This is a genomic window from Actinophytocola sp. (assembly GCF_009379765.1).
GTDB lineage: Bacteria > Actinomycetota > Actinomycetes > Mycobacteriales > Pseudonocardiaceae > Actinophytocola.
In genome coordinates this window covers 1-45,101 of record NZ_WHTD01000056.1, presented here as the reverse complement: position 1 = coordinate 45,101, position 45,101 = coordinate 1, and the positions used below count along the sequence as shown (strand labels likewise).

39 protein-coding genes, 1 tRNA gene, 1 other RNA gene and 2 pseudogenes are annotated in these 45,101 nt (G+C 70.6%); 15 read left to right on the top strand and 28 right to left on the bottom strand.

Going from position 1 to position 45,101, the window contains the following annotated elements; translation table 11 throughout:
- Positions 1-203 precede the first annotated feature (203 nt).
- Positions 204-1,340, bottom strand: coding sequence for an acetyl-CoA C-acetyltransferase (locus tag GEV28_RS18610; RefSeq protein ID WP_291413355.1), 1,137 nt, complete (start codon positions 1,338-1,340; stop codon positions 204-206).
- A 45-nt stretch (positions 1,341-1,385) separates the two neighbouring features.
- On the opposite strand from GEV28_RS18610, the gene GEV28_RS18605 reads away from it, so the two are divergent.
- The 3 genes from GEV28_RS18605 to GEV28_RS18595 all read left to right on the top strand — a co-directional run bounded on the left by GEV28_RS18605 (position 1,386) and on the right by GEV28_RS18595 (position 3,256).
- The gene (locus GEV28_RS18605) at positions 1,386-1,982 is read left to right on the top strand and encodes a TetR/AcrR family transcriptional regulator (RefSeq protein WP_291413354.1); all 597 of its coding nucleotides are present in this window, start codon (positions 1,386-1,388) and stop codon (positions 1,980-1,982) included.
- A 51-nt stretch (positions 1,983-2,033) separates the two neighbouring features.
- The gene (locus GEV28_RS18600; RefSeq protein ID WP_291413353.1) at positions 2,034-2,714 is read left to right on the top strand and encodes a CHAD domain-containing protein; all 681 of its coding nucleotides are present in this window, start codon (positions 2,034-2,036) and stop codon (positions 2,712-2,714) included.
- 86 nt (positions 2,715-2,800) lie between these two features.
- Entirely contained in the window at positions 2,801-3,256 is a 456-nt protein-coding gene (locus tag GEV28_RS18595) for a hypothetical protein (protein WP_291413352.1), read from the top strand.
- Positions 3,257-3,259: 3 nt separating this feature from the next.
- Here GEV28_RS18595 and GEV28_RS18590 read toward each other — a convergent pair whose 3' ends face one another.
- The 3 genes from GEV28_RS18590 to GEV28_RS18580 form a co-directional block, all read right to left on the bottom strand.
- Complete coding sequence (locus GEV28_RS18590; protein ID WP_291413358.1) at positions 3,260-4,783, bottom strand: FadD3 family acyl-CoA ligase; 1,524 nt, start codon at positions 4,781-4,783, stop codon at positions 3,260-3,262.
- A 36-nt stretch (positions 4,784-4,819) separates the two neighbouring features.
- Entirely contained in the window at positions 4,820-5,170 is a 351-nt protein-coding gene (locus GEV28_RS18585) for a hypothetical protein (RefSeq protein WP_291413351.1), read from the bottom strand.
- A 66-nt stretch (positions 5,171-5,236) separates the two neighbouring features.
- Positions 5,237-5,536, bottom strand: a complete 300-nt coding sequence (locus GEV28_RS18580) for a hypothetical protein (RefSeq protein ID WP_291413350.1) — start codon at positions 5,534-5,536, stop codon at positions 5,237-5,239.
- Between the two features lie 244 nt (positions 5,537-5,780).
- Between GEV28_RS18580 and leuA the strand changes: the two genes are divergently transcribed.
- Both leuA and GEV28_RS18570 read left to right on the top strand, forming a co-directional pair.
- The gene (leuA, locus tag GEV28_RS18575) at positions 5,781-7,583 is read left to right on the top strand and encodes a 2-isopropylmalate synthase (protein ID WP_291413349.1); all 1,803 of its coding nucleotides are present in this window, start codon (positions 5,781-5,783) and stop codon (positions 7,581-7,583) included.
- Between the two features lie 230 nt (positions 7,584-7,813).
- The gene (locus GEV28_RS18570) at positions 7,814-8,017 is read left to right on the top strand and encodes a hypothetical protein (RefSeq protein ID WP_291413348.1); all 204 of its coding nucleotides are present in this window, start codon (positions 7,814-7,816) and stop codon (positions 8,015-8,017) included.
- Here the strand turns inward: GEV28_RS18570 and GEV28_RS18565 are convergent.
- The 12 genes from GEV28_RS18565 to GEV28_RS18510 all read right to left on the bottom strand — a co-directional run bounded on the left by GEV28_RS18565 (position 8,014) and on the right by GEV28_RS18510 (position 20,403).
- Positions 8,014-8,895, bottom strand: a complete 882-nt coding sequence (locus tag GEV28_RS18565) for a hypothetical protein (protein ID WP_291413347.1) — start codon at positions 8,893-8,895, stop codon at positions 8,014-8,016. The genes GEV28_RS18570 and GEV28_RS18565 overlap by 4 nt on opposite strands.
- On the bottom strand, positions 8,873-9,613 hold the full coding sequence (locus GEV28_RS18560) for an SDR family oxidoreductase (protein ID WP_291413346.1): 741 nt from the start codon (positions 9,611-9,613) through the stop codon (positions 8,873-8,875). The genes GEV28_RS18565 and GEV28_RS18560 overlap by 23 nt, the downstream gene beginning before the upstream one ends.
- Positions 9,610-10,794: an MFS transporter gene (locus GEV28_RS18555; protein ID WP_291413345.1), complete on the bottom strand. Its 1,185-nt coding sequence runs from the start codon at positions 10,792-10,794 to the stop codon at positions 9,610-9,612. The genes GEV28_RS18560 and GEV28_RS18555 overlap by 4 nt, the downstream gene beginning before the upstream one ends.
- Positions 10,795-10,799: 5 nt before the next feature.
- On the bottom strand, positions 10,800-12,215 hold the full coding sequence (locus tag GEV28_RS18550) for a radical SAM protein (protein WP_291413344.1): 1,416 nt from the start codon (positions 12,213-12,215) through the stop codon (positions 10,800-10,802).
- Positions 12,216-12,546: 331 nt separating this feature from the next.
- Positions 12,547-13,575, bottom strand: coding sequence for an ABC transporter ATP-binding protein (locus GEV28_RS18545; protein ID WP_291413357.1), 1,029 nt, complete (start codon positions 13,573-13,575; stop codon positions 12,547-12,549).
- 74 nt (positions 13,576-13,649) lie between these two features.
- Positions 13,650-14,732 carry an ABC transporter ATP-binding protein gene (locus tag GEV28_RS18540; RefSeq protein WP_291413343.1) on the bottom strand — a complete coding sequence of 361 codons (1,083 nt, stop codon included), beginning with the start codon at positions 14,730-14,732 and terminating at the stop codon, positions 13,650-13,652.
- The gene (locus tag GEV28_RS18535) at positions 14,729-15,742 is read right to left on the bottom strand and encodes an ABC transporter permease (protein ID WP_291413342.1); all 1,014 of its coding nucleotides are present in this window, start codon (positions 15,740-15,742) and stop codon (positions 14,729-14,731) included. The genes GEV28_RS18540 and GEV28_RS18535 overlap by 4 nt, the downstream gene beginning before the upstream one ends.
- A 110-nt stretch (positions 15,743-15,852) precedes the next feature.
- Positions 15,853-17,613, bottom strand: coding sequence for an ABC transporter substrate-binding protein (locus GEV28_RS18530; RefSeq protein WP_291413341.1), 1,761 nt, complete (start codon positions 17,611-17,613; stop codon positions 15,853-15,855).
- Positions 17,614-17,669: 56 nt separating this feature from the next.
- Positions 17,670-18,662: an ABC transporter permease gene (locus GEV28_RS18525; protein WP_291413340.1), complete on the bottom strand. Its 993-nt coding sequence runs from the start codon at positions 18,660-18,662 to the stop codon at positions 17,670-17,672.
- A gap of 266 nt (positions 18,663-18,928) precedes the next feature.
- Positions 18,929-19,441, bottom strand: a complete 513-nt coding sequence (locus GEV28_RS18520) for a uridine kinase (protein WP_291413339.1) — start codon at positions 19,439-19,441, stop codon at positions 18,929-18,931.
- 8 nt (positions 19,442-19,449) lie between these two features.
- Positions 19,450-20,046: a recombination mediator RecR gene (recR, locus tag GEV28_RS18515; protein ID WP_291413338.1), complete on the bottom strand. Its 597-nt coding sequence runs from the start codon at positions 20,044-20,046 to the stop codon at positions 19,450-19,452.
- A 9-nt stretch (positions 20,047-20,055) separates the two neighbouring features.
- Complete coding sequence (locus GEV28_RS18510) at positions 20,056-20,403, bottom strand: YbaB/EbfC family nucleoid-associated protein (RefSeq protein WP_291413337.1); 348 nt, start codon at positions 20,401-20,403, stop codon at positions 20,056-20,058.
- 72 nt (positions 20,404-20,475) lie between these two features.
- Between GEV28_RS18510 and GEV28_RS18505 the strand changes: the two genes are divergently transcribed.
- Entirely contained in the window at positions 20,476-21,309 is an 834-nt protein-coding gene (locus tag GEV28_RS18505; protein ID WP_291413356.1) for an N-acetylmuramoyl-L-alanine amidase, read from the top strand.
- A gap of 343 nt (positions 21,310-21,652) precedes the next feature.
- On the opposite strand, the gene GEV28_RS18500 is transcribed toward GEV28_RS18505, so the two are convergent.
- A complete protein-coding gene (locus GEV28_RS18500; protein ID WP_291413336.1) occupies positions 21,653-23,674 on the bottom strand; it encodes a DNA polymerase III subunit gamma and tau in 2,022 nt (673 codons plus the stop codon).
- Between the two features lie 73 nt (positions 23,675-23,747).
- On the opposite strand from GEV28_RS18500, the gene ffs reads away from it, so the two are divergent.
- Positions 23,748-23,844, top strand: an RNA gene (gene ffs, locus GEV28_RS18495) — signal recognition particle sRNA small type.
- Between the two features lie 43 nt (positions 23,845-23,887).
- Positions 23,888-24,916, top strand: a complete 1,029-nt coding sequence (locus GEV28_RS18490; RefSeq protein ID WP_291413335.1) for an alpha/beta hydrolase-fold protein — start codon at positions 23,888-23,890, stop codon at positions 24,914-24,916.
- On the opposite strand, the gene GEV28_RS18485 is transcribed toward GEV28_RS18490, so the two are convergent.
- Positions 24,874-26,925: an MMPL family transporter gene (locus GEV28_RS18485; RefSeq protein WP_291413334.1), complete on the bottom strand. Its 2,052-nt coding sequence runs from the start codon at positions 26,923-26,925 to the stop codon at positions 24,874-24,876. The two genes, GEV28_RS18490 and GEV28_RS18485, sit on opposite strands and share 43 nt — an antisense overlap.
- 193 nt (positions 26,926-27,118) lie before the next feature.
- Between GEV28_RS18485 and GEV28_RS18480 the strand changes: the two genes are divergently transcribed.
- From GEV28_RS18480 to GEV28_RS18470, 3 genes and pseudogenes are all read left to right on the top strand, one after another.
- On the top strand, positions 27,119-27,565 hold the full coding sequence (locus tag GEV28_RS18480; RefSeq protein WP_291413333.1) for an NUDIX domain-containing protein: 447 nt from the start codon (positions 27,119-27,121) through the stop codon (positions 27,563-27,565).
- 51 nt (positions 27,566-27,616) lie between these two features.
- Positions 27,617-29,122 (top strand): glycosyltransferase family 39 protein, encoded by a 1,506-nt coding sequence (locus GEV28_RS18475; RefSeq protein WP_291413332.1) that lies wholly within the window; start codon positions 27,617-27,619, stop codon positions 29,120-29,122.
- An 88-nt stretch (positions 29,123-29,210) separates the two neighbouring features.
- Positions 29,211-31,447: pseudogene (locus GEV28_RS18470) on the top strand (ATP-binding cassette domain-containing protein).
- Here GEV28_RS18470 and GEV28_RS18465 read toward each other — a convergent pair.
- Positions 31,416-32,039 (bottom strand): hypothetical protein, encoded by a 624-nt coding sequence (locus tag GEV28_RS18465; RefSeq protein WP_291413331.1) that lies wholly within the window; start codon positions 32,037-32,039, stop codon positions 31,416-31,418. The pseudogene GEV28_RS18470 and the gene GEV28_RS18465 sit on opposite strands and share 32 nt — an antisense overlap.
- Before the next feature lie 501 nt (positions 32,040-32,540).
- Here GEV28_RS18465 and GEV28_RS18460 point away from each other — a divergent pair.
- The 3 genes from GEV28_RS18460 to GEV28_RS18450 all read left to right on the top strand — a co-directional run bounded on the left by GEV28_RS18460 (position 32,541) and on the right by GEV28_RS18450 (position 35,156).
- Positions 32,541-32,648, top strand: coding sequence for an AraC family transcriptional regulator (locus GEV28_RS18460; protein ID WP_291413330.1), 108 nt, complete (start codon positions 32,541-32,543; stop codon positions 32,646-32,648).
- 410 nt (positions 32,649-33,058) lie between these two features.
- On the top strand, positions 33,059-33,850 hold the full coding sequence (locus GEV28_RS18455) for a methyltransferase domain-containing protein (RefSeq protein WP_291413329.1): 792 nt from the start codon (positions 33,059-33,061) through the stop codon (positions 33,848-33,850).
- A 76-nt stretch (positions 33,851-33,926) separates the two neighbouring features.
- Positions 33,927-35,156 carry an MFS transporter gene (locus tag GEV28_RS18450; RefSeq protein ID WP_291413328.1) on the top strand — a complete coding sequence of 410 codons (1,230 nt, stop codon included), beginning with the start codon at positions 33,927-33,929 and terminating at the stop codon, positions 35,154-35,156.
- Here the strand turns inward: GEV28_RS18450 and GEV28_RS18445 are convergent.
- From GEV28_RS18445 to GEV28_RS18430, 4 genes and pseudogenes are all read right to left on the bottom strand, one after another.
- The gene (locus GEV28_RS18445; protein WP_291413327.1) at positions 35,153-35,374 is read right to left on the bottom strand and encodes a hypothetical protein; all 222 of its coding nucleotides are present in this window, start codon (positions 35,372-35,374) and stop codon (positions 35,153-35,155) included. The two genes, GEV28_RS18450 and GEV28_RS18445, sit on opposite strands and share 4 nt — an antisense overlap.
- 74 nt (positions 35,375-35,448) lie before the next feature.
- The gene (locus GEV28_RS18440; protein WP_291413326.1) at positions 35,449-36,531 is read right to left on the bottom strand and encodes a GTP-binding protein; all 1,083 of its coding nucleotides are present in this window, start codon (positions 36,529-36,531) and stop codon (positions 35,449-35,451) included.
- 18 nt (positions 36,532-36,549) lie between these two features.
- Positions 36,550-38,240: pseudogene (locus GEV28_RS18435) on the bottom strand (GH116 family glycosyl hydrolase).
- A gap of 296 nt (positions 38,241-38,536) precedes the next feature.
- On the bottom strand, positions 38,537-39,730 hold the full coding sequence (locus GEV28_RS18430; protein WP_291413325.1) for a GH116 family glycosyl-hydrolase: 1,194 nt from the start codon (positions 39,728-39,730) through the stop codon (positions 38,537-38,539).
- A 486-nt stretch (positions 39,731-40,216) separates the two neighbouring features.
- Between GEV28_RS18430 and GEV28_RS18425 the strand changes: the two genes are divergently transcribed.
- Positions 40,217-40,303 (top strand) — tRNA-Ser (locus GEV28_RS18425).
- Between the two features lie 105 nt (positions 40,304-40,408).
- Here the strand turns inward: GEV28_RS18425 and GEV28_RS18420 are convergent.
- The 5 genes from GEV28_RS18420 to GEV28_RS18400 all read right to left on the bottom strand — a co-directional run.
- Positions 40,409-41,785, bottom strand: coding sequence for a site-specific integrase (locus tag GEV28_RS18420; protein ID WP_291413324.1), 1,377 nt, complete (start codon positions 41,783-41,785; stop codon positions 40,409-40,411).
- Positions 41,786-41,819: 34 nt separating this feature from the next.
- Positions 41,820-42,035, bottom strand: a complete 216-nt coding sequence (locus tag GEV28_RS18415) for a helix-turn-helix domain-containing protein (protein WP_291413323.1) — start codon at positions 42,033-42,035, stop codon at positions 41,820-41,822.
- Positions 42,036-42,287: 252 nt separating this feature from the next.
- Positions 42,288-43,910: a hypothetical protein gene (locus GEV28_RS18410; protein WP_291413322.1), complete on the bottom strand. Its 1,623-nt coding sequence runs from the start codon at positions 43,908-43,910 to the stop codon at positions 42,288-42,290.
- The gene (locus GEV28_RS18405) at positions 43,907-44,854 is read right to left on the bottom strand and encodes a bifunctional DNA primase/polymerase (RefSeq protein WP_291413321.1); all 948 of its coding nucleotides are present in this window, start codon (positions 44,852-44,854) and stop codon (positions 43,907-43,909) included. The genes GEV28_RS18410 and GEV28_RS18405 overlap by 4 nt, the downstream gene beginning before the upstream one ends.
- On the bottom strand, positions 44,851-45,101 hold a 251-nt coding region (locus GEV28_RS18400), incomplete at its 5' end, for a hypothetical protein (RefSeq protein ID WP_291413320.1). The genes GEV28_RS18400 and GEV28_RS18405, both read right to left, overlap by 4 nt.

Below are 45,101 nucleotides of genomic sequence, written 5' to 3'. Positions count from 1 at the left end.
CTGTCTTCCTCCGTGCGATGCTCGGCGCTGACGCGCCTGCGCTTCTCCTACGTCCAGACAGCGAACGCTCCGTCACCCCCGCTCACGGTGCCCATGGTTCGCTCCGCTCCTCCGCTACTCACTGTCTTCCTCCGTGCGATGCTCGGCGCTGACGCGCCTGCGCTTCTCCTACGTCCAGACAGCGAACGCTCCGTCACTCCCGCTCACAGCCGCTCCAAGATCGTCACGTTCGCCTGGCCGCCGCCCTCGCACATGGTCTGCATGCCGTACCGCCCGCCGGTCCGCTCGAGGTTGTGCAGCAACGTCGTCATCAGCCGCGCCCCCGTCGCGCCCAGCGGATGCCCCAGCGCGATCGCCCCGCCGGACACGTTCACCCGCGCCGGGTCCACGCCGGACTCCCGCTCCCACGCCAGCACCACGCTCGCGAACGCCTCGTTGATCTCCACCAGGTCGATGTCGGCGATGGACAGTCCACAGCGTCGCAACGCGTGCGCGGTCGCCGCGATCGGCGCGTCCAGCATGATCACCGGATCCCCGCCGCGCGCGCTCAGATGGTGTACCCGGGCCCGCGGGGTCAGCCCGTACCGGCGCAGCGCCCGCGCCGACACCACCAACATCGCCGCCGCACCGTCGGCGATCTGGCTCGCCAGCGCCGCGGTCAGCCGGCCGTCCGGCAGCAACGGCGCGAGCGCGGCCATCCTCTCCAGCGACGTGTCCCGCGGACACTCGTCCACCGTGACGTCACCGACCGGCGCGATCTCCCGGACGAACGACGCCCCGGCGGCCAGGGAATGGCTCCGCAGCGCGAACTCCTCCATCTCGACCCGCGAGATCCCCCACGTGGCGGCGATCGTCTCCGCCCCGCGGAACTGCGAGATCTCCTGGTCCCCGTACCGCGCGAGCCACCCGGCGGACGTCGTGAATGGATCCGGGAACCCGTACGCCTGCCCGGCCAGCATGGCCGCGGAGATCGGGATCGCGCTCATGTTCTGCACCCCGCCGGCCACCACGACGTCGGCCGTCCCCGACATCACGGCCTGCGCGGCGAAGTGCACCGCCTGCTGCGAGGACCCGCACTGCCGGTCGACGGTCACCCCGGGCACCTCCGACGGCAGGCCCGCGGCGAGCCAGCACGTGCGTGCGATGTCCCCGGCCTGCGGTCCGATCGTGTCCACGCATCCGAAGATCACGTCGTCGACGACCGCGGGGTCCACCGGGACCCGGGAGAACAGCGCGCGCAGCACGTGCGCGCCGAGGTCCGCCGGGTGAACCGCGGCGAGACCACCGCCGCGCCGGCCGACCGGCGTGCGAACAGCGTCGACGAGGTACGCGTCTGCCACGCTGGTAGGCTACCAAGCTAGCGCTTGGGTGTGGGAGTGAAGCAGATGACGGGAACCAAGAGGCCCTCGGAACGACGCGACGCGTTGGTGCAGATCGCGGCCGAGCTGTTCGCCGAGCAGGGCTACCGGGCCACCACGGTCCGGCACATCGGCGACGCCGCGGGTGTCCTGTCCGGCAGCCTCTACCACCACTTCGACTCCAAGGAGACGATCCTCGACGAGCTGCTGTCCAGCTACCTCGAGGAGCTCCTCGACACCTACCGTGCCATCGCGAAGAAGGACACGGCGCCGAAGACCACCCTGCGCGACCTCGTGCTGGCCTCGTTCCGGTCGCTGTCCGAGCACAGGGCCGCCATCACCGTCCTCCAGAACGAGCGCAACTACCTCCGCACGCTCCCCCGGTTCACCTACCTGACCAAGGCCGAGGAGGAGGTCCGCCGGATCTGGATCACGGTCCTGCGCGACGGCGTCGAGGCCCGCGAGTTCCGCCCGGACCTGGATCCCCTCGTCACGTACAGGTTCCTGCGCGACTCCGTGTGGGTGACCGTCCGATGGTTCCGGCCGGACGGTCGCATGTCCGCCGACCAGCTCACCGAGCACTACCTCACGCTGATCTTCAACGGTCTCGCCCCGAACGGCTGACGGTCGGGTCGCTGTTTGTCGGGTCACCGATCGGGTAGGCAGTAGTAGCTCATGCGCACCCGCGAGGAGATCCACTTCCCGCTCGGCCGCTCCAACACGCCGCCGGCCGACCTGGTGGCGCTCACCCTCGGCCGCCCCCGGGACGTGCCGCTGGTGCCGGTCGCACGCATCGTCACCCGCCGGGCCACCTGGCAGCTGGTCGACGAGGCGGGCTCCGCGCTCGCCGAGCTCACCGACGACCACGTCGAGGCCGCGAACCTCCGCGCATCCACAATGGACAACTGGCGGGAGCTCGAGCTCGCCGACGAGACCGACGCCGCGCTCCTCGACCGTGCCGAGCGGCAGCTGCGCAAGGCGGGACTGCGACCGGCGACGTACGGCTCGAAGCTGGCCCGGGTGCTGCGCCCGGCCCCCGAGGACGAGCCGGGCCGCACGGCGGGCGACCAGCTCGTCATCTACCTGTCCGGCCAGGTCGACGCCTTGGTGCGCAACGATCTCCTGGCTCGGCGCGAGACACCGGACGCCGTCCACCGGATGCGGGTGGCGGCCCGGCGGCTGCGCGGCGTCCTGCAGGCCTACCGCACGCTGCTCGACCGCGAACGGTTTCACCTTCGGCTTGCTGCACGGGCGCGAGCATGCCCGCGCCGCCGACGCCGAGGCACGGTTCGCCGGCGCCTGGGCCCGACTGAGCCCCCGTGCCGGCCCTTTTCATCACCCAGATGGGTGAGATAGTCCGTTCGGCGGCATAGAGGCGGTCCGTTCGGGGCACATGGCCCGGGTCAGACGCTCGAGACCTCAACGCAGAGGCAGGTGAGGACATGATCGGCGACCAGGACCAGCAGTCCGGATACGAGTCGGGTGGTCAGGAGAACGTCGAGTCGGGGTCGGGCCGGGAGGGCCGGTCCCACGGTGATCAGCAGTCCGGCGGTCAGCAGGAGAAGTACGGGGAGAGCCGGTCCGGCGGCGGCCGGTACGGCGACCGGTCCGAGGCCGGCGGCGGCCAGTATGCCCAGAACGAGGCCGGCGGCGGGTCCGACCAGAACCAGTCCGGCAGCGGGTCCGACCAGGACCAGTCCGGCGGCGGTGGCTACGGCCAGGACCAGTCCGGTGGCGGCCAGGTCGGCCAGAACGAGTCCGGCAACGAGGCCGGCGGCGGGTCCGACCGGAACCAGTCCGGTGGCGGCGAGCAGCGGGGCGGCGACCAGTACGGCGGCGGGAGCGAGTCCGGACAGCTGCCGTCGGAGCGGGACCAGGAGTCCTACGACCAGCGCTGACGCTCAGCCGCGCAGCAGCCGCTTGAGCACCTTGCCGGACGGGTTCTTCGGGAGATCGGGCCGGAACTCGATCTCCCGGGGAACCTTGTAGTTCGCCAGCTCCCGCTTGCAGTGCGCCCGCACGTCCTCGGTGGACAGGGCGGGACCGCGGCGGACGATGTAGGCCTTGCCCACCTCGCCGAGGCGCTCGTCCGGCACCCCGACCACGGCCGACTCGACGACCCCGGGCAGTCGCGCGAGAGCCTGTTCCACCTCGGCCGGGTACACGTTGAAGCCGCCCGAGATGTACATGTCCTTCAGCCGGTCGGTGATCGTGAGGTACCCGCGCTCGTCGACCCGACCGATGTCGCCGGTGTGCAGCCAGCCGTCCGCGTCGACCGCGGCCGCGGTGGCCGCCTCGTCGTCGAGGTAGCCGAGCATCACGTTCGGGCCGCGCAGCAGGACCTCGCCGGCCGGCGGCTCGATCCGCAGCTCGAAGCCTGCGGTCGGCCGACCGCAGGTGTGCGCGACGGTCGACGCGTCGTCGGCGGTCCGGCACATCGTCGCGACGACCGCCTCGGTCAGCCCGTACGCGGTCAGCACGGCGTCGAGCTCCAGCTCGTTCTGCATCCGCTCGACGAGCGCGACGGGCACGGTCGCCGCGCCGGTGACCGCGAGCCGCAGGCTCGTGAGGTCGAACGCGTCGCGGTCCGGATGGTCGAGCATCGTCTGGTAGATCGTCGGCGGGCCCGGCAGCACGGTGATCCGCTCGGCGGCGACCAGCCGCATCGCCTCGGCGACGTCGAACACGCGCTGCGGCACGATCGTCGCCCCGGTCAGCAGGCACACCAGGATGCCGGCCTTGTAGCCGAAGCTGTGGAAGAACGGGTTGATCACCAGGTACCGGTCGGCGGTGGTCACGTCGCCGAGGTCGGCCCATGCGCGAGCCACGCCCAGGGCCTGACGATGCGCGCTCGTCGCGCCCTTGCTGCGGCCGGTGGTGCCCGAGGTGAACAGGATGTCGCTGACGTCGTCCGGCCCGACCTCGGCGGCCCGCAGGTCCGCGTCCGGCACCCCGTCGGCCCGCGCCTCGAGATCGTCCCAGGCGATGACGCCCGGCGGCTCCTCGACGGCGTCGAGCGGGATGTGGATCACCGTCTCCGGCACGGGGTGCCGGCCGGCCCGCAGCTCGGCCAGGCGGTCTCGGCCGAGGAACTCCCCGGCCACCACCAGGACGGACGCCTTGGTCCGGGTGAGGATGTCGGCCGTCTCGGCGGCGGTGAACCGGGTGTTGACCGGCACCAGCGTCGCCCCGGCGTAGGTGCTGGCCAGCGCCGCGACCACCCAGTGGTGCGTGTTCGGCGAGCACAGCGCGATCCGGTCGCCCGGAACGACGCCTTCGGCGATCAGCGCCCGTGCGGCTGTGCGGACGTGCTGGTGCAGCTGCCGCCAGGACAGCCGGACGGCTCCGTCGACGAGTGCCTCCGCGTCACCGAAGCGCGACGAGGCGCCGGCGAGCGCTGCCGGGATGGTGTCCACCCGACCAATGCTAGAACACGTTCTAGGGTCATCGGGCGAACCCGCTCAGGCCAGCCGGCGGATGAGCCGGGACACGACCGAGGAGACGATCAGCCAGAACAGTGCCGCCAGGCCGTAGTTGACCAGGACGCGCAGCTCGGCGTTCTCGGGTGTGAAGAGCGACTTGAAGGCCAACGCCAGCGGCTTGGCGGTGTCGGCGAAGAAGACGGTGATGCCGTTGTCCTGGTTGGCGCTGCCGACGGTGAGCAACACGTGCACGACCAGCACCAGCGCGAAGATCAGGCCGACCCAGCGGACCAGACCGGCGAGGCCTCCCACCGCGGACGCGCGGACCTCCGCAGGGCTTCGCCGGTGCTCCTGCGCGACGTCCTCAGGACGCTCACTTTGCGCGGCCATGATGGGAGTCTGACACGTCCGGCCCCCGGCTGACTACCGGCGGGTAGGCAGCCGGGGCGGCGGCGGTCAGCGGGAGACCAGCCGGGCGAGGAAACTGGCGACCACGATCCAGAACACGGCGGCGAGACCGTAGTTCACGATCGTCTCGAGGTTGTCGTTGGCCAGGTTGAACAGACCCGGGAAGAACAGCGCCAGCGGTTCGGCGAGCGACTTGACGAATTGGAAGAACGAGTTCGCCTGGTTCGCCCCGAACAAGATCATGAGAATGTAGACGACCTCGATCAGTGCGAACAGCGCACCAATGCCTGTAATGACTCGCGCGGCAGTTCCTCGACCACTGCTCACGGCCCATCTACGAGTAGTCATGAGAGGTGGATGCCCGGCACGGCTGTGACGAAACGCTCCGGCGAGAGCAACCTGGCTGGGCCGTTCGGCCCACTATGTGGAACGCGGATTTCGCCCCGCCTGGACACGGTCGCTACGCTGACGCTCGTGGCGCGTGTGCTCCTCCTTCGTTGCCGCGACGGGGCCTGACCAGACCGGCTCCCCGCCGCGGGGCGAAGCCTTGCCGGTCTTCCTTCATCGAATCCGGCCAGGAGACCTTCACATCATGACCATTCCCGACACTCAGCGTGCCGTGAACAGCAAGCTGCGCATGCCTTCCCGCCCCGCGCCCGCCGACCAGCCGGCCTGGAACACCCAGCTCGGCTCGGCCATGCCGATCCACCGCTACAAGCCGTTCGCCCAGCTCGTCGAGCCGGTGACGCTGCCCGACCGCACGTGGCCGGACAAGCAGACCACCCGCGCGCCGCAGTGGTGCGCGGTCGACCTGCGCGACGGCAACCAGGCGCTGATCGACCCGATGTCGCCTGCCCGCAAGCGCAAGATGTTCGACCTGCTCGTACGCATGGGCTACAAGGAGATCGAGGTCGGTTTCCCGGCCGCGTCGCAGACCGACTTCGACTTCGTCCGGGAGATCATCGCCGACGGCGCGGTACCCGACGACGTGTCGATCCAGGTGCTGTCGCAGTGCCGGCCCGAGCAGATCGAGCGGACGTTCGAGTCGCTGCAGGGTGCGCACAAGGCGATCGTGCACATCTACAACTCGACGTCGATCCTGCAGCGGCGGGTCGTGTTCCACGAGGAGCGCGAGGGGATCAAGAAGATCGCGACCTCGGCGGCGGAGATGGTGCTCGAGTACGCCGGCAAGTACACCGACACCGACTTCCGGTTCGAGTACTCGCCGGAGTCCTACACCGGGACCGAGCTGTCCTACGCCGTCGAGGTGTGCAACGCGATCACCGACATCTGGCGGCCCACCGCCGACCGGCCGGTGATCATCAACCTGCCGGCGACGGTGGAGATGGCGACCCCGAACGTGTACGCGGACTCGATCGAGTGGATGCACCGCAACCTCGAGCGCCGGGAGTCCGTGGTGCTGTCCCTGCATCCGCACAACGACCGCGGGACCGCGGTTGCGGCGGCGGAGCTGGGCTACCAGGCCGGGGCGGACCGGATCGAGGGGTGCCTGTTCGGCAACGGCGAGCGGACCGGCAACGTCTGCCTGGTCACGCTGGGGATGAACCTGTTCAGCCAGGGCATCGACCCGCAGGTCGACTTCTCGGACATCGACGAGATCCGGCGGACCGTCGAGTACTGCAACCAGCTGCCGGTCGGCGAGCGGCACCCGTGGGGCGGGGACCTGGTGTTCACCGCGTTCTCGGGTTCGCACCAGGACGCGATCAACAAGGGCTTCGACGCGCTGGGTGACCAGGCCTCTCGCGCCGGCCACCCGGTCGAGGACCACGAGTGGGAGGTCCCGTACCTGCCGATCGACCCGAAGGACGTCGGCCGCACCTACGAGGCCGTGATCCGGGTGAACTCGCAGTCCGGCAAGGGCGGCGTGGCGTACGTGATGAAGACCGAGCACCAGCTGGACCTGCCGCGCCGGCTGCAGATCGAGTTCTCGCAGGTGGTCCAGCGGTACACCGACAACGAGGGCGGCGAGGTGTCCCCCGCGCTCATGTGGTCCACGTTCGACTCGGAGTACCTGTCGCCTGCGACGCCGGTCGTGCTGCGGGAGCACCGGATCAGCGCGGACGACAGCACCGACGGGCAGGGGCACGACGAGATCTCCGCGGTGGTCGAGGTCGAGGGTGACCGGCACGAGATCTCCGGCGCGGGCAACGGCCCGATCGCGGCGTTCGTCGACGCGCTGGCGTCGGTGGGCTACGACGTGCGGGTCCTCGACTACACCGAGCACGCCCTCACCGCCGGCGACGACGCGCGCGCGGCCGCCTATGTCGAGTGCACGATCGGGGACCGGGTCCTTTGGGGCGTGGGCGTGCACAGCTCGATCGTCACGGCGTCGCTGCGTGCGGTGGTGTCGGCGATCAACCGCGCGCACCGCTGACGCTCCGCGTTCTTGTCGGTGCTCCTCGCTACCTTGCCTGGCATGGAGGGGAACACCGACGCGGACAAGTTCCGCCGGATCGAGTTGAACAGCGAAGTGGAGCGGTCCGAAAAGCTGGTTGCTGACTACCGTGAGGGCATCGACTTCTAACGCAGGCGCTTGGACAGGTACCACCGTGAGCTGGGGCGCATTGCCGAGCGCCTGGGCGAGCCCGACGAGGAGGGGATGTAGTGCCGAGCATCGAGGAGATGGACGCCGAGATCGCCCACATGGAGGCGGCGAACAAGAAGGTTCGGGACGAGTTGCTCGCCGAGTACCGGGCCGAGCTCGAAGCCGAGAAGGACCCGTTCCAGCGAGAGTGGCTGCGTAAGCGGATCGAGGGAGTACTCGAGATCGGGGGCGGGAAGTACGACGATGACCAGTGCGATGGCTAGCCTCCGGCGGACAGGTCTTCGTGCAGTCCGGCGAGGACCGCCCACACCACGCGCGCGCTGATCTCGGCGGGCACCATCGGCACCTGACGCGTGCCCACGGCGGCGATCACCTCGCACACCAGGCGATCGGTGTCGCCGCCGTGGGTGGCGCCTCGGGCTATCCACCTACCCACGGCCTCGGCCACCGTGCGTCTCGTGTGGTCGGCGTGGTCCCAGTGGAACATCGGCAGCTCCACCGTCAGCGTCGGGATGCCGAGCTCGCGTTCGATATGGAGGCCGGCGCACTCGGTGCCGGCCACGCCGATTCGCTTCGCCGGGAAGTACGCGTAGGTGTTGTCGTCGAGGGTGGTCGTCCACGCGGCGGCGAGCTTCGGCCTGCGCGGGAACGCGTCGGCCAGGTCGCCGCGCAGGTGGTCGCTCACGCCGCGCCAGTGCCGGTTCGCGTACAGGTACGGGCCGATCGCGCCGATGTCGTTGTGCAGCAACAGCAACGCGTCGGGACCAAGCTCCTTCAGGCGTGCGCGCAGCTCGGCGGCCCGGTGTTGGGCGGGCGCGGACGGGTTCGCACAGTGGGCGAACTCGGCCTGGTCCGGCAACGGTTGCAGGTAGCCGCCGGCCACGTACCGCACCGGGTCGGTGGGCAGCGCGAACCTGTGCTCGGGCGGTGGCGGGTCGATCGGGCCCACGAGCGCGATGCGGCCCGGTGTGTCCACAAAGGGCACCGTCGCGGCGAACGCCGAGCCGAGCGGTTCGTTGGCGTGCGGCAACACGCCGACGGCGATCAGCGGGCCGCCGGAACCGAACACCGAGACGTCGATCGTCGAACCCGCGGGCCACGTGTAGGAAGCGAGGACCTCACCAGACGCTGTAGCCACCATCCACCACCAACACCTGACCCGTCATGTGGTCCGACATGCCCGACGCCAGGAACAGCAGCGGGCCGTTCAGCGCGTCCTCCGGCCCGACCCGGCCGGTCGGCATGAAGCGCCGCACGAACTGCTGCCCCACCTCCGAGTCGAAGTACTCCGCGTTCTTCGGCCCCGCGAGGTAGCCCGGCGCGAGCACGTTGCACTGCACGCCGCGGCCGGCGTACTCGAGCGCGATCGACTTCGTGAAGCCGATCAGCGACGCCTTCGCCGCCGCGTACGCGGCCACCGTGGGTACCGGGTGCATGCCGAGCACGGACGACAGGTTGATCACCTTGCCGCGCCGCCGCTCCGCCATGCCCGGCGCGTATGCCCGGCACAGGCGGAACGCGGTCCGCAGGTTGATCTCGAGCATGTGGTCGAGCACGTCGTCGGTGGTGTCGGCGAGGATCAGTGACGTGCCGGCGCCGACGTTGTTGACCAGCACGTCCACCTCGGGCTGGTCGGCGACGACCTGCGCGACGAACTCGGCGTCGGTCAGGTCGCCGGCCAGACCGTCGGCCAGCGCGCCCGTCGCGATCGACGAGACGAGTGCGTCCTTGTTCCGATCGACGCCGACGACCTTCGCGCCCGCCTCGGTGAACGCGACGGCCGCCGCCTTGCCGACCGCGCCCGCGGCACCGGTCAGCAGCACCGTTCGCCCGGCCAGCGTCCAAGGGTGACCACTCACACCGTCTCCAGTTGTCTCGATGTGGACATGCGCGTGGACATGCGCGCGGACATCGCGAGCCCGGCGACCGCGAACAGCACCGCGCACAGCACCGCCAGCCCGGCCGGGCCCGACCACGCGGTGAGCACGCCGACGAACGGGGTGAGCACGGCGAAGCCCAGGTTGCGGCTGGTGGTCACGATGCTCATGGCCGTCGCCTCGCCGTGCTCGCGCAGGTCGTCGAGCACCCTGGCGCGGAACCGCGGCACGAGCCGCGCCTGCGCGGTCTGCACGACGACCGCGGCGATGAGCACCACCGCGACCGACTCGAGGCCGAGCGCCGCCGACGCGAGCACGGCGAGCACGGCGAGCACCACGGTCACCCGCAGCGGCCACCGGTCCGGCAGCCCGAACGCGGCGGCCGACGCACCCAGCGCGACCCCGGCCGCGGCCACGCCGACGAGGTGCTCGGTGAGCCCGGCACGCACGTAGTACACCGGCGTCAGGTACAGCAGCACCGAGAACGCCGTGCCGGTGAGGATCATCGCGAGCAGGTCCACCGGCAGGCCCGGCGCCCGGCGCACCCCCTGCGCGAGCCCGCGCAGCCGCCGGCCGAGCGGCACCCGGTCCACATCGGACTCGGACCGAACGTCGGCCACCCGCAGCAGGACCACGACGGCGAGACCTTGCGCCACGGTCGTCGCGACGAACGTCCAGCGCATCCCGATGAGCGACAGCCCGCTCGCGGACGCCAGCACCACGGCGGTCACCGCCAGGTTCAGCGACTGGAACAGCCGCTCCCCCGCCTCGAACTCACCCGATCGCCCGGCCCGGCGCAGCACGCCCGCGGCGAGTGCCGCGTCGGCGCCCATGGTCAGCGCGGTGGCCGCGGCGAACAGCGGCTGCGCGGCCCAGAACGCCGCCGCATCAGGCACGGTGCCGAGCAGGAGCGCGGCGCCGCCCTGCAGTGCGGCGCCGAGGACCAGCGCTTGGCGCGGCCCGATCCGGTCGGCGAGATGGCCGGCCGGCAGGTCGAACGCCACGATGAGCAACGCGAAGAGCGCCTCGATGACCAGCAGCAGCGACAGCGATATGCCCATCGAGGACGCGTAGAGCACGATGTAGGGCACGAAGAAGTAGCCGCCCAGGAGCAGCCGCGCCGCCAGCACCTTGCCGAGGTGGTCGGGCCACGGCCTGCGCATCGTGCTCACCGCCCGGTCGGGGACAGCAGCTCCCAGGTGCCCGGCTCCTCGACGTCGAGCCAGATCAGCTCCTGGTAGATCCGCTTGTAGTACGAGCAGTGCTCGGACTCGCGGTCGAGCCGCTTGAAGTGGGTGTAGCTCTTGTGCACGCAGCCGCCGTGGCAGAACTGCTTCCACGTGCACGAGTTGCACTCGTCGATCTCCTCGACGTGCCGCTCGCGCAGCTTCTCGACGACCGGGCTGGTGTCGATGGCGGTGCGGATGTCGGTCTCGGCGAGGTTGCCGATGACAAACTCGGGCTTGCCGACCATCTCCTCGCACGGGTACAGGTCGCCGTTGGTGTCGACGGTGATCATGTTGACGCCGGCGCCGCACGGGTTCCGCATGCACATGTACTCGCGGCGGAACGAGCGCAGCGACCCGAGCTCCCCGGCGAGCAGGTTGACGAGCGGCACGAGCTCCTCGCCCGCGCGGGCGCGGGCGGCGACGTGCTTGACGACCTTGAAGTAGGACTCGAAGTACCGGTCGCCGGAGAGCCAGTCCTCGTCGCCGGCGTTGCCGGACTGGACGCTGGCGACGTCGAGGGCCGCCATCGAGTCGTACATCTCGACGATGCGGTCGGTGTTGCCGGCGTGCACGACGCACACCGCGTGTACGGCGACTCCCTTGTCCTGCAGGCGTTTGATGCCCTTGACGACGCCCTTGTAGGAGCCCTTGCCGCGATGGTCGACGCGGAACTCGTCGTGCATCTCCTGGGTGCCGTCGAGTGAGACGCGGACGGAGAAGTTGTTGTCCGCCAAGAAGTCGCAGACGGCGGGGCTCAGGTTGTAGCCGTTGGTCTGGATGGAGAAGACGACCTTCTTGTTCGCCTTGGCGTAGACCTCTTTGGCGTAGGCGACGACCTGGCGGATGTCCTTGAGGGCCATCGTGGGCTCGCCGCCGTGGAACTCGAGGCTGGTCAGTGGCGTCGGGAGCGCGACGAGCTCGTCGACGGCCTTGAGCATCAGCTCGAGTTTCAGCTGCTTGCGCGGGACGCCGTCCTCGATGGTGTAGCAGTAGGTGCAGGCGAGGTTGCACCAGTTGTGCACGTGGAAGATGCCGAGCACGGGGTAGGTGTTGTGGGTGCTCGTGGGTGCGAGCAGCCGCAGCCCCTCGACCCGGGACGACGAGGTGCCGTAGCCCATGTCGTCGAGGGTGACGAGCCCGTGCTGGAACAGCTCGGCGACCCGCTCGGGCTGAAGGTCGATGTCGTCGAGCGTCCCGGTCTCGAGCGCCCGCAGGACGTCCACTTCGGACTGGTCGTCGGTGACCATCCAGCCACCGGTGCCGGGCGACACCACGAGGGTGTGTGACCCCCGGTCCTCGAAACGAAGCTCGTCGGCGAGGCCGACGCGTGTCTCGGCCGTAAGCGAAAGTCGCACTGGTCCTCCTTCGTGGATCGGCCGGTGTCGGATCGGCCGGTGTTGGGATCGGCCGGGGCACGCCCGTCGGGCGGACGTGCCCCAACCCGCCGGGACATCAGGTGGCCACCCACACGGTGGCGACCACCTCTTCGGTCTCCACGACCTCGATCTCGACCATCTGAAAGCACCCCTCTCTGAGCAGATCGGGTTAGCTACCGACGGTGACCAGGTTCGAGTCGCGCACTCGAGCCCCACTCGAGAACCACGCAAAGGGTGCGCCGCAGCCAATCCCGCGCACGAAAGCGCCCGTCCACACAGGACCGTATAGACGGGCGCGAAGGAGGGGGAGCTACTCGGTTTCCGCCGAGGCGGCCGGGGGCTCGTTGGTCACCGGGTTGATGGTTGGCGCCTCGAGGTTCTCCGGGAAGTGGCAGGCCACCTGGTGCCCCGGGACCAGCTCCGTGAGCGGGGGCTCCTCCGACGAGCAGATCTCCTGCGCCTTCCAGCACCTCGTGTGGAAGCGGCAGGCCGGCGGCGGGTTGATCGGGCTCGGGACGTCGCCGGTCAGCCGGATGCGATCCCGGCGCCGGCGCCGGGCCGTGTCGGGGATCGGGACGGCCGAGAGCAGCGCCACGGTGTACGGGTGCATCGGCCGCTCGTAGAGCCCGGTCCGGTCCGCCAGCTCCACGATCTTGCCCAGGTACATCACCGCGACCCGGTCGGACACGTGCCGCACCACCGACAGGTCGTGCGCGATCATCACGTAGGTCAGGTCCAGCTCGTCCTGCAGGTCCTCCAGCAGGTTGACCACCTGGGCCTGGATGGACACGTCGAGCGCGGACACGGGCTCGTCGGCCACGATCAGCTTCGGGCGCAGCGCGAGCGTCCGGGCGATGCCGATGCGCTGGCGCTGACCACCGGAGAACTCGTGCGGATAGCGGTTGTAGTGCTCCGGCGACAGGCCGACCAGCTCGAGCAGGTCCTGGACCGCGCGCTTGACGCCGTGCTCCGTCTTCACCTTCTGGAGCTTGAACGGGGCTCCGACGATCGTGCCGACCGTGTGCCGCGGGTTCAGCGACGAGTACGGGTCCTGGAAGATCATCTGCACGTCGCGGCGCAGCGGGCGCATCTTGCCGGTCGAGATGTGGCTGATGTCCTCGCCCTCGAACACGACCGTGCCGGCCGTGGGCTCCAGGAGCCTGGTGATCAGCCGCCCGGTCGTGGTCTTGCCGCAGCCCGACTCGCCGACCAGCGCCAGGGTCTCACCCTTGGTCACGGCGAAGTCGAGTCCGTCGACGGCCTGCACGGCCGCGACCTTGCGTTGCAGCAGCCCGCGCCTGACCGGGAAGTACTTCTGCAGCCCGGAAACCGACAGCAGCTCCTCGCCCGAGCCCGAGCCGGCGGGCCCGGTGACCGACTCGGTGCCGGCGTCAGCAGTCACAATCTCCCCGTTCACAGCTTCGGCTTGATCTCGGTGCTCCACAGCCGCAGCCGGTTCTCCGCGGACAGGTGGCACGCGATCTGGTGCCCGTTGCCCACATCCCGCAGCTCCGGCACCTCCGTCTCACTCAGCCCGTTGTTCAGCTCGTCGTAGGCACACCGCGGGTGAAACGCACAGCCCGACGGCACGTTGATGAGGCTCGGCGGCGTGCCGGGAATCGGCAGCAGCCGGTCGGACCGCTCGCGGTCCAGGCGCGGCATCGAACCGAGCAGACCCCAGGTGTACGGGTGCTGCGGCTCGGTGAAGATGTCGTCCGCCGTGCCGTACTCCGCCGCCTTGCCGGCGTACATCACGAGGATGTCGTCGGCGAGCTCGGCCACCACGCCGAGGTCGTGGGTGATGATGATGACCGCGGAGTTGAACTCCTGCTGCAGGTCCCGGATGAGGTCCAGGATCTGGGCCTGCACCGTCACGTCGAGCGCCGTGGTCGGCTCGTCCGCGATGAGCAGCTCCGGGTCGCACGACAGGGCCATCGCGATCATCGCGCGCTGCCGCATGCCACCGGAGAACTGGTGCGGGTAGTCGTCCACCCGCGACGCCGGGTTCGGGATGCCGACCCGGTCCAGCATCTCGATGGCGTGCTTGCGGGCCACCGCCTTGCTGACGTTGTGGTGGTTGCGGTATGCCTCGATGATCTGGTTGCCCACCGTGTAGTACGGGTGCATCGCCGACAGCGGATCCTGGAAGATCATCGCCATGTCCTTGCCGCGCAGCTTGCGCACGTACTCGGGACTGGCGCCGACCAGGTTGTGCCCGCTGAACAGGATCTCACCGGAGATCTCCGCTTCGCCGGCCTTGTGCAGACCCATGATCGACAGGCTGGTCACGCTCTTGCCCGAGCCGGACTCGCCGACGATGCCGAGGGTCTTGCCGCGGTCGAGCTGGAAGGACAGCCCGTCCACCGACCGCACCACGCCGTCATCGGTCGGGAAGTGCACCCTCAGGTCGCGCACGTCGAGGAACGCGGCGGACTCGGTGACCGGCGGCTCGAAGGTCTCCACGCCGCCGAGCGGCTCGTCCGGAAGGTGGGTCATGAGGTGCGCACCCTCGGGTCGATGACCGCGTAGAGCAGGTCCACGATCAGGTTGGCGATCACGATGAAGGTCGCCGCGAACAGCACCACACCCATGACCTTGGGGATGTCGTTGTTGTTGATCGCGTCGACCGCGTACTTGCCGAGGCCGTTCAGCGAGAACGTGCTCTCGGTGAGGACCGCGCCGCCCAGGAGGAGACCGACGTCCAGACCGAAGATCGTCAGGATCGGGGTCAGCGCGCCGCGCAGGCCGTGTTTGACCACGACCCGCCGTTCTCGCAGTCCCTTCGCGCGGGCGGTTCGGATGTAGTCCTCGTTCATCGTCTCCAGCATGCCCGCTCTGGTGAGCCGCGCGTACTGGGCGGAGAACAGGAACGCCAGCGTGATCCACGGCAGGATCAGTGCGTACGCCCAGTCCCCGATGCCGTCCTCGATGGGTGTGAAGCTGCCACCCCGGGCCGTCCAGTCCAGGGTGTAGCTGAAGAACGTCAGTGAGATCAGGCCGGTGAAGAAGATCGGCAGCGACACGCCGGCGAGCGCGATGCCCATCGCCGACCGGTCGAAGACGGTGCCCCGCCGCAACGCGGACAGCACACCGATCGACACGCCGGCGACCACCCAGATGACCGCCGCGCCCACCGCGAGCGACAGGGTCACCGGCGCGCGGTCCAGCAGGTCCGGCCAGACCGGCTGCTGGGTGATGAACGAGTAGCCGAGGCACGGCGCGTCACAGTGCTCGACACCCGCGCCGTAGTCGTAGTCCTCGCCGACGACGATGCCCTTGACCCAGTTGCCGTACTGCACGACCACCGGGTCGTAGAAACCGAGGCGCTCCGCGATCAGCTTGACCGTCTCCTCGGTCGCCGACCGGCCGACGTACCGGGAGGCGAGGCTCTCCGGCCCGCCACCGCCGATCTTGGGCACCAGGAAGAAGATCGAGAAGGTGACCGCGCTGACGATGAAGAGCAGCACCACAGCCGCGATGAGCCGCCTGAAGATGTACGCGATCAATGTGCCTTCTCCACGGGGGCGAGTTCGGTGCCGGTGTCCGGCCCGGAACCATGTCCGGGCCGGACACCGGCCACCGTCATCAGTCTGACGGAACGACTACGACGGACGGGCTACTGCTCCACGCCCATCGCCATGTAGTCGTAGTAGCCGTACTGCTCGTTGACGAACACATTGGTCAGGCCCTCGCCGCGGAACAGCAGCACCTTCGCGATGACACCGGGCAGGATCACGGCCTCTTCCATGACCCGCTTGTCGATGTCACCCCAGAGCGCCTCACGCTTGCTGTCGTCGAGCTCGACCAGCGCGTCGTCCAGCATCTGGTCGACCTCCGGGAGCCGGACGCTGATGTTGGACGAGCCACCGGTCTCCCGGATCACCCTGCTGTCCACGATCTGCGAGAGGAAGCCGAAACCGTCGTTCCAGTCCGCGCCCCACCCGTTGACGACCAGGCCGAGCCCGTTCTGCTGAGCGAACGGCGGGCGGCCGGCGTACTGGGAGAAGTAGTCACCCTGCGGGTAGCCCTGCAGCGTGAGCTCGATGCCGACCCTCTTGAGGGACTGCTGCAGCGACTCGGCGACGGCCTTCTCCTGCGGCCGCTCGTTGCGGTAGGTGACCTTGGTCGAGAAGCCGTTCGGCTGCCCGCAGGCCTTCAGGGCCTCCTTGGCCTTGTCCAAGTCGCCCTTGTTGTCCTTGGACGGGTAGAGGTCGAAGTCCTCCGAGCCGGGGATCTGCGGCGGCAGCACGTGGGTGGCGACATCGCCGCCGGCGATGTCCCCGCCCAGCGCCCGCTGGTACCCGGTGCGGTCCGTGGCGTACATGATCGCCTTGCGGCAGTCGATGTTGTCCAGCGGCTTCACCAGCGGGTTCACCGAGGTGTACCAGAGGCGGATGAGGTACGGGTTGTCCGTCTGGGCCTTGAGCTCCGGGTCGGACAGCACCCGGCCCTGCGCGGCCGAGGCGAGGCCGGTACCGGTCACGTGCACCTGCAGGTCGCCCGACATGAGCTGGTTGTCGATGTCGTCCTGGTTGACGTTCAGCGCGACCTCGAAACCGTCCGGCAGCGGGTTGCGGTTCGGGTCGTTGTCCTTGCTCCACTCGGGGTTGCGCTTCAGGGTGAACCGCTTGGCCAGCTCGTTGGTGTCGAACATGTACGGGCCGGTGGAGATCACGTGCTCGCGGTAGCGCGCGCCGGTGTCCTTGTCCTGCGGCACCGGCACCGTCTGCGGCAGCTGGGCCAGGTAGTCCATGCCGGAGAACGGCGTCTTCAGGTGGAAGACGATGGTGTAGTCATCCGGCGTCTCGATCGCCTGGTCGGTGTTCAAGTCCGGCGTCTTGTACGGACCCTTGTAGCCCTCGGGCAGGTCGAGGAAGCCCTCCCAGTAGGCCGGGCCGTTCGGGAACGTCTCCTTGTCCGTGGAGCGCAGCACCGCGTACTTGACGTCCTTGGCGGTCACCTCGGTGCCGTCCTCGTACTTGACGCCCTTGCGGATCTTGTAGGTCCACGTCTTGGCGTCGTCGCTGGCCTCACCGAGGCTCTCCGCCAGGTCCGGCACGAGCTCCGAGCTGGCGTCGCCGGGGGCGGCCTTGTACATCACCAGGGCGCGGCCGTAGAGGCGCAGGAAGTCCCAGGAGTAGCCGTAGTAGGTCTCACCGGGGTCCAGGGAGTCCCAGTCGCCGTTGTTGGCCATCTTGATGATCCCGCCCGTTTGGTCGGACGGGTTGAAGACCTTGCCGATCGCGGCGTTGAACTCCGGCGTGGTGTTGTCGCCACCACCGTCACCGTCATCTCCGTCGCCGCCGCCACAGGCGGAAAGGCCCAACGCGATTACCGCACTGATGGCGGTCGCGGTGATCAGGCGCTTTCGTTTCATCTTGCTGATGCACCCCTATCTCGTAGTAAGCCGGTCAACGGGAGAGACCTGGCCTGTCATCTGGACCGCGGGTCGAGAGCGTCGCGCAGGCCGTCACCGAACAGGTTGAAGGCGAGCACGGTGATGAAAATGGCCAAACCGGGCCAGAGCATGAAGTGGGGCAACGTGTAGTACCGCACGGCGTCGGACAGCATTCCACCCCAGGTCGGCGTCGGCGGCCGGATACCGACCCCGAGGAAGGACAGCGCCGCCTCGAACAGGATGTTCGTCGGGATCATCAGCGATGCGTACACCAGGATGGGCGCCATCAGGTTGGGCAGCAGCTCGCGGAAGAGGATGTAGGGGCCCCGCGCGCCGAGGCTGCGAGCCGCGTCCACGAACTCCCGTTCCCGAAGGGACAGCGTCTGGCCTCGGACGATACGTCCGATGTAGGGCCAGTTGAAGAAGCCGATGATGAAGATCAGCAGCACGATGCGCAGGCTGTCGCCGGACAGCCCGAACGCGCTGTCCGGCATGACACCGGCCAGCGCGATGGCGAAGACCAGGATCGGGAAGGCCAGGAACACGTCCATGGCGCGGCTGATCAGGGTGTCGACCCAGCCGCCGAAGTACCCGGCGACGACGCCCATGGTGGTGCCGATGGCGACCGACAGCAGGGTCGCGCAGAACGCGATGAGCAGCGAGATCCACGAGCCGGCGTAGATCCGGGTGAGGATGTCGCGCCCGTTGAGCGGCTCGATGCCGAGCGGGTGGTCCCAGCTCATCCCGCCGAAGGTGCCGGTGGGGATCAGCGTCGACCCGTCGATCAGGTCCTCGTTGAACTTGGTCGGGTCGATCACACCGAACACGCGGTCGAGCAGCAGCGCACTGATCGCGATCAGGACCAGGACACCGATGACGACGGCGCCGCCGATGGCCACCCGGTCACGCTTGAGGCGGTTCCAGGCGATCTGACCCAGCGACCGGCCCCGGATCGCCTCGCTACCGACTCCCGCGAGTACCGCCTCGGGCGTGACCGCGCTGTCCGAGAGGTCGAGCGGAGCGCTCATCCGCCGACCAGCCAGGCCGGCAGGACGCCCAGGTCGGCGGTCGGCCACCAGTCGGCGTCGGGCGCGAGTCGCACCATCTCCGGCCCGCGTGTCATCGACGGACCGAATGGCGCGGATCGCGGGTAAGCCATCGCGCGCTCCTCAACGTTGTCGGGATCTCACCGCTCGGTGGCAGACCTTAGCCCCTGCGTTCCGCCTGGTTTGACCAGATGACGTTACGATCCGGGAACACCACCGCAGATTGCGCACCTTGTCAACAGGTTCGATCACGCAATGTGGTCGGCGGCGGCCTTCGTCCCGTCCACCGCGAACCAGCCCTCTTCGAAGTCCTGCCAGGCGATCAGTGGTTCCCTGGACGCCTCGCCGTCCCGGGCGACGGCTCGGGCCAGTCGCTCGGCGCGACCGGTGACCTCACACCAGATGAGCGCGGAGAGTCGCGGCCTGATCGATCGGCGACCGGCGGAAACACCTTCGAGCACCAGCACGTCGGACACCTCAACGGTCACCGTGGCACCAGGGTGCGGCCGGCCGTTCGTCCACTCCGTTCGGACGTAGCCGCCCGGCCGGCCGGCGGTGAGCGGGGCCAGCACCCCGCCGACCAGGCGCGGCCACCAGGAGACGGGGTCCTCCCAGGTGGCGAAGTCGTCGGTGCTGACCACCGGCGCGTGCAGCTCCGCGGCGACCGCGCCGGCCAGCGTCGACTTCCCGGAGCCGGACGGTCCGTCGATCGCCACCAGCCGCACCGCGCCCAGCCGGGATGGGCCGAGGTCGAGGCGCACCCCAGCTGTCACACCGTGCGGCGGCCGGTGAGGGCGCGGCCCAGGGTGAGCTCGTCGGCGAACTCGAGGTCGCCGCCCATCGGGAGGCCGGACGCCAGGCGGGTGACCGTGAGGCCCGGGAAGTCGCGGAGCATGCGGACCAGGTAGGTGGCCGTGGCCTCGCCCTCGGTGTTGGGGTCGGTGGCGAGGATGACCTCGGTGACCTCCTGGTCGGAGATGCGGGTCAGCAGCTCACGCACCCGCAGCTGGTCGGGCCCGATGCCGGACAGCGGGTCCAGCGCGCCGCCCAGCACGTGGTAGCGGCCCTTGAACTCGCGGGTCCGCTCGATGGCCAGCACGTCCTTGGGCTCCTCGACCACGCACACGGCACTCGCGTCACGGCGGGCGTCGCGGCAGATGCGGCAGGTGGCCTGCTCGGAGACGTTGCCGCAGATGTCGCAGAAGACAACGCCTTCCTTGACCTTCTGCAGTGCCTGCTGGAGCCGGGCGATGTCGGCCGGGTCGGCACCGAGCAGGTGGAACGCGATGCGCTGTGCGCTCTTGGGACCGACACCGGGCAGCCGCCCGAGCTCGTCGATCAGGTCCTGGACCGGGCCCTCGTACATCTTCTCTCTCTACATGCCCGGCAGGCCGAGCCCACCAAGCCCGCCGGTGAGCCCGCCCATGCGGTCGGCGGCGAGCTTCTGCGCGCTGCTGCTGGCGTCGCGCACCGCGGCGACGACGAGGTCGGCGAGCGTCTCGGTGTCCTCCGGGTCGACCGCCTTCGGGTCGATGGTGAGCGACTTCAGCTCACCGGAGCCGGAAACCACCGCGGTCACCAGGCCGCCGCCGGCGGTGCCGGTGGTCTCGGCGTTGGCCAGCTCCTCCTGGGCGGCCATCAGCTGTTCCTGCATCTGCTGGGCCTGCTGCAGGATCTGCTGCATGTCGGGTACGCCACCGGGTTGCACGCCGGCTCCTCTCATCGGTGTCGTGTCCCAGCGTAGCCGGGTCGACGTTGTGGCATGGTGAGCGCCGTGCGGAGACCTTTTGCCGTGATGGCCTGCCTGCTCGTGCTCGCCGGCTGCGGCGCACCGGCGGCCGGGACACCGACCGCGCCGCCCGGCACGACCACGTCGGCACCGCCACCGTCCACATCTTCTTCCGCTACTTCTTCCGCCGCGCCCGCGCCCACCTCCACCCCGGCGACGCGACCGGCTCCCCGGCCCCAGTCCACGCCGCCGGTGTCCGGCGTCGTCGTGCTCGACCCGGGACACAACGGCGGCAACGCGGCGAACCCCGCGGCGATCAACCGGCCGGTGCCGGCCGGCCGCGGGCAGACCAAGGCGTGCAACACCACGGGGACGGCCACCAACGCGGGATTTCCGGAGCACGCGTTCACCTGGTCGGTGTCCGTGCGGGTGCGCGACATACTCGTCGCACGCGGGGTGACGGTGGTGCTCACCCGCCCGAACGACACCGGTGTGGGCCCGTGCGTCGACGCCCGCGCGGCGGCCGGCAACAACGCCGACGCGGCGGCCGTGGTGTCGATCCACGCGGACGGCTCGACCAACACCTCCGCGCACGGTTTCCACGTGGCGTACTCGTCGCCGCCGCTGAACGCCCAGCAGGGCGAGCCGTCGCTGCGCCTGGCCCGCACGATGCGGGACGGCCTCCGGTCGGCGGGCTTCCCGCTGTCGACCTATATCGGTTCGGAGGGCCTGTCGCCCCGCTCCGACCTGGGCGGCCTGAACCTGTCGACGCGACCGGCGGTGCTGGTGGAGTGCGGCAACATGCGCAACGCGACGGAGGCGGCCGCCTTCTCGTCGGCGGCCGGGCAGCAGTCGTACGCGAAGGCGATCGCGGCGGGCATCCTGGCCTACCTGGCCTGACTGTCCAACCGCGGCGGCCGCCCGTCCGCGGGTGCCCTTCCGCGCGAGACGGAGCCCGCCCACCCCTAGTGTCGCGTGACCCTGAAACCTTTACGCCGCTGCGGCCCACGCGGCCCCTGGCTGCGTTGGAGAAAAGCCCAAGTACAACCCAGTACGAGCGGCTTTACTCCGCCTTGCCAGGAACCACGTGGATCCACAGCGGACGCAAAGGCACAGGACCACGCGGCACTAGGGGGCCGGCGCCCTGGTTCCAGTGTATCGGCGGGGACCGACAGAACTGCTGGTCAGCGAAGTTCTGTGGATAACTCGGTTCGTTGTGGACAACCGTGCGGCGCGTCGGTCTTCAGCGGTCCAGGGGGCGGGCGCCGAGCTTGTCGGTGAGCAGCTTGACCATGTCGGCCTCCGGGTTGGGAGGCGCCACGTCCGGCGCGGGGCCGGCGTCGTAGAAGTCGTCCTCGTCCGGGGGCTCCGGCAGCGGCGGCAGCTCATCCGACTGCGCCGCGCGCGGGGGCGGGGCCGGCTGGGCGGGCGGGGGCGTTGGTGGAGCGGGGGGCGGCGAGGGTTGGGCGGCCGGCTGAGTCGGGCGCTGGAAGGTCGGCGGCTCGGACTTCGCGGGCTTGGCCTGCGCCGCGGTGACGGGGCCGCCCTGGTCGGCGTGCACGCAGCGGACGTGCCACGTCCCGCCGAACACCGCCTCCAGGGCCTTGGCCACCGCCTCGACGTTGCGGCTCTCGGCCATCCGGCGCGCCAGCGGCGCGGCGGTGTGCCCGATGGTGACCGTGTCGCCCTCGACCGACTGCACGCCGGCATTGGTGAGCATCGCCTCGGTGCTGCGGCTGACCTTCCGCACCTCGGCCAGCAGCTCCGACCACACCCTGCGGATCCCGGCCGCGTCGACGCTCCCCTGCGCCACCGGCTCGCCGGAGGCCTCGGCGGCCGGGGTGGCGACCGCCGGCGTCGGCGGCGTCGGCGGCGCCTCGGGTGCCGGGCCGGGTTGGGCGGGCGTCGGCCAGCCGCCGGACGGCGTGCCGCCGGACGAAGCAGCAGGCGGGGCAGTCGGCTGGGCGGCCTGCGGGGCGGAGGCAGCGGGTTCCGGTCGGGACACCGCGGGCCGGACCGGCGCCGGACCGCCGGCACTCGATCCAGCGGCCGAACCGGCGGCACGAGCGGGCGCGGCCGGCTCCGGACCGGAAACCGTGACCCGCCGCTCGATCCGCTCCAACCGCTGCAACACCGCCGAGTCCGCCGCCGCGTCGGTCGGCACCGCACCGGGCAGCAACATCCGCGCGCACAGCAGCTCGAGCACCAGCCGAGGCGCGGTCGCGCCCCGCATGTCGACCAGGCCGGTGTGCACGATCTCGGCGAACCGCGTGAGCGTGGCCGGACCCAGCCGCTCGGTCTGCGCGATCATCCGGTCCAGCTCGTCGGCCGGCGTGGCCACCAGACCGCGCGCGCCGGCGTCCGGCACCGCGCGCAGCAGCACCAGGTCACGCAGCCGATCGAGCAGGTCGGAGGCGAACCGGCGCGGGTCGTGGCCGGCCTCGACCAGGCGGTCGACCGTGCCGTACACCGCGGTGGCGTCACCCGCGGCCAGCCCGTCGACCACGTCGTCGATCAGCGCGACGTCGGTGACACCCAGCAGCGCGACCGCGCGGTCGTAGGTGACGCCCTCGGGCCCGGCGCCGGCCAGCAGCTGGTCGAGCACCGACTGGGTGTCCCTGGCGGAGCCGCCACCGGCGCGGATGACCAGCGGGAACACCGCCGGCGCGACCGTGGCGCCCTCGTCGGCGACGTTGCGCTCGAGCAGCTCCCGCATCGCGCTCGGCGGGATGAGCCGGAACGGGTAGTGGTGGGTGCGCGACCGGATCGTCGGCAGCACCTTGTCCGGCTCGGTGGTGGCGAAGATGAAGACGAGGTGCTCCGGCGGCTCCTCGACGATCTTGAGCAGGGCGTTGAAGCCCTGCGTGGTGACCATGTGCGCCTCGTCGATGATGAACACCCGGTACCGCGACGAGGCCGGCGCGTAGAAGGCCCGGTCGCGCAGCTCGCGGGCGTCGTCGACCCCACCGTGGCTGGCCGCGTCGAGCTCGACGACGTCGACGTTGCCCGGCCCCTCGGGCGCCAGCGAGATGCACGAGTCGCACGTGCCGCAGGGGTCGGGGGTCGGTCCCTGCTCACAGTTGAGCGAGCGGGCCAGGATGCGGGCGCTGGAGGTCTTGCCGCAGCCTCTCGGGCCGGAGAACAGGTATGCGTGGTTGACCCGCTTGGCGGTCAGCGCGACCCGCAGCGGTTCGGTGACATGTTCCTGGCCGACGACCTCGGCGAAGGTCGCCGGTCGGTATTTGCGATAGAGGGCGAGCGCCACGGCACGGACCATACCCGCCGATCCCGACGGACCAGCCACCCACGGCAGGCGCCCACCCGAATGGCTACAATGACCTTGGACCCCATGCGGCGTTCATCTCGTGAACCTCCCCAGGGCCGGAAGGCAGCAAGGATAAGCGGGCTCTGTCGGGTGTGTGGGGTCCCCTTTTTATTTCGGGCGACGGACTCCATCGCCCGCCCCTAGGCTGCCGACGTGCTGCCATGGTCCGCTGAACTCACCGGTCGTATCGAGCAGGGCGTCGTGACGAGCGAGCTGCTGCGCGACAACCCCCTCGGTGACCCGCACGAGCGTCCGATCCACGTCTACCTACCGCCCGGCTACGACGAGGCGCCCGACCGCCGCTACCCGGTCGTCTACACGATCCAGGGCTACACCGGCCACGTCTCGATGTGGTTCAACCGCGCGCCGTTCCGCCGGCCCTTCCCCGAGCTCGCCGACGAGGTGTTCGCCAATGGCGACGTGCCGCCGGCGATCGTGGTCTACGTCGACGCGTGCACCGCGGTCGGCGGGAGCCAGTTCCTCGACTCCCCCGCCACCGGGCGCTACCACTCCTACCTCTGCGACGAGGTGCCGTGGGTCGACGAGCGCTACCGCACCCTCGCCGACCGCGACCACCGCGCCATCGCCGGCAAGTCCAGCGGCGGCTACGGCGCCATGGTCACCCCGATGCTGCGCCCCGACCTGTTCGGCGCGCTCGCCACGCACGCGGGCGACGCCCTGTTCGAGGTCTGCTACCAGTACGACTTCCCGAAGATCGCCCGGGTGCTGCGCGACGAGTACGACGGGTCCTACGCCGACTTCCACGCCGACCTCGCCGGCCGGCTGCACGGCACCAAGCCCAGCGACATGGACCTCATGGAGATGTACGGCTACGCGGCCGCCTACTCCGGCAACCCGGACGGCTCGGTGTCGCTGCCGTTCGACGACCTCGGCGCGATCGTGCCGGACGTGTGGGCGCGCTGGCTCGAGTGGGACCCGGTGCTGATGGCCGGCAAGCCCGGCTACGCGGAGGCGCTCCGGTCCCAGCGGGCGATCTGGGTCGACGCCGGCACCCGCGACGAGTACTACCTCGACTTCGGCGCCACCGCGTTCCGGCGCGCGCTGACCGCCGCGGGCGTCGCCGACGACACCGTCCACTTCGAACTGTTCGACGCCGGGCACGGTGCCATCGAGTACCGCTACCCCTTGGCGCTCGCCTGGCTCTGCGAACGCATCGCCTGACTCAGCTTCGCCGGCCACCAGATCTTCGGCCCGATGTCGATGGTCAGCGCCGGCACCAGCAGCGACCGCACCACCACGGTGTCGAGCAGCACGCCGAACGCCACGATGAACGCGATCTGGGCGAGGAACAGCACGGGGATCACCGACAGCGCGGCGAACGTGGCGGCCAGCACCACGCCCGCCGAGGTGATCACGCCACCGGTCACCGCGAGACCGTGCAGCGTGCCGGTTCTGGTGTCGGTGGCGATGGTCTCCTCGCGCACCCGGGTCATCAGGAAGATGTTGTAGTCGATCCCCAGCGCCACCAGGAAGATGAAGCCGAACAGCGGGATCGCCGGATCGGCGCCGGGGAAGTCGAAGAGGTGGTTGAACACCAGCGCGGACACGCCCATCGTCGCCGCGAACGACAGCACGACGGTGGCGATCAGCAGCAGCGGCGCGACCAGCGCACGGAGCAGGAGCGCCAGCACCAGGAAGATCACCACGAGCACGATCGGGATGATCAGTGCCCGGTCGTGCGCGGACGCCAGCTGGGTGTCGAGCTGGATCGCGGACTGGCCGCCGACCTTGGCGTCCGCGGTCGGGATCGCGTGCACGGCGGTACGCAGGCGCTCCACGGTGGACAGCGCGGCCTCGGAGTCGGCCGGGTCCTCGAGCACGGCCTGGATCAGGACCTTGCCGCCCCGCGGCGGACCGGCGACGGCCGCCTCGTCGACGCCCTCCACATGGGTCGCGGCGAGCACGTCCGCCGCGTCGGCCTCGTTGGCGACGATGATCGTCGGCGAGCCGGAGCCCCCGGGAAAGTGCTGGGAGAGGACGTCCTGGCCGGTCTTGGAGTCCACTTCGGACAGGAAGAGGTCGGACTGCGCGGTGCCGCTCGCCTTGAGCTGCGGGAGGAACGCGGCGCCGACGAGCAGCACGAGCGTGGTGACGACCCAGATCAGCCGCGGCTTGGCGCCGACCGTCCTGGAGATGCGGCCCCACAGGCCGTCGTGCTCCGGCTTGGCCGAGCGGTACTCGGGGCGGAACGGCCAGAACGCGGCCCGGCCGAGCAGCGCGAGCGCGGCCGGGAGGAAGGTCATCGTGGCGAGGAGCGCGCCCGCGATGCCGATCGCCGCCACCGGGCCGAGGCCCTGGTTGGAGTTGAGGTCGGAGAACAGCAGGCAGAGCAGACCGAGGATGACCGTGAACGCGGCCGCGGCGATGGGCTCGATGGTGGCCCGCCACGCGATCCTGACCGCGGCGAGCCGGTCGTCGGTGTCGCGGAGCTGCTCGCGGAAGCGGGACACCATCAGCAGCGCGTAGTCGGTGGCGGCGCCGAAGACGAGGATGAAGAGGATGCCCTGGCTCTGGCCGTTGAGGGTGAGTGTGCCGCTCTCGGCGAGCTGGTAGACGACGAAGCTGGCCGTGCCGAGCGCGAAGACGGCCGAGAGCAGCACGACGACCGGCAGGATCGGGCTGCGGTAGATGGTGATCAGGATGACCGCGACCACCGCGCCCGCGACCACGAGCAGCAGGCCGTCGATGCCGCCGAAGGCCTCGACGAGGTCGGCGATCTGTCCGGCGGGTCCGGTGACCAGCACGGTGAGCCCGTCGGGTTGGTCCTGCTCGAGCGCGTCCCGCACCTCGTGGACGACGTCGCCGGGGTTGCCCTCCCCGATGATCGGCACGACGAGCTCGAGCGCCTCCTTGTCGTCGGCCGGGCGTGGTGGCGCCATCTGGCCGACGACCCCGTCGACGCGGGTGAGCCGCTCGCTCGCGCCGGCGAGGTAGCGCGTGTCGGCCTCGGTGGTCCCGCCCACCCGCTCGGCGATGACGATCGCGGGGATGGTCTCCTGGTCGCTGAACTCGCGCAGGAGCCGCTGGACCTCGGTGGCCTCGGCGGACTCGGGGAGGAAGGCGGCGCTGTCGTTCTCGGTGACGTCGGCGAGCCTGCCGGTGAACGGCCCGCCGATGGCTCCGAGCCCGAGCCAGACCAGGACGAGCAGGGTCGGCAGCCACCACCGCATCGGACCACTCCCTGGGTCGAAGTTTCGCGTAAGAGCCAGATCATGGCCGTCGCGCCCGCGCCCCGCACCCTTCACGACCCGTGTCGTCCCGTGACGTCGCCGTGTCGTCGGGTGGCGATGACGGCGACTCGCGTCAGGTCGTGCTGAGCCCGGGTCGCCGGGACTGTCGGTGGGCGGCGCTAGCGTTCGGCGCGTGGAGTTTCGGACTTTTGCCGATGTCTTCCTGCTGCTCGTGCGGGACGGGCAGGTCCTGCTCGCGCTCAGGGAGAACACCGGGTACGCCGACGGGCTGTGGAACCTGCCCAGCGGCAAGGTCGAGCCCGACGAGGATCTCGCCTCGGCGATGACCCGTGAAGCCAGGGAGGAAATCGGGATGGAGTTGCACACCGAGCAGGTGCGGCTCGCCACCGTCGTGCATCATCGCAATCCCGGGGAGGAGGCTCGGCTCGGGTTCTTCTTCGAGGCCGCGGGCCCGTGGGCGGGCGATCCCGTCAACGCCGAGCCGCACAAATGCGGCGGTATCGGTTGGTATCCGCTGGAATCCTTACCCGCCAACACCGTTCCTTACACCATCACCGGCGTCGACCTCTACCGGCGTGGGCTGCCGTACGGGCCTCACGGGTTTTGGCCACCCCGATAAGATCACGAGCGCGCCCAGCCGGGCCGGGTCCACAGTGGACAGGAGGCCGTCGTGGTGGAAGCTACTGTGACAAGAGAGGCCCCGGCGTCCAGACCGCGGTTCGCCACTACAGCGGTCGGTATCGTCGTCGCGCTCCAGGTCGCGGTGCTCACCGCCCTGTCCGGGCGCTACGGGTTCCATCGCGACGAGCTCTACTTCATCGCCGCGGGCGACCGGCCGGCCTGGGGCTACGTCGACCAGCCGCCGATCACGCCGCTGCTCGCCAAGATCTCCACCACGATCTTCGGCGAGACCCCGATGGGCCTGCGCGTCATCGCCACGCTCATCGGCGCGGCGATGGTCGTCGTGGTCGCGCTCGTCGCGCGAGAGCTCGGCAGCGGCAAGGCCGGGCAGGTCGTCGCGGCGGCGGCCTGCGCGCTGTCGTCGTTCGTGCTGGTGGTGTCGCACATCCTGGCCACCACCACGCTCGACATGCTGCTGTGGGCACTCGTCGGTCTGTTCGCGCTGAAGCTCTTTCGCACGGGCGACGGCAGGTGGTGGCTCGCCATCGGTGCGACGGTCGGCGTGGGCATGGCCAACAAGTGGCTCATCCTCCTGCTGGTGCTCGCGCTCGGCATCGCGCTGCTGATCACCGGCCCGCGCACGGTGTTGGGCACGTGGTGGCTCGCCGCCGGCATCGGCGTCGCGCTCGTGGTCACCGCGCCCATCCTCTTCTGGCAGGCCGCGCACGACTGGCCGCTGCTCACCGTCGCCGGCGGCATCAGCGAGGACGACGGCGGCGAGAACCGAGTCCTGTTCGTACCGATGCAGCTGGTCTACGTCTCGCCGGTGCTCGTGCCCGTCTGGGTCGCGGGCATCGTCCGGCTCTGGCGCGACCCCGAGGTGCGCTGGGCCCGCTCGCTCGCGCTCAGCTACCCCATCCTCTGCGTCGTGATGCTCGTCCTCGGCGGCAAGCCGTACTACGCGGTCCCGCTGCTGGTCCTGCTCACCGCGGCCGGCGCCGAACCGATGCTGCGCTGGGTCGACACCCGGGCCCGCCGCTCGCTCGCCACGGTCCTCGCGGTCCTCGGCGTCGCGATGAACGCCGTCGTCGGGCTCCCGGTCCTGCCGGTCAGCGCCCTCGGCCCGGCCATGGCCATGAACGCCGAGCAGGGCGAGCAGGTCGGCTGGCGCGAGCTCACCCGGACCGTCGCCGGGGTCTGGGAGCGGATCCCCGCCGGCGACCGGGCCACGGCGGTGATCCTCACCAGCAACTACGGCCAGGCCGGTGCCATCGAGGAGTACCGCGGCGACTTCGGCCTGCCCCAGCCGCACTCCGGGCACATGTCCTACGCCGACTGGGGCCCCCCGGCCGACGACATGACCGGCCCGATCGTGCTCGTCGGCGAGATCGACCTGGCCACGACGGGCGACCTCTTCGACGGCTGCGAGCGGGTCACCGAGCACGACAACGGGATGGACGTCGAGAACGAGGAGCAAGGCACCAACGTCGCGCTGTGCACCGGCCCCGCGCGGCCGTGGTCGCGGATCTGGCCGGAGATCAGGCACTTCTACTGAGCATGTCGAGCCCGCCCGGTCGGCGTCGACGTCCCCGGCGACGAGCGGTCCGAGAGGTAGTCTCGGGCCCCGGACGAGGGACAACGACATGACCAGTATCCAGGTCGTCGGCGCACGGGAGAACAACCTCAAGGACGTGTCGCTGGACATCCCGCGGAACAAGATCACCGTGTTCGTCGGGGTGTCCGGCTCGGGGAAGTCCTCGCTCGTGTTCGACACGGTCGCGGTCGAGGCGCAGCGCCAGCTCAACGCCACGTTCGCCTGGTTCATCCGCAACCAGCTGCCGCGGCACGAGCGCCCGCACGTGGACGCCGTGCGAAACCTGACCACGCCGGTGATCGTCGACCAGCGCCCGCTCGGCGGCAACGCGCGTTCCACCGTCGGCACGATCACCGACCTGCACCCGATGCTGCGCGTTCTGTTCGCCCGTTTCGGCACCCCTCGGGCGGCCACACCGTCGCTGTTCTCGTTCAACGACCCGCGCGGGATGTGCCCTTCGTGCGACGGGTTGGGCCGGGCGCTGCGGCCCGACCCTGAGCTGATGCTCGACATGTCGAAGTCACTCGACGAGGGCGCGATCCTCGTGCCCGGCTACCCGGTCGGCAGCCCCGGCTGGCAGGTCTACGCGAACTACGAGCGGCTGAACCCGGCGAAGAAACTGTCCCGCTACACCGCCCGCGAGCTGGACACGCTGCTGCACGGCGGCGAGGGGCACGTCGAGCTGACCTTCAAGAACGGCAAGACGCAGCGGCTCAGGTTCGAGGGCATGGTCACGAACTTCACCCGCCGCCACCTCAACCGCGACACCGGGACCATGAGTGCGAAGACCCGGGAGATGGCCCAGCGGTTCGTCGCCGAGGGCCCGTGCCCGGACTGCCGCGGCGACCGGCTCAACCCCACCGCGCTCGCCACCACGATCGCCGGCCGGTCCATCGCGGACTGGTGCCGGCCGCAGGTCAGCGACCTGGTGGCGCTGCTCGACTCCCTCGACGGCGTCCCGGTCGACGGGGTGCGCGATGCGCTGCGCCGGATCGTCGACATCGGACTCGGCTACCTGAGCCTCGACCGCGCGACGCCGACGCTGTCGGGTGGCGAGGCGCAGCGGCTCAAGCTGGTCAAGCACCTCGGCAGCGACCTCACCGGGATGACGTACTTCTTCGACGAGCCGAGCGTCGGGCTGCACCCGCGGGACGTCGGCCGGCTGAACGACCTGCTGAAGTCGTTGCGGGACAAGGGGAACACCGTGCTCGTGAGCACGACCCGGACGTCGTCCAGATCGCCGACCACGTCGTCGAGCTCGGGCCGCGGGCGGGCGCGGACGGCGGCACGGTCGTGTTCGAGGGGAGCTACCCGAAGCTGCGCAAGGCGGCGACGGTCACCGGTACGGCGCTGCGGCCGCACGTCGCGCGGAAGTCCGTGCACCGCAAGGCATCCGGGAAGCTGCCGATCCGCGAGGCTTCGCTGCACAACCTGCGCGACGTGTCGGTCGACATCCCGGTGGGCGTGCTGACCGTGGTCACCGGCGTCGCGGGGTCCGGCAAGAGCTCGCTGATCGGCGGCGCGTTCCGGGCCGCGTACCCGGACGCGATCTTCGTGGACCAGTCGCCGATCGCGACGTCGTCGCGGTCCACGCCGGCGACCTACCTCGGGATCCTCGACCAGGTGCGCAAGCTGTTCGCGCGCGCCAGCGGGGTGGACGCGGGGCTGTTCAGCTTCAACTCGAAGGGCGCGTGCGAGGAGTGCCAGGGGCGCGGCGTGCTGATCACCGAGCTCGCGTTCATGGACCCGATCACCACCCACTGCGAGTCGTGCGACGGGCGGCGGTTCGCCGAGTCCGTGCTGGCCCACCGGTTGCGCGGCAGGTCGATCGCCGACGTGCTGGAGATGTCGGCCTCGGCGGCGGCCGGGTTCTTCCCCGAGCCCGCCGTGCGCTCCCGGCTGACCGCGCTGCTGGCGACCGGGCTGGGCTACCTGGGCCTCGGTCAGTCGCTGGCGACGCTGTCCGGCGGCGAGCTGCAGCGGCTCAAGCTCGCCGCCCGGCTGGACGCGTCGGGTGAGGTCTACGTGCTGGACGAGCCGACGACCGGGCTGCACCTGTCGGATACGGGGATGCTGCTCGATCTGTTGAACGGCATGGTCGACTGGGGCAACACGGTGGTCGTGATCGAGCACGACCCGGCGGTGATCGAGCAGGCGGACTGGATCATCGACCTGGGCCCGGAGGGCGGCAAGCTCGGCGGGGAGGTCGTGTTCGCCGGGACGCCGGACAACCTGCTGACCGCGGAGAACTCGCTCACCGGGGAGTATCTGCGCCGGTCCCGGTGAGCCTGGCGGCGAGCCAGCCGCCGTCGCGGCGGTAGCGCAGGGCCTTGGCCACCGGCGCGAGCGCGGCGGTGCCGCGGCCGGTCTCGAGGAGCCGCGCACAGGCCCGCCGCGCGCGGTCGCGGACCTCGGGCACCCAGTCGGCGGCCCGCAACGCGAGGACGGGCGGCACGAACAGATGACTCAGCCCGACGAGCCGGTCGACGGCCGCCTCCCGCACCCGCCCGTCGGGATGGCAGGCGACGAGCACGAGCTCGAGCGGCTTGTCCGACAGCTGGTCGGCGACTGAGGCGGACCAGTCGGAGGCGCGGTCCCAGGCGCGGCGGATCGAGCGGTCCAGCGACAGCCACACGCGCGGTTCCGCGTCGGCCAGCAGGCGTTCGGCGCTCGGGACGACGTCCGCGCCGGCGCGGGCGGCGGACAGGAGGAGGACGGCGAGCAGCTCGGTGTCGGTGGTGTGGCCGCGTGCCGCCACCATCGCCGACCAGTGGAGGTCGACGACGGTCGGGACCCGGGGAAGCTCGTCCACGCACCGGATCAGCTCAGGCACGGCCGTCGACCCGGCGCGGGCCGGGCCGATGAGACCGTCCGCCACGTCGGCCGGCCCGGTAGGCGGCGGCCAGCTCGGCGAGCTTGCCGGCCGACCGGCCCCAGCGCTCGCACCTGGTGTCCCTCTGCCAGCAGCCGCAGGGTGATCTCTTTGCCGGTGTTTGCCCGTCGCGCCGATCACGGGGATCATTTCTGCCTCTTTGTCGCTTTTTGCCTGACGTCCAGCTTCCCGGCGCACATCGGGCTTTTCTATGCCAGAGACACGGAGTTCCTTGCTCGTCCGTCCATTGACCGTGGACGGCCCGCCCGAGGTCGACCAAGCTGGGACACGTGAGATCGACGGAGACCGTCACCGACCCGCTCGGCGAGGCGCTGCACTTCCTGCGGCTGACCGGCGCTTTCTGCTGCCGCTCGGAGCTGACCGCGCCTGGGGCCTCTACCTGCACCCGATGCCCGGCTACCTGTGGTTCCACGTGGTCACGTCGGGCCGGTGCCTGTTCGAGGTCGACGGTGCCGAGCCGCGCGCGACTGGCTGCGGCAGGTCGGCGTGACCGTCGCGACGATCGCGGGACGGCTCGGATACCAGTCGGAAGCCGCGTTCAGCCGGGCATTCAAGCGGGTGATCGGCGTGTCCCCCGGCGCCGCCCGACGATGAGCGAGCGGCATCCCAGAACCCGCACAGGGGTCGCGTTGAGTGGGCCGCCGGTGTCTGGACTGACGAGCAGCGGAGCGAGTGAGGAACGAGTGAGTGAGCAGCGCAGGAGGGAAGACACCGGGTGAAGGCCCACTCACCAGCGAGCGAAGCGAGCCAATCCAACACCGTGGGCCGCCGGTGTCTGGACTGACGAGCAGCGCAGCGAGTGAGGAACGAGTGAGTGAGCAGCGCAGGAGGGAAGACACCGGGTGAAGGCCCACTCACCGGCGAGCGGAGCGAGCCGATCCAGCACAGTGGGCCGCCGGTGTCTGGACTGACGAGCAGCGCAGCGAGTGAGGAACGAGTGAGTGAGCAGCGCAGGAGGGAAGACACCGGGTGAAGGCCCACTCACCGGCGAGCGAAGCGAGCCAATGTCACAGAGCGACTACCTGCTGGACAACAAGCGGCGCGAGGCGGGCACCCGGTTCGAGGCACTCGCGGAGCTGTTCGACCCGTGGACGTTCCGGCACTTCGACGACCTCGGCCTGGGTGCGGACTGGCGCTGCTGGGAGGTCGGCGCGGGCGGTCCGTCGGTGCCGGCGGCAATGGCCGCGCGGGTGGGCGCCGGCGGGCGCGTTCTGGCGACGGACATCGACGTGTCGTGGACCGCGCCGGCGGCGGGCGGTGTGCTGGAGGTCCGCCGGCACGACGTCACCCGCGACCCGCGGCCCGGCGAGGAGTTCGACCTGGTGCACGCCCGGCTGGTGCTGGTGCACCTGGCGGACCGGGCCGCGGCCCTGCGCACGATGATCGACGCGCTGCGGCCGGGCGGCTGGCTGATGCTCGAGGACGCCGACCCGGCACTGCAGCCCCTGCTCTGTCCCGACGAGTACGGCGAGCCGCAACGCCTGGCCAACCGGCTGCGCAACGGTTTCCGCGAGCTGCTCGCCGCCCGCGGCGCGGACCTGGCGTACGGCCGCAAGCTGCCCCGCCTGCTGCGGGAGGCAGGCATGGCCGATGTCCGCGCGGACTCCTACTTCCCGATCACGTCCCCGGCGTGTGCGGTCCTCGAGGCAGCCACAGTTGAGCACATCCGCGACCAGCTCCTCGCCGCCGGCCTCGCGACGGAGGTGGAGATCGCCGAGCACCTGGCGAACGTCGCGGCCGGCGAGCTGGACCTCGCCACCGCGCCGATGATCACCGCGTGGGGGCGAAAGCCGTAGTACGTCTGGTTTGACGGACCTGTCAGCGCTCCCGGTGACACTGGGCAACCTCACGCCGGTGTCTCGAGGAGCTCCCATGACCCGATTACCTGGACGTTCACCGTGGCTCGTGGTGGGGCTCGGCTTCGCCGCCATCGTCTTCGACGGGTACGACCTCATCGTTTACGGGTCGGCCGTGCCGGCGCTGCCCGCGGAGCCCGGTTGGGGCCTCACGCCGACCGACATCGGTGCCATCGGCAGCTACGCGCTGCTCGGCATGCTCGTCGGTGCCATCAGCGCCGGCCGGCTCACCGACGTGCTCGGGCGGCGGCGCCTGTTCATCGGCTGCCTCGCCTGGTTCTCGCTCATGATGCTCGGCGTCGCGCTCGCCCCGAACCCCGAGCTCCTCGGCATCTTCCGGTTCCTCGCCGGCCTCGGCTTCGGCGGCATCGCACCCACCGCGATCGCGCTGGTCGTCGAGGTCGCGCCGGCCGCGCGGAAGAACCTGCTCAACGCCGTGATGCTCGCCGGCTTCCCGGTCGGCGGCGTGCTGGCGGCGATCCTCGCCGTGAACCTGCTCGAGCCGTACGGGTTCCGGCTGCTGTTCGGGTTCGGCGTGCTCCCGCTGGTCACACTGGTGCCGCTCGCGATGTGGCTGCTCCCCGAGTCGCCGCAGTTCCAACGGGTGCGAACGCGCGCCACGGACCTCCTCCGCGAGGGCGTCGCGACCTCGGTGCTGCTGTTCGCGGTGGCCAACTTCTGCGGCTTCCTGCTGGTCTTCGGGCTGAACACGTGGCTGCCCCAGCTCATGCGGCTCGCCGGCTACAACCTCGGCTCGGCGCTCGGCTTCCTGCTCGCGCTCAACATCGGCGGCGTCATCGGCGGCCTCGGCGGCTCGGCGCTCGCGGACCGGTTCGGCGGGCGGTGGGTCGCGACGATCCTGTTCGTCGTCGCGGCCGTGTCGCTCGGGCTGATCGCGATCCCGATGCCCGGCGTGCTCGGGTACCTGGTGGTCGCGGTGGCCGGCGCGGCGTCGGTCGGCAACCAGATCGTCGTCTACGGATACGTCGCGACCCACTACCCGGCCGGCTACCGGGCGACCGCACTCGGCCTCACCTCGGGCATCGGCCGGCTCGGCGCCGCGTCCGGACCGCTGATCGGCGGGTTCCTCGTCGCCGCCGGGTTCGGGCTCGGCATGAACGTGGGCGTGTTCGCCGCGGTCTCGGTGGTCGGCGCGGTGGCGTCCGCGCTGGTGCCGAGACTCGCGGTCCGCGCGGCGCCGCCGGTCGAACCCGCGGTGCCGGAACGCCTTCCCGAAGCCGCTTAGTCGGATCGCCGGTCCGGCTGGGCGTGGCTCTCGAGGCTGCCGTCGGTGCCGACGCCGTCGCCGCTGCTCACGTCACTGGGCAGATCCCGGACGGCGTCCCGGTCGACCGGGTCTCGCTGACGGGGCTCGCGCTGAAGGGGCTCGCGGCCGATCGGCTCGCGCTCGCTCGGGTCGAGGTCGTCGTCCCCGCGCCGGGGAAGTCCGTCGTTCACGGTCATGGTGTCTCCTCCTCCGATCGAGAGGGACTACCCAGAGAACGGCGCGCTACGCCCTGCGTTCACCATCGGCCTGGTCAGGCCGGGATGCGGTGTGTCGGCCGCGGGTAGGACGGCTGGAACGCCGCCGGGCCCGGGCCGCTCTCGCTCGACGTGCCGCAAGCGCGGTCGGCCGCGGCGATCGCCTCGACACAGGCGTGGTCCAGGTCAGCCGGCGAGCAGGCCACCCGCAGGTTGAACACCGCGTGCCCCTCGGACGCCGAGGCCGGTCCCGGCAGGTCCACGCCCGGCGACTCACCCGCGCCGGTCAGGCTCGCCTTCGCCATCCCTTCGGCGCTGGTCACGGTCACCTTCGCGTGGCCGACGAGCGCACCGGCCGCCGCCGACCACGCGGACAGCGCCGACAACGCCGCACCCGCCCAGGCCCGGGGCCGCACCGTGCCGCGCACCGCGACCTCGTGGTTGAGCCACGCGAGCTCCGCCTCCGCCGCGGCGTACCGGTCGTAGTCGAGAGCGGCGTCGGGCCGGTCCGGCGCGGCGTCGGCCAGCAGCAGGTCCACCAGGGCGCCGACCTCGCCGGACCGCGCCGAGTACGGCACCACCCGCGCCGCCGGGTTGCGCCTGCCGAGGTCGGCCAGCACGCCGCCGAGCCCCTGGCCGGCGAGGTCGATCTTGTTGACCGCGAGCACGTCGGCCTCGGCAAGCTGGTGGGCGTACAGGTAGCCGGTGTCCGAGTCCTCCCCCGCAGCCCACGAGCGGGCAAACGCCCGGTACCGCAGCGGGTCGACGACCGTCACCAGCGGCGCCACCCGCAGCGCGTCGCCGTGGTGCTCGCGCAGCGGCCGCACGACCGTCGCACGCAGGTCGGTGCAGCTGCCGACGGCCTCGGCCAGCACGACGTCCGCGCCGCCGCCGACCAGCCGCGTCACCACCCCGGCGAGCTCGTCGAAGCGGCAGCAGAAGCAGCCGTCGAGCACCTCGGCCACCGCGTCGGTGACGGTGCGCGCGAGCCGCGTGTCGACCAGGTCGCGCCCCTGGTCGTTGGTGACGATCGCCGGCCGGTGACCGCGGCGGCGCAGCTCCCGCGCGGCGGCCAGCAGCGTGGTGGTCTTGCCGGCCCCGAGGAACCCGCTGACCGGGCACAACGTCGCGCGCATCATGCACCTCCGTGAAATCGATTACCTATCGAGGATGACCTCGAGCGTCGACCCGGCCCGGACCGTCAGCGGCGCGTCGAGCGTGATCTCCACCCGCGCGCCCTCGGCGGTGAACGCCGCCCGCCGCCCGTTGACCCGGACCGAGCGCACCGGCCCGGCCACCTCGAACGCGAGCGTGCGCACCCGCAGGCTCCCGTGCCGCAGCTCGATCGCGCACTCCTGCCGGTCGCCGCGACGCTTCTGCCGGTACAGCCCCCAACCCTCCGCGGTCGTGAACGCGGCCCGGAAGTCCTCGGGGGACAGTCGAGGCGCGAACCCGAGGCGGCCGCGCGGCCCGTGGTACTCGTAGCCGCACGCGGCGAGGTAGACGCCGTAGCTCATCATCGCCCGCGCGTAGTGGTCGCTGCACTCGATCTCGTTGTAGGGGTTGCGTTTCCGCGCATCGTGCCGGTCGTGCACGCCACGGGTGACGGCGAGCGCCTCGGCTACCATCCCCTCGGCGAACAGGTGCGCGGCGAGCTGGTACTCCTGGCCGGTCCACACCTCGTTGAAGTAGCCGACGACCCCGCCCTGGCCGGCCTCGGTCGAGCCGCCGTGCGGCCAGGTGCACATCACCGTGCCGGCCTCGCCCGGCATCGCGTACACCCGCGGTGCCGGGATCCCGGGTGGACGGTAGGACGCGGCGTCGGGCACGAAGTTGTTGCGGAACAAGCTGGTCAGCGCCGTCCGCGCCTTGCCCGCCGGGAACACCCTGGGCAGGCCGAGCTGGTCGGCGTAGGTCTGGCCGTACATCTGGTCGATGTGGCAGCCGCGGTTGGAGTTCGGCGCGGTCGGGTGCGCCGGGTCGACACGCTGGAAGAAGTAGCCGTACTCCTCGCTCCACAGCGCGCTCTCCAGGTACGCCGAGCCGCGCTCGGCGAGCCGGGTGTACCTGGCGGCGTCCGGGTCGGCGCCCAGTTCGGTGGCCATGGCCGCGCCGGCGTGCAGCGTGGCCACGTAGAGCCCGCTGATCCACGGGATCTCGCCCCACCACTGGGCGTCGAGCGTGTTCCACTGCTGCCCTCGAGGATGCCGTCGTCGTCACCGTCCTGGGTGACGACCCACTCGAGTGCCTTGCGCACCGCGGGCCAGACCCGTCGGAGGAACGCGTCGTCCGGGGACATCTGGTGCTCGCGGTAGACGCGCAGGATCGTGCCGCACTGGCCGTCGGCGAACCAGCCCTCGCCGGCCTCGCCGCGGTTGCCGATCTCACCGTTGTCCCGCAGCGCGAGGCCGAGGTCGACGGTTTCGCGGGTGCTCCGTTCGAGTTCGGGGAACAGGCGCGCGACGGCCTGGGCGTAGTTCCAGACGTGGCCGCAGGTGCCGGCGCAGCAGTAGATGCCCTCCCAGGCGTAGAAGCGGCCGTTGTCGAAGCGGTAGCAGGTGTTGGTGGCCACTGTGGACGCACTGGCGAGCGTGCGTTCGAGGAACCAGTGCGGCAGCGTGGAGTCCGCGTACCAGGTGCGCGTCCACTCCTTGGTCTCCGCGGCGAGCCGGTCGAGGTTTCCCGCTACGTACTCGGCGGTCTCTCGCGCGGACGCGAACCTGGTCGCGTAGTGGTGGCGCAGCTCCTGCCCTCCCTGGAGCCAGCCGAACGAAGCCGGCTGCGGCGTGGGGAAGTACCAGGCGAGCACGAACCTGACGGTGCGGGACTGTCCGGGTGGGACGGTCACCCGCACCGTGACGGTGGCCGACTCGCCGCCCTCGGCGGCCACCTCGGCGCCGTCGGCCGCCGCCAGCGCGAACGTGCCGAACTCGGGCAGCCGCTCGATCGGCACCCGGCGCACCGGCCGGTCGCCGAGCACGATCCGGCCGACGTTCACGTGGCCCCAGCCGGCGGCGATCGAGTCGACGACCTCGATCTGCGCCTGCTTGCCGGCCCAGCGGCCGACGTCGATCGACACGGCGGTGAGCGGTTCGATCTCGCGGCCGCGCAGGCTCGCGACCGCCTGCCCGTCCACGACGACGTTCACACAGGTGCGCTCGGGGTGCGCGCCGCCGCCGACCCAGGCGGTGACGTAGCGGCGTTCGACGGTGAACGGATCGCTGGTGAGCTTTCCCTGGTAGGCATCGGGATCGCCGGCGGCACGGAAGTTGTACGAGGTGACGAAGTGGGTGCCGACGACGTTGAGATCGTTGATCTCGCCGAACGGGCGGCGGAAGTCGGGCGGGGTCTCGGCCGGGGTGACCGGCCGGCGCCGAACGCGTCGCCGGTGACGGTCCAGGCGTCGTAGGTGCCCGACGCCCAGTCCTCGACGACGATGTCGGGCCGATCGGTGAAGACGATCGCGTCGCAGTTGACGTGCGCCCACGGGCCTTGGGCGTGGTCGACGATCCTGATCCGCGCGGTCCGCCCCAGGTGGGCGCCGAGGTCGAGCATGGTGGCGATCATGGGTTCGCTGTCGTGGCCGGTGGCGCCGGCGACCACCAGGCCGTCGACGACGACCTCGACGCCGACCTCGCCGGACCTGTTGCCGCCGCCGACGCTCACCGCGACGTAGCGGCGTTCGATGGTGAACTCGCGGCTGGTCAGCGTGCCCTGGTGCCCGTCGGGGTCGGGGTCGCCGATCCGGTGTGAGGTGACGAAGTGCGTGCCGGAGAGGAGGAGGTCGCCGAAGCGGCGCATGTAGCCGGGGATCTCGGCCTGGGTGACGATGCGGAACGCGTCGCCGTCGACCGTCCAGCCGTCGCCGGACTCCCAGTCCTCGAACACGATGTCATGGTCGGCGTCCTCGGTTTCGCGCGCGCCGAACTCGACCCCGGTCGTCCGGCCCTTGCGGAACGGCGTCGCGGTGAGCTCGGTGGGCTGCTGGTCGCGGGTCGTGAGGCAGACGGGGTTGGCACTCGAGCCGACGACCTCGGCCGCGACGGCGCTGCTGGTTCGGTTGCGCAGGGTGAACGAGAGGGTGGTCGCGGGGAGGGTCGAGTCGTCGACGTTCAGCGGGATGAACGGGGAGAACGCCTCGGCGGTCACCTCGAGCGGGCAATCGTTGTCCCGGTACCGGATGGTGCCGACCGGGTACTGGCCGACGAACCGGACGTCGCGGAAGCCGTCCGCGTCGAACGTGCGGCTCTGCCCCTGCGCCCGGATCGTGAACCCCTGCGCGAAGGGCGAGCGGACGGTGAGCGGCTCGGCGTAGTGGGGGCCGCCCGCTGGCGCCACCGAGCGGGAACGTGGCGGGGTTGAGGATGTCCCAGGCCCAGAGCCGCCCGTCGCCCGCGAGGTAGACCTGGCCGCTGCACCCGCCGCCGACCGGCATGCCGATGTGCCGCAGGGCGGCGCCGCTGTACTCGGTGGGCGTGCCGCGGGCTTTCAGGGCACGCACGATGTCGTCGGTGAGGTGCTTGTCCTCCGGGACGCTGACGAGTCCTTGGGGATCGAGCCCGAGGGCGGCGGCCACGGGTGCCGGCGCGGCGAGCACGCCGAGCCCGGCCACACCCATGGCGAGGAACGCCCGTCTGGACTGCCCGTGGCCGCCGCACCCACCACGCTCGCCGCCAGGACAACACTCGGATGCAGTCGTCATTGAGAGCCTCCGGTAATCGATTACCCAACCTCAGCTCAGGCGCCAGGCCATGGCTTGGTCCAGACCCGGTAGCGCCGGGAGCCGTTTGGGGAGGCCGGCGGCGCTCCGGTAGGGTGCCCGGCGGAGGATTCGCATAGTGGCCTAGTGCGCACGATTGGAAATCGTGTTGGGTGTGATAGCCCTCGCGGGTTCAAATCCCGCATCCTCCGCGCTCCGAACAGGCAAAACGCCGGGCAGCCGTGATCATGGACGCCCGGCGTTTCCTGTCTCGAACGGCCGCCCGTCTCAGTTTCCGTCTCAGTTGCCCCCGTCCGTCAGGCCGGTACCGGCACACCGGCCGGCGGGTCGTCCTCTTCGTCGTCGGTCGGGTCGGCCCAGACGAGACCGCCCACCTGGTCCGCGATGGCGGCTAGGAACTCGCTCGGGACGTGCATGTACCGCTTGGCGATCGAGGCGTCAGACCAGCCCATCACCTGCATGACCGCCGGCAGCGGCACCTTCAATACAAGGAGCATCGTCGCGGCCGTGTGCCGAGCGTCGTGCAGTCGCGCGTCCCGCACGTTTGCCTTGCGCAGCAACGCCTTCCACGACTCGTGATCCACGGACGGGTGGACCGGGCCACCGAGTCGGTTGGTGAACACCCAGTCCTCCTCCCGCCACATGTTGGCGGCGTGAGCGCGTTCGAGCGCCTGGCGTTCGCGGTGCCGCTCGATCGCGTGCACCAACTGAGCGGGCATGCCCACCGTCCGGCGGCCGGCCCGGGACTTCACGTCGGTGGTGACCACTCCCCCGCCGTGCCGTTGTGGGCAGTGCGCCCCGTATTTCCGACCGCATGGTTTGGCGTCCGGACAGCCGTGCTGCCAGACGAATTGCTGCACAGCGCGTCGAATGGTCATGGTCGCGGACTTGAGCTGACGGTCTGGGCAGAATTGCGCGGACCCGCCGCGACAGTCGCTGTTCTTGGCGCAGCCGTGCCGCCATTTGACGTCGATATCGGACCATTTCAGCCCGAGGGCTTCACCGCGTCGAAGTCCGAGCGTCAGCGCGACCACGAATCGTGCGCTGTTGCGCACGGTCGCGGCTGTGTCCAGAATCAGCCGCGCTTCCTCCATGGTGAATGGCACGATTTCGTCTTCGTCGACTCGCGGTGGCTTGGCGATTTTTGCGACGTTGGCCACGACACGGTCGCGGCGCATCGCCTCACCGAGCGCGACCCGCAGCGTCCGATGCGCCAGGTGAACGGTCGCGGGTGCGAGACCCTTGCCCCCCTTGTCCTTCGTGAGTTGCAGCTTGGCGTACAGCGTTTCGAGGTGCTCTGGTTGCAGCTTGTTCAGCCGATGTGCACCGATTCCCGGAATCAGGTGGTTGTACACGGATGAACGGTAACCAACCATTGTGGTCCGTCGCACGGAGGGCGCCGCGATGTTCTCAACCCAGTGTCGAAGCCATTTTTCGACTGTCCAGGCGCGTCCGGTTTTCCGAACCTTGCCCGTGTTGCGTTGGTTCTCCAGTTCGCGGACGGCGTCGGTCACTTCAGCTTCAGTCTTGCGTTCGATGTGTCGTCGGTCGGGGCGACCGTCGTCTTTGACGCCTACGGTGACGCGGCCGTGCCATTTCCCGTCACCGCCGAGGTAAATGGATGAGGCACCGTTGGGTGCGCGTGTTCCTTCGGCACGTTTCTTGCGTGGCATTTACGAGTCCTTTCGTGGCTGGTTTTGGGCCCGGTCAGGCTGCGTGTTGGGTGGTGAGGAGTTGTGTGGTGAAGGCGTCCAGGGCGGCGGTTGGGATGCGGCGAAGTCGGCCGACGCGGACGGAGGTCACGTCTCCTGTCTTGATGAGGGCGTACATGCGGGTGCGGCTGATGGAGAGCCGCTCGGCGGCGGCCTCGACGGTGAGCAGGATGCGCGGCGCGTCGGGGTCGGCCGGGTTGGTGGTGGTCATGGGTTCTCCGTTCTTGCCTGCGTGGCCCGGTGTGGTGACGTTCTGTAGCGGCAACGCGGTTTGCTCTGTGGTGGGCGGGGGGAAGGTGTTCCGCAAACCCGCAAACCCGCGAGATGGGCTGTGAGCTGCGGGAATGGTGGCGGGTTTGGGTGGTTGGGTGCGGGTTTGAAACCCGCAAGCCCCGTATGGAGATGCCCCGCCGCTGGTTAAACCCGCAAACCCGCGAGAAACCCGCAGGTTTATGTTTGCTGGTCAGGGTGGGTTTTGCGGGTTTGCGGGTTTGCGGGTTGGAGTTGCGGGGTCGTCGAGCTGGACCCAGTAGGAGCGGGCGTTGGCGTGGGTGTCGGTTGCGCTGCGTAGCACGATGTCGCCGCGCCAGCGTCCGGTTTGGCCGGTGAGGAGCCGGCCGAGCGACTTCACGGTGAGCGGGCGGCCAGACGGTGTGGTGGGGAAGGTGCCGGCCCAGGGGTCGGGCCGGCCGGGTTCGGGGTCGGCGCTGGCACGCAGGTCGCGGGCGGTGATGGGCCGGTCGGCGAAGATGTGGTGCCAGGTGTGCAGGAAATGGGCCCACTCGGCGGCGTCTTCGTCGAGCGCGGCGGCGTCGGTGTGGTTGGCGAGGAAGTCGCCGATGCCGTGGTGGGTGAGGAACCCGCCGAGGTGTTGGGCCCAGCGGGTGAACTGCCGCATCTGCGGTACGGCGGTGCTGGTGGGTGCGCCGTGGCGGCACCAGTCGACCACCAGCACGAGGAGGTGGTGCAGCACGAGGGCCTGGTTGTCCGGGTCCAGGATCCAGGTGTCCAGGTTCGGGATGGAGAACCCCGAGCGGGCTTCGGGTTGGGGGCAGTCGGGGTCGAGGCGGACCCACACGGAGCGGGAGGCCATGTCGCCGCCGACGCGGAGGTTGTTGCCGGTGGCGAGCCAGATGCGGTCGTTGGTGAACGTGGCGGCGGTGTTGGAGCCGAGGCGCCGGTCGGTCCAGGTGCGTTCGGTGATCAACCGGGCGAGGACCGCGGAGTTGATGACGTGGCCCTCGATGAGGTTGTCGAACACCACGGCGCCGACCTGGTCGGCGAGAACGGTGGTGATGGCCTTGCGGAGTTCGTCGTCGGCGTCGGGCCAGGTCAACACCCGCTGCCCGACCAACAGGCCGATACAGCTGGTGAGGATTGTTTTCCCGGAGCCGGGCATGGTCGCATCCACGATCCCGAACGGGACCAGCGCACGCGTGTAGGGCCGGAGCAGCGGGGTGACCAGCAGCGCGAGGTAGTTCGCGCGGTCAGCGTCGCCGCGCCAGGGGAAGTCAGCGAGGAACGTGTCGAGCAGGAACGTGCACGCGGTGTCGACCTGGTCGGGGGTGGGCTGGTCGGGGACGCGGTCCATGCGCATGCGGGTGGTGAGGTAGTAGCCGGTGGCCGGGTCGTAGCCCGGGTCCTGCAACAACGTCCCATCGGGCCGGAGGACGGGGGCGGAGATCAGCCCGCGCAGGGCGGGCAGGCCGGGCCAGTGCCGGTGGGAGAGCACCGCGGAGAGCACCGTCCGGGAGGGGGTCACGGGGACCTCGGTGTGGCCGTCCTTGCCGGCGGCGCGGGACTCGATGACGTTGACGTGCTCGGCGAGCAACGCGGCCAGCCGCGGCGGGGTGCACACGGTCGCGGCCAGCGGCAGCGGCGCGTTGTCGTCCCCGGCGGCGGGGGCGGTGCCGGACACCGGTTCGACCACGAGCAGTTCCCCGTCGCGGACGTAGGTGTCCGGGATGCCCCGCTGGTCGAACAGGGCGGTCAGGGTGCGGATGGCGTCGGGGTCACCGCTGACACGCACCGTCGCGCGACCGTCGTCCCCGACCGGTCGCAACGCGCGGGCCTGTGTGCTGGTCATGGGTGCGCGAGCCCTTCGGTGAGTCCTTCCGCGGCGAAGCCACCGGTGATGGCGGCGTGGATGTCCCGGTCGGTCTGGTCGGCATCCCGGCCCGCGTCGGTGAGCAGGTCCACACCGGTGTCGGGGGTGAGGTGACCGGCGAGGATCACCCGGGCGACACCACGGGCGGCGCCGTAGAGCGTGACCCGCCGCCGGCCTTCCGGTGCGGCCCGCACCGCGGCCAGACACGCGCCGACCAGGTTGTCCGGGTGGCGGATCCGGCCACCACCCGCAGCTGCGGTACCGGCGCTGGACCCGGTGCTGCCGTGGGCGACCCGCCGCCGGGTCACGGCCGGTACCGCAGCTGCGGGTGGTGTGAGCACCGTCGCGGTCAGGAGCGGGGGCATCTCCTCGATACCCCGCCGGTTCGCCCACTCGTACCGACGTCGCGTGACCGGATGCACCGATGGGGGCAGCACGACGTACCCGCCCTCCGCTTTCACATCCACCCCGACCGCCCCGGGCAGCGGCCGGGACAGCACCGGCCGGCCGGGATGGCGGTAGTACAGGTGCCAGCCGTGGTTGCCGGTCGCCACCGCCAGGGTGGGTGTCATCAGCCCGGGGTCGTGGCGGCCACCGTGACCGGGGTCGATATCGATCACCACGACCCCGGCCCCGGCCGGCGCGGCCCCGGCGCGGACGGCGAGCAGCCCATCCGGATGGGCCGTGATCATGGCCTCGATCCGGTCCCCGTCACACGTGGCGGCGTAGAACCCGTGACACGTCAGGTGCCCGCAGGTCTGCGGGTCATGCGCGCCCGGCTCCCCACGCTTCGGACACTCCGGGCAGTTCGCCAACGGCCGCTTCGACCGGCCCAACAAGAACACCGGCCAGCCCAACTCGACGGCGTCCACCGCGGCAGCGAACAGGGCGTCCAGCAGGACGCGACGCGGTGCGGCGCTCATGCTGTCCTCCGTTGCGTCGCGCCCGCCGGCGGGCGCGACGTGTCGTGTCCGCCTCGAGGGTGACGCGACGCGTCGTGCAGGACCTGGCGCGACGCGTCGGCCCGGTCCTGGTGTGACGGGTCCGGCGGGGCGGCCCGGTTGGGCGGGTTGGGGTGGGGTTGGGTGAAGGTGTGCCAGGCGCGGGTGACGGCACCGGAGCCCGGGAACAGGTCGTCCAGGGTGTCGCCGGGTGTGGCGCCGAGCAGGT

Bases quoted from the DNA above. Each gene is read 5' to 3' on its own strand.
- GEV28_RS18605 (WP_291413354.1), top strand. From the start codon at position 1,386: ATGACGGGAACCAAGAGGCCCTCGGAACGACGCGACGCGTTGGTGCAG.
- GEV28_RS18600 (WP_291413353.1), top strand. From the start codon at position 2,034: ATGCGCACCCGCGAGGAGATCCACTTCCCGCTCGGCCGCTCCAACACG.
- GEV28_RS18595 (WP_291413352.1), top strand. From the start codon at position 2,801: ATGATCGGCGACCAGGACCAGCAGTCCGGATACGAGTCGGGTGGTCAG.
- GEV28_RS18585 (WP_291413351.1), bottom strand. From the start codon at position 5,170: ATGGCCGCGCAAAGTGAGCGTCCTGAGGACGTCGCGCAGGAGCACCGG.
- GEV28_RS18580 (WP_291413350.1), bottom strand. From the start codon at position 5,536: ATGACTACTCGTAGATGGGCCGTGAGCAGTGGTCGAGGAACTGCCGCG.
- leuA (WP_291413349.1), top strand. From the start codon at position 5,781: ATGACCATTCCCGACACTCAGCGTGCCGTGAACAGCAAGCTGCGCATG.
- GEV28_RS18565 (WP_291413347.1), bottom strand. From the start codon at position 8,895: ATGGTGGCTACAGCGTCTGGTGAGGTCCTCGCTTCCTACACGTGGCCC.
- GEV28_RS18555 (WP_291413345.1), bottom strand. From the start codon at position 10,794: ATGCGCAGGCCGTGGCCCGACCACCTCGGCAAGGTGCTGGCGGCGCGG.
- GEV28_RS18540 (WP_291413343.1), bottom strand. From the start codon at position 14,732: ATGACCCACCTTCCGGACGAGCCGCTCGGCGGCGTGGAGACCTTCGAG.
- GEV28_RS18530 (WP_291413341.1), bottom strand. From the start codon at position 17,613: ATGAAACGAAAGCGCCTGATCACCGCGACCGCCATCAGTGCGGTAATC.
- GEV28_RS18525 (WP_291413340.1), bottom strand. From the start codon at position 18,662: ATGAGCGCTCCGCTCGACCTCTCGGACAGCGCGGTCACGCCCGAGGCG.
- recR (WP_291413338.1), bottom strand. From the start codon at position 20,046: ATGTACGAGGGCCCGGTCCAGGACCTGATCGACGAGCTCGGGCGGCTG.
- GEV28_RS18510 (WP_291413337.1), bottom strand. From the start codon at position 20,403: ATGAGAGGAGCCGGCGTGCAACCCGGTGGCGTACCCGACATGCAGCAG.
- GEV28_RS18505 (WP_291413356.1), top strand. From the start codon at position 20,476: ATGGCCTGCCTGCTCGTGCTCGCCGGCTGCGGCGCACCGGCGGCCGGG.
- GEV28_RS18485 (WP_291413334.1), bottom strand. From the start codon at position 26,925: ATGCGGTGGTGGCTGCCGACCCTGCTCGTCCTGGTCTGGCTCGGGCTC.
- GEV28_RS18455 (WP_291413329.1), top strand. From the start codon at position 33,059: ATGTCACAGAGCGACTACCTGCTGGACAACAAGCGGCGCGAGGCGGGC.
- GEV28_RS18450 (WP_291413328.1), top strand. From the start codon at position 33,927: ATGACCCGATTACCTGGACGTTCACCGTGGCTCGTGGTGGGGCTCGGC.
- GEV28_RS18445 (WP_291413327.1), bottom strand. From the start codon at position 35,374: ATGACCGTGAACGACGGACTTCCCCGGCGCGGGGACGACGACCTCGAC.
- GEV28_RS18440 (WP_291413326.1), bottom strand. From the start codon at position 36,531: ATGATGCGCGCGACGTTGTGCCCGGTCAGCGGGTTCCTCGGGGCCGGC.
- GEV28_RS18420 (WP_291413324.1), bottom strand. From the start codon at position 41,785: ATGCCACGCAAGAAACGTGCCGAAGGAACACGCGCACCCAACGGTGCC.
- GEV28_RS18415 (WP_291413323.1), bottom strand. From the start codon at position 42,035: ATGACCACCACCAACCCGGCCGACCCCGACGCGCCGCGCATCCTGCTC.
- GEV28_RS18410 (WP_291413322.1), bottom strand. From the start codon at position 43,910: ATGACCAGCACACAGGCCCGCGCGTTGCGACCGGTCGGGGACGACGGT.
- GEV28_RS18405 (WP_291413321.1), bottom strand. From the start codon at position 44,854: ATGAGCGCCGCACCGCGTCGCGTCCTGCTGGACGCCCTGTTCGCTGCC.